General features: G+C 44.6%; 47 protein-coding genes (1 of these 47 running past the window's edge). 24 read left to right on the top strand and 23 right to left on the bottom strand.

Features of this window, described 5'->3' with window-relative positions; translation table 11 throughout:
• On the bottom strand, nt 1-302 hold the beginning of the coding sequence (gene prlC, locus DFP75_RS08465) for an oligopeptidase A (RefSeq protein ID WP_110574575.1). Its footprint begins 1729 nt before the window's first position; only the first 302 of its 2031 coding nucleotides appear in the window; the start codon lies at nt 300-302; its stop codon lies off the left edge, out of view.
• Nucleotides 303-470: 168 nt separating this feature from the next.
• On the opposite strand from prlC, the gene DFP75_RS08460 reads away from it, so the two are divergent.
• The 3 genes from DFP75_RS08460 to DFP75_RS18700 are packed head-to-tail and all read left to right on the top strand — an operon-like array spanning nt 471 to nt 1829.
• Nucleotides 471-1013, top strand: a complete 543-nt coding sequence (locus DFP75_RS08460) for a gamma carbonic anhydrase family protein (RefSeq protein ID WP_110574573.1) — start codon at nt 471-473, stop codon at nt 1011-1013.
• Complete coding sequence (locus tag DFP75_RS08455) at nt 1010-1636, top strand: RNA polymerase factor sigma-70 (RefSeq protein WP_110574571.1); 627 nt, start codon at nt 1010-1012, stop codon at nt 1634-1636. The genes DFP75_RS08460 and DFP75_RS08455 overlap by 4 nt, the downstream gene beginning before the upstream one ends.
• Before the next feature lies 1 nt (nt 1637).
• Nucleotides 1638-1829: a zf-HC2 domain-containing protein gene (locus DFP75_RS18700; RefSeq protein WP_110574569.1), complete on the top strand. Its 192-nt coding sequence runs from the start codon at nt 1638-1640 to the stop codon at nt 1827-1829.
• A 26-nt stretch (nt 1830-1855) separates the two neighbouring features.
• Here DFP75_RS18700 and znuB read toward each other — a convergent pair whose 3' ends face one another.
• The 8 genes from znuB to DFP75_RS08410 form a co-directional block, all read right to left on the bottom strand.
• The gene (gene znuB, locus DFP75_RS08445) at nt 1856-2647 is read right to left on the bottom strand and encodes a zinc ABC transporter permease subunit ZnuB (RefSeq protein WP_110574566.1); all 792 of its coding nucleotides are present in this window, start codon (nt 2645-2647) and stop codon (nt 1856-1858) included.
• A 38-nt stretch (nt 2648-2685) separates the two neighbouring features.
• Complete coding sequence (gene znuC, locus DFP75_RS08440; RefSeq protein WP_110574564.1) at nt 2686-3462, bottom strand: zinc ABC transporter ATP-binding protein ZnuC; 777 nt, start codon at nt 3460-3462, stop codon at nt 2686-2688.
• Complete coding sequence (locus DFP75_RS08435) at nt 3459-3959, bottom strand: Fur family transcriptional regulator (RefSeq protein WP_110574562.1); 501 nt, start codon at nt 3957-3959, stop codon at nt 3459-3461. The genes znuC and DFP75_RS08435 overlap by 4 nt, the downstream gene beginning before the upstream one ends.
• Complete coding sequence (locus DFP75_RS08430) at nt 3959-4936, bottom strand: nickel/cobalt transporter (protein WP_110574560.1); 978 nt, start codon at nt 4934-4936, stop codon at nt 3959-3961. The genes DFP75_RS08435 and DFP75_RS08430 overlap by 1 nt, the downstream gene beginning before the upstream one ends.
• A 113-nt stretch (nt 4937-5049) precedes the next feature.
• Nucleotides 5050-5670, bottom strand: a complete 621-nt coding sequence (locus tag DFP75_RS08425) for a MarC family protein (RefSeq protein ID WP_110574558.1) — start codon at nt 5668-5670, stop codon at nt 5050-5052.
• Nucleotides 5671-5706: 36 nt separating this feature from the next.
• Nucleotides 5707-6342, bottom strand: coding sequence for a LysE family translocator (locus DFP75_RS08420; RefSeq protein ID WP_110574556.1), 636 nt, complete (start codon nt 6340-6342; stop codon nt 5707-5709).
• A gap of 53 nt (nt 6343-6395) precedes the next feature.
• A complete protein-coding gene (locus DFP75_RS08415; RefSeq protein WP_245927013.1) occupies nt 6396-6962 on the bottom strand; it encodes a DUF1007 family protein in 567 nt (188 codons plus the stop codon).
• A 25-nt stretch (nt 6963-6987) separates the two neighbouring features.
• A complete protein-coding gene (locus tag DFP75_RS08410; protein WP_110574554.1) occupies nt 6988-7950 on the bottom strand; it encodes a homoserine kinase in 963 nt (320 codons plus the stop codon).
• Between the two features lie 254 nt (nt 7951-8204).
• On the opposite strand from DFP75_RS08410, the gene DFP75_RS08405 reads away from it, so the two are divergent.
• The 3 genes from DFP75_RS08405 (at nt 8205) to DFP75_RS08395 (ending at nt 13213) form a co-directional block, all read left to right on the top strand.
• Entirely contained in the window at nt 8205-9302 is a 1098-nt protein-coding gene (locus tag DFP75_RS08405; protein ID WP_110574552.1) for a GGDEF domain-containing protein, read from the top strand.
• A gap of 142 nt (nt 9303-9444) precedes the next feature.
• On the top strand, nt 9445-12198 hold the full coding sequence (gene polA / locus DFP75_RS08400; protein WP_110575091.1) for a DNA polymerase I: 2754 nt from the start codon (nt 9445-9447) through the stop codon (nt 12196-12198).
• A 28-nt stretch (nt 12199-12226) separates the two neighbouring features.
• Nucleotides 12227-13213: an Abi family protein gene (locus DFP75_RS08395; RefSeq protein WP_181417011.1), complete on the top strand. Its 987-nt coding sequence runs from the start codon at nt 12227-12229 to the stop codon at nt 13211-13213.
• Nucleotides 13214-14158: 945 nt separating this feature from the next.
• Here DFP75_RS08395 and DFP75_RS08385 read toward each other — a convergent pair.
• Together DFP75_RS08385 and DFP75_RS08380 are read right to left on the bottom strand one after the other, a co-directional pair.
• Nucleotides 14159-16816, bottom strand: a complete 2658-nt coding sequence (locus DFP75_RS08385; protein WP_110574548.1) for an SIR2 family protein — start codon at nt 16814-16816, stop codon at nt 14159-14161.
• A gap of 867 nt (nt 16817-17683) precedes the next feature.
• On the bottom strand, nt 17684-18544 hold the full coding sequence (locus DFP75_RS08380) for a DMT family transporter (RefSeq protein ID WP_110574546.1): 861 nt from the start codon (nt 18542-18544) through the stop codon (nt 17684-17686).
• Nucleotides 18545-18674: 130 nt separating this feature from the next.
• Here DFP75_RS08380 and DFP75_RS08375 point away from each other — a divergent pair, with 130 nt between their 5' ends.
• Complete coding sequence (locus DFP75_RS08375; protein WP_110574544.1) at nt 18675-20063, top strand: aminotransferase-like domain-containing protein; 1389 nt, start codon at nt 18675-18677, stop codon at nt 20061-20063.
• A gap of 95 nt (nt 20064-20158) precedes the next feature.
• On the opposite strand, the gene DFP75_RS08370 is transcribed toward DFP75_RS08375, so the two are convergent.
• Nucleotides 20159-21211, bottom strand: coding sequence for an AI-2E family transporter (locus DFP75_RS08370; protein ID WP_110574542.1), 1053 nt, complete (start codon nt 21209-21211; stop codon nt 20159-20161).
• Nucleotides 21212-21509: 298 nt separating this feature from the next.
• Here DFP75_RS08370 and DFP75_RS08365 point away from each other — a divergent pair, with 298 nt between their 5' ends.
• Both DFP75_RS08365 and DFP75_RS08360 read left to right on the top strand, forming a co-directional pair.
• Nucleotides 21510-22106, top strand: a complete 597-nt coding sequence (locus DFP75_RS08365) for a hypothetical protein (RefSeq protein WP_110574540.1) — start codon at nt 21510-21512, stop codon at nt 22104-22106.
• Between the two features lie 54 nt (nt 22107-22160).
• Complete coding sequence (locus DFP75_RS08360) at nt 22161-22310, top strand: DUF2256 domain-containing protein (RefSeq protein ID WP_110574538.1); 150 nt, start codon at nt 22161-22163, stop codon at nt 22308-22310.
• 48 nt (nt 22311-22358) lie between these two features.
• Here the strand turns inward: DFP75_RS08360 and DFP75_RS18695 are convergent, their stop codons facing one another.
• On the bottom strand, nt 22359-23459 hold the full coding sequence (locus DFP75_RS18695) for a methyl-accepting chemotaxis protein (RefSeq protein ID WP_281270055.1): 1101 nt from the start codon (nt 23457-23459) through the stop codon (nt 22359-22361).
• 316 nt (nt 23460-23775) lie between these two features.
• Between DFP75_RS18695 and DFP75_RS08350 the strand changes: the two genes are divergently transcribed.
• Nucleotides 23776-24159 carry a SpoIIAA family protein gene (locus DFP75_RS08350; RefSeq protein WP_110574536.1) on the top strand — a complete coding sequence of 128 codons (384 nt, stop codon included), beginning with the start codon at nt 23776-23778 and terminating at the stop codon, nt 24157-24159.
• 32 nt (nt 24160-24191) lie between these two features.
• Here the strand turns inward: DFP75_RS08350 and DFP75_RS08345 are convergent, their stop codons facing one another.
• A complete protein-coding gene (locus DFP75_RS08345; RefSeq protein WP_110574535.1) occupies nt 24192-24914 on the bottom strand; it encodes a metal-dependent hydrolase in 723 nt (240 codons plus the stop codon).
• Between the two features lie 268 nt (nt 24915-25182).
• On the opposite strand from DFP75_RS08345, the gene mtgA reads away from it, so the two are divergent.
• The 4 genes from mtgA to DFP75_RS08325 all read left to right on the top strand — a co-directional run bounded on the left by mtgA (nt 25183) and on the right by DFP75_RS08325 (nt 32485).
• A complete protein-coding gene (gene mtgA / locus DFP75_RS08340) occupies nt 25183-25860 on the top strand; it encodes a monofunctional biosynthetic peptidoglycan transglycosylase (protein WP_110574533.1) in 678 nt (225 codons plus the stop codon).
• A 376-nt stretch (nt 25861-26236) separates the two neighbouring features.
• Nucleotides 26237-29212: an NAD(P)-dependent oxidoreductase gene (locus tag DFP75_RS08335; protein ID WP_110574532.1), complete on the top strand. Its 2976-nt coding sequence runs from the start codon at nt 26237-26239 to the stop codon at nt 29210-29212.
• Between the two features lie 107 nt (nt 29213-29319).
• Complete coding sequence (locus DFP75_RS08330) at nt 29320-30450, top strand: glycerate kinase type-2 family protein (RefSeq protein ID WP_110574530.1); 1131 nt, start codon at nt 29320-29322, stop codon at nt 30448-30450.
• A 106-nt stretch (nt 30451-30556) separates the two neighbouring features.
• Nucleotides 30557-32485 carry a B12-binding domain-containing radical SAM protein gene (locus DFP75_RS08325; protein ID WP_110574528.1) on the top strand — a complete coding sequence of 643 codons (1929 nt, stop codon included), beginning with the start codon at nt 30557-30559 and terminating at the stop codon, nt 32483-32485.
• A gap of 43 nt (nt 32486-32528) precedes the next feature.
• Here DFP75_RS08325 and DFP75_RS08320 read toward each other — a convergent pair whose 3' ends face one another.
• On the bottom strand, nt 32529-33740 hold the full coding sequence (locus DFP75_RS08320) for an MFS transporter (RefSeq protein ID WP_110574526.1): 1212 nt from the start codon (nt 33738-33740) through the stop codon (nt 32529-32531).
• A 134-nt stretch (nt 33741-33874) separates the two neighbouring features.
• Between DFP75_RS08320 and DFP75_RS08315 the strand changes: the two genes are divergently transcribed.
• Nucleotides 33875-34744 carry a LysR family transcriptional regulator gene (locus tag DFP75_RS08315; protein ID WP_110574524.1) on the top strand — a complete coding sequence of 290 codons (870 nt, stop codon included), beginning with the start codon at nt 33875-33877 and terminating at the stop codon, nt 34742-34744.
• 136 nt (nt 34745-34880) lie between these two features.
• On the top strand, nt 34881-36527 hold the full coding sequence (locus tag DFP75_RS08310; RefSeq protein WP_110574522.1) for a diacylglycerol kinase family protein: 1647 nt from the start codon (nt 34881-34883) through the stop codon (nt 36525-36527).
• Between the two features lie 149 nt (nt 36528-36676).
• Here DFP75_RS08310 and DFP75_RS08305 read toward each other — a convergent pair whose 3' ends face one another.
• Nucleotides 36677-37129 (bottom strand): PA2169 family four-helix-bundle protein, encoded by a 453-nt coding sequence (locus DFP75_RS08305; protein ID WP_110574520.1) that lies wholly within the window; start codon nt 37127-37129, stop codon nt 36677-36679.
• Nucleotides 37130-37390: 261 nt separating this feature from the next.
• Between DFP75_RS08305 and adhP the strand changes: the two genes are divergently transcribed.
• A complete protein-coding gene (adhP, locus tag DFP75_RS08300; RefSeq protein ID WP_110574518.1) occupies nt 37391-38401 on the top strand; it encodes an alcohol dehydrogenase AdhP in 1011 nt (336 codons plus the stop codon).
• Between the two features lie 86 nt (nt 38402-38487).
• Here adhP and DFP75_RS08295 read toward each other — a convergent pair whose 3' ends face one another.
• Complete coding sequence (locus DFP75_RS08295) at nt 38488-38949, bottom strand: Lrp/AsnC family transcriptional regulator (protein WP_110574516.1); 462 nt, start codon at nt 38947-38949, stop codon at nt 38488-38490.
• A 140-nt stretch (nt 38950-39089) separates the two neighbouring features.
• Between DFP75_RS08295 and DFP75_RS08290 the strand changes: the two genes are divergently transcribed.
• A complete protein-coding gene (locus DFP75_RS08290; protein ID WP_110574514.1) occupies nt 39090-40130 on the top strand; it encodes a zinc-dependent alcohol dehydrogenase family protein in 1041 nt (346 codons plus the stop codon).
• A 96-nt stretch (nt 40131-40226) separates the two neighbouring features.
• Here the strand turns inward: DFP75_RS08290 and DFP75_RS08285 are convergent, their stop codons facing one another.
• Together DFP75_RS08285 and DFP75_RS08280 are read right to left on the bottom strand one after the other, a co-directional pair.
• Complete coding sequence (locus DFP75_RS08285; RefSeq protein ID WP_110574512.1) at nt 40227-41516, bottom strand: dicarboxylate/amino acid:cation symporter; 1290 nt, start codon at nt 41514-41516, stop codon at nt 40227-40229.
• A gap of 214 nt (nt 41517-41730) precedes the next feature.
• Entirely contained in the window at nt 41731-43011 is a 1281-nt protein-coding gene (locus DFP75_RS08280) for a sensor domain-containing phosphodiesterase (protein ID WP_110574510.1), read from the bottom strand.
• A gap of 480 nt (nt 43012-43491) precedes the next feature.
• Here DFP75_RS08280 and DFP75_RS08270 point away from each other — a divergent pair, with 480 nt between their 5' ends.
• Together DFP75_RS08270 and DFP75_RS08265 are read left to right on the top strand one after the other, a co-directional pair.
• Nucleotides 43492-43767, top strand: a complete 276-nt coding sequence (locus DFP75_RS08270) for an Lrp/AsnC family transcriptional regulator (RefSeq protein ID WP_110574507.1) — start codon at nt 43492-43494, stop codon at nt 43765-43767.
• A gap of 27 nt (nt 43768-43794) precedes the next feature.
• Nucleotides 43795-44202, top strand: a complete 408-nt coding sequence (locus DFP75_RS08265) for a GFA family protein (RefSeq protein WP_110574505.1) — start codon at nt 43795-43797, stop codon at nt 44200-44202.
• 55 nt (nt 44203-44257) lie between these two features.
• Here DFP75_RS08265 and DFP75_RS08260 read toward each other — a convergent pair whose 3' ends face one another.
• The 3 genes from DFP75_RS08260 to DFP75_RS08250 all read right to left on the bottom strand — a co-directional run bounded on the left by DFP75_RS08260 (nt 44258) and on the right by DFP75_RS08250 (nt 49234).
• Nucleotides 44258-46510, bottom strand: a complete 2253-nt coding sequence (locus tag DFP75_RS08260; protein ID WP_181417010.1) for a bifunctional diguanylate cyclase/phosphodiesterase — start codon at nt 46508-46510, stop codon at nt 44258-44260.
• 310 nt (nt 46511-46820) lie between these two features.
• Complete coding sequence (locus tag DFP75_RS08255; RefSeq protein ID WP_110574501.1) at nt 46821-47978, bottom strand: methionine aminotransferase; 1158 nt, start codon at nt 47976-47978, stop codon at nt 46821-46823.
• A 179-nt stretch (nt 47979-48157) separates the two neighbouring features.
• Complete coding sequence (locus tag DFP75_RS08250) at nt 48158-49234, bottom strand: alkene reductase (protein WP_110574499.1); 1077 nt, start codon at nt 49232-49234, stop codon at nt 48158-48160.
• A 254-nt stretch (nt 49235-49488) separates the two neighbouring features.
• Here DFP75_RS08250 and gss point away from each other — a divergent pair, with 254 nt between their 5' ends.
• From gss to DFP75_RS08230, 4 genes are all read left to right on the top strand, one after another.
• Nucleotides 49489-51366, top strand: a complete 1878-nt coding sequence (gss, locus tag DFP75_RS08245; RefSeq protein WP_110574497.1) for a bifunctional glutathionylspermidine amidase/synthase — start codon at nt 49489-49491, stop codon at nt 51364-51366.
• A gap of 156 nt (nt 51367-51522) precedes the next feature.
• Nucleotides 51523-52176, top strand: coding sequence for a TetR/AcrR family transcriptional regulator (locus DFP75_RS08240; protein ID WP_110574495.1), 654 nt, complete (start codon nt 51523-51525; stop codon nt 52174-52176).
• Between the two features lie 13 nt (nt 52177-52189).
• Complete coding sequence (locus DFP75_RS08235) at nt 52190-54595, top strand: glycoside hydrolase family 3 C-terminal domain-containing protein (protein ID WP_110574493.1); 2406 nt, start codon at nt 52190-52192, stop codon at nt 54593-54595.
• 89 nt (nt 54596-54684) lie between these two features.
• Entirely contained in the window at nt 54685-56070 is a 1386-nt protein-coding gene (locus DFP75_RS08230) for an MFS transporter (protein ID WP_110574491.1), read from the top strand.
• Nucleotides 56071-56279: 209 nt separating this feature from the next.
• Here DFP75_RS08230 and DFP75_RS08225 read toward each other — a convergent pair whose 3' ends face one another.
• Nucleotides 56280-57251, bottom strand: coding sequence for a carbohydrate porin (locus tag DFP75_RS08225; RefSeq protein WP_110574490.1), 972 nt, complete (start codon nt 57249-57251; stop codon nt 56280-56282).
• Between the last annotated feature and the right edge of the window lie 420 nt (nt 57252-57671).

Here is a 57671-nt window from a genome sequence, read left to right as displayed (position 1 = left end):
CCAAGATCGGTATAGAACTGTGTCAATTTTGGCAAACAAGCGTTGTACGCTGCTCGCAAATCTGGGGTGTTTTTTACTGAGTTCAAATGGCTGATTGGAGACCAAAAATTGTTTAAGTCGTCGTGCAGTTGATCCAAGGGCAAAACAAGGCTTTCCCATGTTGGATTGCTGTTCTCGCTCACACAAGCCTCAATAGCAGCTTGACTGTGCTTCAGCAGTTTCTCTAGATCTGCTTCGATGTTCGCAACATCAATTCCAGTAAAATTCGGTAAGCTGGTCGCGTCCCATACAGACTGTGACATATCATGATATCCTTTTATAAATTGAACGCTGCATTGCATTAATCAATACTATTCCTACTAAGATAGGTTGTCTTAACACTTTTTCAATGCATAAAACGCTATTGTGTTAATAGTTCCTTCATTTATTGGCACATTCTATAAACCAACCTCTTTGTAAGTGAGCATTATATGGTGATGAAATCTTTCCGTGGCAAAACACCACAACTTGGTGACCGTGTTTGGGTCGACGACAGTGCCGTGATTATTGGCGACGTTACCATCGGCGAAGACAGTTCAGTATGGCCTTTGGTGGCAATTCGTGGCGATATGCACCGTATTCGCATTGGCGCTCGCACCAGTATTCAAGACAACTCCTGCTTGCACATTACGCATGCCAGCACTTACAAGCCTGAAGGCCATCCGCTTACCATCGGCGACGATGTGACCGTAGGCCATATGGCGATGTTGCATGGCTGCACCATTGGTAGCAGAGTACTGGTGGGGATGAGCACCACCATTCTTGATGGTGCTGTGATTGAAGACGAAGTGATTATCGGCGCAGGCTCTTTAGTACCACCAGGCAAACGTTTAGAGTCTGGTTTTATGTACATGGGGTCGCCAGTCAAACAAGTTCGTCCACTTAACGATAAAGAAATCGAATACTTTCAATATGCGGGCCTTAACTACGTCAAATTGAAAGACGAGTACCTTGCGCAAGCAGAAAACGAATGACAAATGCGAACCTCGCTGCAGAATTAGACAATTCTGCAGCAAGCCTCTTTGAAGATACGGCTTTTATTGAAGCGTTACGCTCGCAAATGCTGAAATTCGCAAGGCTTCAAGTACGAGACAATCAGTTAGCCGAGGACGCAGTGCAAGAAGCGATGATCTCTGCCTTTCAAAACATTGATCGCTTTGCACGCCAAGCGGCTTTTAAAACTTGGGTATTCTCTATCTTAAAGAACAAGCTAATCGACCAGTTGCGCAAGGAAAAACGCCTCACGGCAGCCAGTCAGCTCGAAAACGGGCCGAACCTCAATGGCGATGCCTTAATAGAGCATCTGTTCGAAGCAAATGGTCATTGGCAAAAAGACGAACGTCCGAAGAAATGGGATCAGCCCGAACACAGCGTAGAGAACCAACACTTTTGGCGAATTTTCGATGCTTGCTTAGATGCGCTACCCACCAAATACGCTCGATTATTTATGATGCGCGAATTTCTTGAAATGGACACACCCGAAATTTGCCATAACGAAGAGGTATCGGTAAGCAGCCTAAACGTCACTTTATACCGCGCTCGTCTACGATTAAGAGAATGTTTAGAAGATCACTGGTTTCAAAAGGAGACGTCGTAATATGATGAAATGCAAACAAGCGACCCAATTGCTCTCGGAGAAACTGGATCGCCCTTTATCCGCTAAGGAAAAAATCCATCTAGCCATGCACATATCAATGTGTGGCCCCTGCCGCCAATTTGGCAAACAAATGGAGATGATCCGCGACTTATCAAAGTCCTATTCCAAAACAAAAGAATCGGACGATCAATAAGTTCGCCGAGCAAACGACCGACTCAATTAGCGAAGACGCTTAAACGGCAAGGTATAAGCCACTAGAAACAGCAAAGCCGCGCAGACAACAACACTTGGACCAGTTGGTGTGTCCCAACGATAAGACGCCCACAAACCACCACAGACAGACAAGCAACCAATCATGCTGGCGAAAGAGGCCATCTGCACAGGCGTCTTCGACAACTTACGCGCCGTGGCAGCAGGAATGATCATCAAAGAGGTAATCAACAACACACCGACGATTTTCATCGCGACCGCAATCACCAAGGCCACCAACAACATTAACAATAAACGAATGGCTTCTACCGGATAACCTTCTACTTTTGCCAGCTCCTCGTTCACAGTAACCGCAAGTAGAGGCTTCCAGAAAGCCACCAATAAGGCGATCACCGCCAATCCGCCGCCATAAATCCAATACACATCCGCTTGGTTAATCGCCAACAAATCGCCAAACAAATAGGCCATCAAATCGATGCGGATATTGTCGAGAAAACTCACCGCCACCAAACCTAACGATAACGCGGAATGAGCCAAAATCCCCAACAAAGTATCTGTGGCGATAATGTGCTTCTTCTGCAAGGTAACCAGCACTAAAGCCAAACCCACACACAACACAATAATCGCTAGATTCAAGTTGATGTCTAATAAGAAACCTAACGCCACCCCTAACAAGGCAGAGTGCGCCAAGGTGTCACCGAAATACGCCATGCGACGCCAAACAACAAACGCCCCTAACGGACCTGCGACCGCCGCCACACCTAACCCACCAAACAAGGCTCTGAGCAAAAGATCTAACATGGTTTTACTAACTCCAATATCGGCTAACTTAGGTGTGATTAATGATGTTTACAATGGGCGTGAGCATCGCCGTCGTCCGACAAAATACTGCCGTGTTCATCATGAACGTGATCGTGCTGATGGGCATAAATAGCGATGGACTCGTCTGCTCCCGGCACGCCAAATAAGGCTTGATAAGCAGGGTGACCCGTGACGTGTTGTGGGCTGCCAGAACAGCACACGTGCTGGTTAATACACACCACTGTATCGGTTTTTGCCATCACCAAATGCAAATCATGGGAAACCATCAAAACGCCGCAATTTAGCTCATTTCGTATGCCTTCAATCAGGTTGTAAAGTTCCACCTGACCATTCACATCCACGCCTTGCACTGGCTCATCGAGTACCAATAAATTCGGTCGATTCAGCAAAGCCCGCGCTAATAAAACACGCTGCGTTTCACCGCCGGACAACACATGCACCTGGGATTGCAGCAAATGAGCAATACCCAGTTTTTCTAAGGTCGGAAGAATTTGCTGTTTATCAACGCCACGAACCAAGGCTAAGAAATGCTTCACCGTTAATGGCAAGGTTGGATCAATATGCAGTTTTTGCGGCATATAACCAATGCGCAATGTCTTATGTCTTACCACTTCGCCAGAAGTGGCTTCTTGCAAACCGAGCAAGGTACGAATCAGCGTACTTTTGCCGCTGCCGTTAGGGCCAATCAAGGTGACAATCTCACCTTCACTGATTGTCATATCGATGTTTTCGAGCAACACCCGACCGTCAAACGCAATGCCAATATTGTCAAAGGCAACCAATCGCTTACTCACGCGCTTGCTCCTACTGATTTTCCCTTACACTTCTCACATAAACCCGTTAATTCGATGGTTTCTGCTCGTAATTCAAAGCCTTGGCGCGCGGCTTTTTCAACCAACGCCGCGTGAATATCTTGGTAATCAAATTCCATAACATTGTGACATTCATCGCAAATCAAAAAATACCCTTTGTGCGCTTTGTCTGCATGGGCACAACCAAGGTAGGCGTTCATCGATTCCACTTTGTGGATAAGACCCGCCCCCAGCAAAAAATCCAAGGCGCGATACACAGTTGGCGGTGCCGAGTTGAACCCTTCTTCCGCCAGTTTCGCCAATAACTGATAAGCGCCTAGCGGACGGTGGCTTTCCCAAATTAACTCCAAGGCACGACGGCGTACTTTTGTCAGGCGCTGCCCTTGCTGAATACATAATGCTTCCGCCGTGCTTAGCGCGCTCTCGATACAGTCATTATGATTGTGGTGTACGTGCTGATGTGCGTCTTCATGTTTCATTAGAAAGCCCTTCCTGCATTACTTAAGTAGCTCCAAATCATTGAAGTACTGATGATAATCAAAGCGAAAGCGGCAATAAAACCAAAGGTGCGCGATACTCGTTGTCGCCAAACACGATGCTCACTGCTTAACGCAAAACCGGTATCACGAACAAAGACACTGACGCCCGCCAAAGCCGCCACTGTAATAGCGGTGCCTAGCGCCATGGCAAAAGTTGCCACCAAGCCCCAAACAAAAATGCCCGTACTCACGGAAAATAACAAAACCAAAATCGCCCCTGTACAAGGACGAATACCAACCGCGGCCACCATCGCCCAAATACTTCGACGAGCGGTCTTCGCTTCATTCTCGTGATGCGAACAACAAGCGTGATCATCAGAATGACCGTGTGAGTGCCCATGACCGTCATGGCTATGCCCATGATGTGCGTGATCGTGGCTGTGATGCTCTTCTAGGTGATCTTGCGAGTGATCGTGACCACAACCAGATTTACCGCGCAACAAACGCACAAAGATCCACACGCCAATCAAACCAACGGCAGCAAAACTCGCTACTTCAAAAAAGCGGCTGATTTGCATCGCTTTTCCCGCCAAAGAAAACACTTGGCTCAGCACCACAATAACCAATATAGCCATCACCGCCTGAACGCCAGCGCACAAGAACGCAAGGCTAATACCACGACGAAGCGGGGCTTTGCTTGCCAGCATATAAGCGGAAATAACCGCCTTACCATGACCTGGGCCTGCGGCGTGAAACACACCGTAAAAGAAGCTCGTAGAGATTAATCCCCACAACAAAACCGGACTGCCGCCCTTACTAATAGAGCGAACTAAAGACACTAGCTCACGATGAAACGTGGCCTGCTGAGAAATCACCCACTGGATAAAATCTTGATACACCGCAAAATCCATCGCGGCATAAAGAGGCGAGTTGAGACATAAAAAAGATAACAATAAAAAAGCGACGTTCTTTGCCATAATTGGCTCTCACCGAGATTGGATAGAATTTTGTTATGATATAACAAGTAAAACCCAAGGAGAAGCCAAAGCCTAGAAACGCCGCATTTTGTACAAGATTAACGCATAACCCTTTAGCTAACGGCCGTTGTGACAGGTTCTATAAAGCCCATCACACCGCTCATAAAGATTTGCGCAGCCATGGCAGCCAAGATCAAACCGGTAATTTTAGACAACACATTCAACCCTGTTCGGCCCAACATTTTCTCGATCAAGGAACCAGAATACAGAATGATCGCCAAGGTTCCCAAGGCCAACAACAAACCGCACAAACCGATGAACAAATCCCAGCCTTGCAACTCAGCACCATAGACAAGAATCGTACCTATGGTCGCAGGCCCAATAATGGTCGGCACCGCTAATGGCACAACCGACACGTCATCACGTTCTTCACTGGGCATGCCAACGGCATGGTTACGCGTTCCGTCTCGCACCAAACTCAACGCCGACATAAACAACAAAATACCAGAGCCAATACGAAAAGAATCCAGCGTGATACCCAATACGGCAAACAAACTGCCGCCAAAAAACAGCAACACAATAGAAATCGCGACCGACGCAATAATGGCTTTATTTGCCACTTGTCGACGGGATGCCGAAGATTCTCCGCGGGTTAACGCAAGAAACATAGACAGCACAAAAAACGGCGCGAAAAGAAAGAAGAACTTAATCGAAGTCGAGATCAATAAACTCATTTAAGGGAATCACCAGTAAAGCACAAAGCCCCGCGATCAGCGTTGACTCAATGCGAGTTTTACACCAAAGCCCAATAGCAATACGCCAGTTAGGCCATCTAAAACCAACGCCACTTTTGGTCGCGCCAGCCAAACTCGCGCCTTATGAACCATAAGTGCAAGAAACGTTTGCCACACCATTGCGATGATAAAGTGCAGTGAGGCCATGAAAAGAGATTGCGCCAAGGCAGAATGGCTAGGGTCAATAAACTGCGGCAAAAATGCCATGTAAAAAATAATCGGTTTTGGGTTCAACACATTAGACAAAATGCCTTGGCGAAAGCTGCCCCATGCCGTTATTGCTTTTGGATTTTTAGCATCATTAAACGTCATGCCGACAGGTTTCATCGCACTGCGAATCGCTTGTACACCCAAATACACCAGATACGCAGCGCCCGCTAATTTAAACGCCGTAAATAATCCCGCAGAACCTAGCAGAATGACCGACAACCCCAGCGCCGATACGGTTGCATGAGCAAACAGCCCCATGCAAATCCCCAAGCTAGTCAAAAAGCCCAATCGCCAGCCGCCAGACGCCGCGTTACGCATCACCAAAATAGTATCCACACCCGGACTCATCGTCAGTACCGTGATAGCGGCTAAGAAAGGCAACCATTGGAAATGTTCTAACATGTGCTTAAACCTTTGTATGAGGCGTTGAAAAGAATCACGAGATGATCATTAGATTAAGGCTGACACGTTAAATCAACCCAAACCGCCACCGATGTTTCGGTCGCTTCACGTTCTACTGGCGTACACACTTCGGATAAAGCACCAGACAAACGCACTAGCCCTTCTTCTAATGGCTCCATGGCGAAATACAATTCGTCGTCACCAAAGGCCAAGCTTAATGTCGATGTTTCCAGATTCACAGGGCTAGGCAAATCGATGGCTAGGCGAATCCACAACATTTGGTCACGAATGCGAACATCCGCAACATGCACTTGTTCTGGCAGCAAATCTGCGCCATCTTGCTTCATTTTGATAAAAAAACCGTAATTTTCAAAGCTCTTAAGCACGTCGATCATGTCGAGCTTTTCTTGGCCTGTTAGCTCGCCATCACCGTCTACGTCGTATTCGGCTATCAAGCTTGTCGATGTAAAAAGATCCAGTTCCCATGTGGCTTCCAGTTTGTCGATCTTCGCTTGATCCACTTTGACACGATACTGCGAATCCACCCAAACATGAGGATGCGCCATCGCAGACCCTGCAAATAATGCCGTAACGCATAAACACAACCAAAAACGCATCATACTGTGACCCTTTATAAACAGTGCCTTATAGGAACTCGACTAAGCTCGGAGAGTATTTCACTCGAGACTCTAAAATACGTTGGAATTCGAGCGGATCATGTTGCTGCGCCAAACGCTCTGGATCATGCTTCGCGCCATGCCAAGCCTCCAAACGCGACAACCAAAAACGCAACGCGGCGATTTTTAACATATGCGGCCAAGCAAGCACTTCTTCTGGGCTCGCTTCACGCTCATGCAAATAGGCTTTTATTAACGCCTTATACTTGGCTTTATCCAACTCACCTGTCGCCATATCCGAACACCAATCGTTTACCACAATAGCTAAGTCGTACATTACCCAAGAGTGGCAGGCATTGTAGAAATCGATAATGGCAGACAGCTTGTTGCCTTCAAACAAGGTGTTGTTGTAGAACAAATCACCGTGAATCGTGGTCTTAGGAAGGTTTGGGTGTTCCGCGATAAACGCATCAAATTCAGCGATTTGTGATAACAATAACTCGGCTTGTTCAGGCTCTAGCTCACTGGCAATAGCTTGGCTGGTTTTGTGCCACCACGCCACACCACGGTGGCTATCGCGATGAACAGGGAAATCTTCGCCCGCAATGTGCAGCTTCGCCAAGGCTTCGCCCATTAGTCGGCAAGAGTTTTCATCTGTGCCTTTTAGCTCTCCACCGGGGAAGCAATCAACAATAATAGTCGGGCGACCATTTACTTCACGTAAGCGCTCACCATGGATATCAATCAAGGCCGCTGGAACATTAAAGCCTTTGTGTTTCAAGTGTGCGACTACATCTAAAAAGTAAGGAACTTCGTCTAAATCAAACTCTTCAAACAAGGTCACCACATACTTTCCTGTGGTGGTGTTCAAAAAATAGTTGGTATTTTCTACCCCGCCGGAAATGCCTTGGAACGAAACCAGTTCACCTAAATAATAATCGGCCACTAAGGCGCGCATGTCGGAGTCCGAAAGGGTAGTGTAAACAGCCAAGTTTTTACCTATTGTTGTCTAAAAGGGGTGGAATGAAAAAATTATTGCCTATGCTCTACAATTCGCTTCGAAAGGTCAATTCTAACTCACATAAATAGGCCTTTTTCTGTACACAATTTATCTCACCTCCCTCTTTTCCCTTTACATCTGAGACAACTTAAAAAACATATGTTCACGAAGAGACAACAGACGAAAAGAAGCAAACTATCTATTATAGAATTTTATAATGGTGGGAACACCTTACAATCATAGAAATGAAAAACCAAAACGTACAAAATGACATCAAGATATCCACCATCTACAGAATGCTGATCGCCTTTTGTTTGAGCAGCTTTTTATTTTTGGTGTTCTTCGCTGTGTTTCCACGTGGTCACATAATTGATGTGCTTGTCCCTGGATTTAATGTCGCCAGCATGCTGATATTACTGGCGTATTTGCATCAGAACCCGCTAAAACACGCCAACCTTGTTATTAAACTTTGTGCCTTCGTTGGATTGTTTTCCTTGGTTCCCGCCACTTACTATTTTCTTATCATGGCGTGGCTTGGGAAGTGGCGCTTCATTGATGAATTCCCTCCAATAACCGGTGTAATGATCTCAGCTGTGGCAATTGGCATGATCATGCTGCCCAAGGCCTACAAAAATACCGTCGCGCTTGTTTGGCTAATTATCAGTCTACCGATTTTGCATTACTTGGTACTTCACCCTAATGAACTCCATTCGCAGCGCGGTTATGAAATTTTGTCACTACTGGGACCCGCCAGCCTTTTGCTCTGCTCTATTTTGCCTTATCAAAGACGAATCCTGCGTCATTTAGACAGCGTCGCGTCTTTATTGAGAAGAACGGAAGAAGAAGCAGGACGAGACTTCTTAACGGATCTGTACAATCGTCGAGGTTTACAGAATTGGATGGGGCAACTCAATCAAGATGATAAAATCTGTGTCTTACTGATCGACATAGATTATTTTAAAAATATCAATGACCGTTACGGTCATGGTACTGGCGACCATGTTTTAGTAGAAGTGGCCTCTCGCCTTCGCTCTATTTACTTTGAAAAACACATCATAACGCGCTGGGGAGGCGAAGAATTTGCTATTGTATTGGTCAACCCTAAAACCAGCACCTTGCCCTACATTGGCACTATGTTTCAAAACTCCCTAGGAGCCTTGCCTTACAAAACCGTAGGAAAAGTAACCGTTAGTGTGGGTGTTTCAAACATCGCGGCTCATGAGCACTTTTTTGCATTGGTCGAACAAGCAGACAAGGCACTCTATAGCGCAAAAAACAATGGCCGAGATCAATCCGTTATTTACAACGACAGTCTATCGCAGCAACGTTCGCCAGTAAGCTAGAACCTCCACAGAAAAAGCTTTCAAAACTTATCCGCCATTTTGGCTGTAAAAACACGCTCAAACACATAGAATAGACCTCATATTTGCCGATTCACAAAGAGGTTCTATTTTGGCTACGGATTCTACAACACAAACTCCACCTATGGTTCTAGTAGACGGCTCGTCTTATCTTTACCGAGCATTCCACGCGATTCCACCCATGCACACCAGCGACGGTCACCCGACCAACGCCACGCGTGGAGTGATCAGCATGATCCGCAGCCTAATCAAAACGTACCCGAACTCTCCAATGGTGATCATTTTTGACGCCAAGGGCAAAACCTTCCGCGACGAGATCTACAGCGAATACAAAGCGCACCGTCCACCCATGCCAGACGACCTGCGCCCACAAATCGAACCGATTCACCGCATGGTGGAAGCCATGGGCTTGCCGCTGGTCATCATCGATAATGTAGAAGCCGACGACGTGATCGGCACCATCGCCAAACAAGTGGGCGAAGCGGGTCGTGAAGTGATTGTCTCTACTGGCGACAAAGACATGGCGCAGCTGGTTACTGAAAAAGTTACCCTTGTGAATACCATGAACAACACCGTCATGGACATCCAAGGCGTAAAAGACAAATTCGGCATTCCGCCAGAACTCATTATCGATTACCTAGCTCTAATGGGCGACAAGGTCGACAACATCCCCGGCGTACCGGGCGTGGGTGAGAAAACGGCCCTAGCCTTATTGCAAGGTCTTGGCAGCATCAAAGACATTTACAATCGCTTAGACGAGATCGCCGATTTGGGCTTCCGTGGTTCTAAGACCATGAAACAAAAAATGGCCGACAACAAAGAGATGGCCGAGCTGTCTTACACCCTAGCGACCATCAAATGCGACGTGGAACTGCCCTTCGACCCTCAAGAATTGAAAAACGGCGAAGCAGACAAAGAAAAACTGCGAGAATGGTTCACCAAACTAGAATTCAAAACTTGGCTAACTGACCTAGACAAAGCGCCAAGCGTCGAAAACGCCAGCGACACAGTCGGCAACATCGCCTCTGAACAAAAAGACGGACAAGTAGAAACACCCGTTAAATCAGATATTGAAGCCAACTACGAAACTGTCTTAGACAAAGCCAGCTTCGCCAAGTGGCTGGAAAAAATCCAAGCCGCTGATCTTGTTGCCTTCGACACAGAAACCACGTCCCTCAACTACATGGCAGCAGAGCTGGTTGGCCTGTCCTTCTCCATCAAAGCAGGCGAAGCCGCTTACGTTCCAGTGGCGCACGATTACGAAGGCGCACCAGAACAACTGGACCGCGCTTGGGTGCTAGAGCAACTTAAACCTTGGCTCGAAGACGACAGCCAAGCGAAAGTCGGCCAACATCTTAAATACGACGCCAACGTATTAAACAACTACGGCATCACCTTGCGCGGCATCGCTTACGACACCATGTTGGAATCTTACGTGTACAACTCCGTAAGCTCCCGCCACGACATGGACACATTGGCGAGCAAGTTCCTCGGCCACACCAATGTGAGCTTTGAAGAGATCGCCGGCAAAGGCGCCAAGCAAAAAACTTTCAACCAAATCGACTTAGAAGTGGCCGCCTTTTACGCCGCCGAAGACGCCGACATTACCTTGCGTTTACATCAAGCGATTTGGCCAAAAATCGAAACCACACCAGAATTGGTCAGCATCTTTAAAGACATCGAATGCCCACTGATTCCGGTCTTGGCGAAAATGGAACAAACCGGCGCCTTGATTGATCCTGAACTGCTTCACGCCCAAAGCGCTGAAATCGCAGGCAAGCTACAAGAGCTGGAAATCAAAGCCCACGAAGAAGCGGGCGAAAGCTTTAACCTAAGTTCGCCAAAACAACTTCAAGTTATTTTGTTCGAAAAACAAGGCTTGCCAGTTATCAAGAAAACGCCAAAAGGCCAGCCATCCACCGCTGAACCTATCTTGCAAGAACTGGCGCAAGACTATGAACTGCCTCGCTTGATAATGGAACACCGCAGCCTGTCTAAGTTGAAATCCACTTACACAGACAAACTGCCGGAGATGATCCAGAAAACCGGCCGCATTCATACCTCTTACCACCAAGCCATTACCGCGACGGGACGTTTGTCTTCAACCGATCCAAACTTGCAGAACATTCCGATTCGTTCTACTGAAGGTCGTCGTATTCGCCAAGCTTTTGTTGCGCCTAAAGGCTACAAACTGGTTGCAGCCGACTACTCGCAAGTCGAATTACGCATCATGGCTCACCTGTCGCAAGATCCAGGCTTACTAGACGCCTTCACCAAAGACGCCGACGTGCACAAAGCCACCGCCGCGGAAGTCTTCGAAGTAAGCTTAGAAGAAGTCACCACAGAACAACGCCGCCGCGCCAAAGCCATCAACTTCGGCTTGATCTACGGCATGTCTGCCTTTGGTCTCGCGAAACAGCTTGGCATTGGCCGCCCAGAAGCCGGTAAATACATCAAACGCTACTTCGAACGTTACCCAGGCGTACAGCAATACATGGAAAACACCCGCGAAGGCGCGAAAGAAAAAGGCTACGTAGAAACCATCTACGGTCGTCGTTTGTACCTGCCAGACATCAAAGCGAAAAACGCCATGATGCGCCAAGCCGCCGAACGCACCGCGATCAACGCACCGATGCAAGGCTCCGCCGCCGACATCATCAAACGCGCCATGATCAAAATGCACGACTGGCTAGCAGACACCGACCTAGACGTGAAAATGATCATGCAAGTACACGATGAATTGATCTTTGAAGTCGCTGAAAAAGACCTAGACGCCGCAAAAGAGAAAATCGTCGACATTATGCAGAATAGCAGCAAAATCGACGTGCCTTTGCTTGTGGAAGCGGGAGTTGGGAGCAACTGGGACGAGGCGCATTAAAAATAACATTTAAAAGCAAGGATGCTTTATGAAATACCAAAAACCTTGGAAATCCTTTGAAGAGCAACTGAGATTGCTCAAAGTTCGTGGAATGAACATTGGTGAACCTAATCAGGCTCGCTCATACCTAGAGCGAATTGGCTATTATCGGTTAAGCGCATATTGGTACCCATTTCGTACCTTCCAATTAGAGATGAATAAACAGAACAATAAACTCGTTCTGAAAGCGCAAGATGATTTTTATAAAAACACCCACTTTTTAGATGCCGTTAACCTATATCTATTTGATAAATCTTTGCGCCTGAGTCTCACCGATGCACTAGAAAGAATCGAAATCGCGCTTAGAGTCGATATGGCCTACTTACTTGGTACTAAAGATGCTTTTGCATACCGAGACAAAACTCTCTTCCACCCCACATTTGCCAATAAAAAGTTTCGTGGTAAACCTGCCTTCGAGGCATGGCAAGAAAAGTACTCGGGATTACTAAAGCGCTCTAAAGAAGACTTCGTAAAACACTTCCATACGCGATACCCAGGCGAAGACCTACCAATATGGATAGCGATCGAAATTTGGGATTTTGGCTCCATGTCTCAGCTTTTTTCGATGATGCAAACCAAAGATCAGGCACAAATTGCTCAGAAATATGGAGTACAAGATTTCTCTGTATTCGCCAGTTGGCTAAGGTCACTAAACTACTTAAGGAATATTGTTGCTCATCACAGCAGACTTTGGAACCGCAACATCATTGATCAGCCTAAACTACCAAACCTTGGTCAGATCGAGTGGTGCGATAACTTTATCGGAAAGCAAAACTTGATCGCTAAGCCATTTCTACTTATCGCGATTGTAAGACACCTTATTTTAGGGATTTGTCCAAATACTCATTGGCATATCAGGATAGAGCAGATGCTAGAGAGCTTTCCTGAACTAAAATCAGATAAAACCTGCTCGATTAAAGACATGGGTGCACCAGAAAACTGGCAAGAATGGTGGACACAAAAAACCCCCGCGTAAACTCCGAAGAGCCAAGAGGCAGGGGCCGTGTTAAATGCAATACTAAAACACTCACTAGCTTTACGCAATGTTATAAACACATTGAAACATGTTCTCAGAACCTTTTACGGCATTGTAAGCGCCTATGACAGCCCCCCTCTGAACAATCATTGCGACTTTTTAACAAACATAAAAAAAGAGCAAGACAAATGCTCTTTTTTAAAAGGAAAAATGATAGTTCGTGGCAGCCCTTTAGCTCTTTGGGGTCAGGGTGACTAAACAATGTTTAGTCTAACCATCAACAATGATGTCACTGGCGAATCATTGGTAGCATGAGAACATATGGACAATCCAGTAACCAGTCACATGTTAAGCCCTTCTACATGGTCAATTTTAGTACTGACACAAACCCATCGCAACCGACAACAAATAGTCTGTGATAAAGACCCTTCAGGTAGACTGTAAAACAACCAAAATGGTCTAGTCGAGAGCTTTTTTTAAGCATAAAAAAACTCCTAAGCAAATCCGCTACATCAAGTAGCCTCATTGAAAGGAGCCATGTTGAGAGTAATTATGTATCAGTCGTTCATTCTTCGCAACGCCGAAATAATTAGGCTAGATATAAGTGCCAAATTATTATCAAATAGATCATAACAACAATGCACGACTGCTAGCGGAAACGACATAGACATGAAAATGATCATACAAGTACACGATGAATTGAGCTTCGAAGTGCTGAAAAAGACCTAGAAAAAGCTCAAGCAAAAATCGTCGATATTATGCAGAATAGTAGCCAGATTGACGTGCCTTTGCTTATGGGAGCGGAAGTTGGGAACAACTGGTACGAGGCGCATTAGTACGCCCTGCAAAAAATACCCTAACTGGGCTCAGATCCCTTAAACTCCAAATCAGATTATAGCTAATATTGACATTATTTTTAAGGGATCTGACTTTTTAAAATAATATTTAGCTAACTTTCTTTACATTTTGTTTTCTTGTTAAAGCCTCTTCTAAATATTCATTTGGAATAATAGGCCACTCTAAAAAGCTATAGTAATTTAACTTAAAAGCATCAATTTCCTTTCTCAGCAAGTTAACAGCTTGGTTTTTTTCACCTAAAATACAATGAGCAGATATTATATAATTAACACCTAATTTCTTAGAAATTATATTTCTAATCTTTAAATCATCCAATTTCTCACCAATCATTTTTTTGGCTAATTCCGAGTTCAACAATAAAACAGCTTTTGTCGTTTCCGACCTAACTTCACCGCCCTCAGACTTATATAAAGATATAACATCTTTATATTTTTCAGACCTAAGATATACATAAGATTTAGCTGTGAGATAGTCATCATATTCCAACCCAATTTCAAAAGACTTATCAAGTTTATTTAAAGACTCTTTTAAATCACCCTCATGAAGAAGTATATTTGATAAGTATTGGCAATACTTATAATCTGCGATATCTTCTTTGACTTTTTCCAAGTATTCCCTAGCCATTTCTATATCATTAAGAAAATTCAACAAAGAACTGATTATTCTATTGCAGTACATATAGCTATCTTCAATTTTCATAGCTTCCTGAATACTTTCTTTATATGACTCTCTATCATCTAACTGTATAGATTTAAATGACTTAAGAATAAAATATGAGGCTGTATTTTTCTTCTCCCCAAAAGAATTAAAGTCTTTATCATTTAAAAAACTATATACGATTTCATATCTATCATGAAAAAACCCCACAACATCCTTACTTTCCATTGAAAAATATTTCAAATAACCGTCACAAATTATTTTAAAGAGTAATTCTTTTTTAGATTTAGAAGCTTTATGAAACTCACTCTTAACAACATCAAGTAAAGATTCCAAAGTATCACCACTCTCAATAGAAGAAGGTGATGATAAGGAATAATTTTCAACATTTAGCCTTAAATAGTTAATGTTTTTTGAATTCATATCTGACATTCTGTCAAGATGATCTTTTATTTTCTTATTTTTCTCATTCAACTCTTTAGAATTTAGACTGTTTTCATAAACATATTCTATATAATCTATGTAAAGAGACCAAGCAGAGTTTGAAGGACTAGGCTCTAACTTTAAACTTTTTTCAATAAGCCTTTGCACTTCCTCATTATTTAAAAAAGCTCTTTTTGAATTATTTTTTATATCCATGATAGCTTTACTGACCATTTGGTTTATATACAAATAGTTAGTATCAAACCTTTCTAGATTATCATACAAAAATTTACAAGAATCAGTTAGTGGATATATATTTTCAGATTTAAGCAAGACATACTTGAAATTATATTCATCAAAAGCAATCAATCTATTACAGTATTCTAATGCTTTATCTTTTAAAGAAAGCTCTCTGCATATATAGACAAGCCTCCTTAAAAAACTTACCGACACATCTTCATCATCCAATAGATTTAATGTACCATCAGCTTCTTTTCTAGCTTCCAAATAATTCTTTTTCTTTATTAGACTGTCCACTTTTAAAAGAGATTTGAATTGACTTTCAGAAACACCTCTTAGATAGTCTTCGTTACTATTATTAAGATCCATAATAAGGTTGCTTATATCAAAATCGTCTTTATTTTTTCTTATTTTACTAACATCAGAACTTATATATATAGATTTCTCCTTTAAATTATAATCATCCTTTATAAAATTATTTATAATTTTATCTTGTTTAGACTCAGAGAAATTCCCTAACACAGGAAGATCATTTTTTACATTATGATGAATTTCGGCCATAAGCTCATCAAAACCGTCAATTTCCACAAAGTATACTTTATCTTTCCATAATAGTTTTCTGACTTCAGGTCTTACTTCATCACCAGTTCTAATACACCAGTAAAGTCCATTCTTTAAGTAGGTTTCCGAGCTCAACAAATAATTAAGAACATCCATAATTGACCGATCATTACCAGCATATCCAACAACGATCATTCCATATTCTCTAGAGAACTCAATAAGCTTATCTTTGATATTATTTTCTAAAGACTCTGTCTCTCTCAGTGTACTCTTAATATCATCAAATAAATAATCACCATGTAACTTAATGATTTTCGGTCGTGATGACGTAATTGATAGAGAATGGATGCTTGAGTCATGCGCACACACGATTGGTCTAATATTAGAAAATTGGTAAAAAGCTTCGTTACAAAGGTCATCAAAGTTCGTTGTAAAAATTGTATCAATGTAACGATCACTCTCATCTGCTAAGGATGTCAAGTATGCATAGCCAATAGACGGAATAGCTTTATCTACTTCATTCTCAACAAAACGCCGGCGTTGGGCTGGGAGATCAAATTTTTTCTCGAATAAAGAAGAATACTCATTCCCCTCGTTATACCAGCCACCTTCAGAACGAATTAGATAGTCAACGGCCTTTGATCTACTTTCATATTTGTCTTTTGAAAGCAACTCATATATATCTTTTCTCCACTCTTCACAAAGCTCATACCCTGACTTTATCCCCGAGCTAATAGAAGCTCCTGCTCCTAAAAGAACACTATAATTTGGTGTATTTGAGTTCCTTGTTTTAATATATGAGATTAAGTCCGAAACACTTCTTTTTTTATGCGATAACTCTTTTTCAAGATCACTAATATTCATAACTCTTCCTTTAGTTTTTCATAGTAGAAGTAACTAAAACTCCCCTATAGATTAAAATATACTTTTTTAATAACTTAATACAATTAATATCAAGAATTCATAAACAAATTATTTTCAGTTGAATTGAATTCAATAATATTTCGCAATCACTTTTAATTATTTTTTTTAAAAACTGAAATCATTTACTCCTAACTACACTTTGTCTAAAATATAAGCTCTTTGGGCTGCTCAGTGCAATTAAATTCGTACAGTTGGGAATGTATACAGGGAATTAACAGGCCACCCACCTATAAAAGTGATTCAGTACTCAGTTCTAGCAAGCTAGCCAGTTTTAGACAGAACTGGAGTAATTGGGTCAGATAAAAATTAGACGATCTTTGGCTTTCGACCTCGCTGCATAGGCGTCACTCGCCTACCCGTTAGCTTCTCGATCTCCTCTTTAAAACGTTCGTTTCCCAGTGCCATATCTGAATGCGTAGCGGATCGAATCCGTTCGAGTTCTTTTTCTGGGATGTGGTATTGGTATTTGAATAGAGCTTGGTAACGCTTCGCTCGCGCTTCTTGCTGACGGCTCAGCTTGATATTAAAGCTCAGAGAACAAGTGAGACATGAATTTCCATATCCATATTGGTTAATGACCTTCCGAGGCCTAGATGAGAAAAAACCGACTCTAGGCCGGCTTATTCGTCCAACTCCAGGGGTCTGTATGTCGCCACGCGTGGAAGAAGGATAAGTTGTTTTCAGAATTTAACTAAATAAGGGCAATATATCAATATTTACATATTTTTTATTCTGGGCAACGGCCAACATAATTGGGCCAGATCCCTTAAACACCTAAGGAATCTGCGCTCATTTATTATTTGATAATCAACAAAATTTCTTCGCTCCCACCACGCACAAAACAGCCGCCAGTGTCACCCACAGCATGGTTAAACTGATGCTTTCTTGTAGTAGCCAAGCCGCCAGTAAAAACCCTATAAATGGTTGAATTAATTGCAACTGGCTCACTGCTGCAATGCCGCCTAGCGCCAGCCCTCTATACCAGAAGATAAAGCCAAACAGCATGCTAAAAAGAGAGACGTAGCCAAGCCCCAGCCATGCCGATGTCGTCACCGAAGCGAATGAGCTGGGCCATAAAACATACATCAAGGGCAACATCACGGGCAAAGACACGACTAAAGACCAGCAGATCACCTGCCATCCGCCCAATACCCGAGACAAGCGTGCGCCTTCCGCATACCCCATGCCGCAGGCAACAATCGCCGCCAGCATCAAACTATCCCCGATTAATGAAACTTCACTCACACCCAGGGCCGCATAGCCCATCACTAAGGCTGCGCCCACCAATGAAAAGAGCCAAAACGGCCAACTGGGTCGCTCACCACCTCTTAGCACGGCAAACAGCGCAGTACAGATAGGAAGCACGCCCACAAACACCACACAATGCGCTGAGGTGACATATTGCAGTGCAAACGCCGTCAGCAAAGGAAAGCCGACCACGACGCCCATTGAACTCAATAAGAGGGTGACAATTTGCGAGGCATTAGGGCGTGGTTGTTTGAGTAGCAGTAAAAATAACAAACCTAATACTCCAGCAATCGAAGCTCGAGCCACCGTCAAGAAAGTAGGATCAAAGCCTTGCAGCGCGATGCGTGTTGCCGGTAGCGAGCCTGCAAAAGTCACCACACCCACGAAGCCACTAAGCCAACCTTGTGTTGCCTGCTTCATATCATTACTCCCTAAAAACAATGGCCCTATAAAACCGAAAAAAGGGTGATAAGAAGAGATACAAACCGACACAATTTAAAAAAACTGTTATGGTTATATTGGCAATACAGTTTGAAAATAGAGGAAGAGTATGGCTCGTGCAGGCACATTAATTGAATCGGTCATGAAGGATATTGAGTCAAAAATCGCGTCGCGGGCCTATTTGCCTAATACGCGTTTACCTTCAGTCCGTGCACAGGCGAAAGCCATGCAGGTTTCGATCTCTACTGTGGTCGAAGCTTACGATCGCCTCGTAGCAGAAGGTTGTATTGTGTCTCGCCCCGGAGCAGGCTTCTATACTTCCGGCCCTATTGCACCCTTAAACCTCACTCATATTGGCCCTAAAGTAGCGAGGGAGATCGACCCGTTATGGGTCTCACGAGAATCGTTGGAATCAACAGCAGGTTCACTTATGCCAGGCTGTGGCTGGCTTCCCTCTGAATGGTTCTATCAATCAGGTATAAAGCGCGCGTTGCGAAACCTTGCCAGAACTCATTCCTTAGATTTAACCGAATACGCGCCTCCGAAAGGCTCCCAAGCGTTTCGTCATTTCTTACAACGTCGGATGTTGAGCCATAATATTGAGGTTACTGCTGAACAGATTATGCTCACTGAGTCTGGGACTCATGCCATTGATTTAATTGGTCGCTTTCTGCTGTCACCAGGCGATACCGTGCTGGTCGACGATCCCTGCTACTTTAATTTTCACGCTTTATTAAAAGCCCATAGAGTCAAGATTATTGGGATTCCCTATACACCCACAGGGCCTGACTTAGAGCGTTTCGCGCAAGCAATAAAAGACTATAACCCTAGGCTTTATCTCACCAATTCAGGTGTCCATAACCCCACTGGGGCTCATTTAGCGCCACATGTTGCCCATAAATTACTCACACTCGCTCAAGCATCCGAACTGGTTATTGTTGAAGATGATATTTTTGCCGACTTAGAAACCACTCGTTCACCCCGTTTAGCGGCCTTGGATGGTTTAGATCAAGTCATTGAAATTGGGAGTTTTTCCAAAACGGTATCGGCTTCAGTACGCTGTGGTTACATTGCCGCAAAGCAAGATTGGATAGAGCAACTGGTGGACTTAAAAATCGCCACATCATTCAGTGGCAATCGCCTCGACAGTGAAATCGTTTTACAAACACTGACAGACAGTGGCTATCGTAAGCACATGGAAAAACTTCATCACTGGCTTGCTAAACAACGACAAAGCACAACGAAGAAGCTGATCAACTTAGGTATTCAGCCTTGGATTCAACCGAAAGACGGTATGTTTTTATGGTGCCAATTACCCACAGGTAAAAACGCCACTCAACTAGCCCGTGACTGTCTGAGTAAAGGAGTCGTGCTCGCCCCTGGCAATGTTTTTAGCCAATCTCAGAATGCCCATGACTATCTTCGTTTCAATGTGGCGCAATGTACGGATGAGAAAATTTTTGAGGTATTAGCTTGGGCTTTAGACCAGCAGATATAAAAAACCATTATCTCTAGTTGTCTGAACATTTCGTGCCAAACAAGAGCAATTAGAGCCTGATGAAAATTAAACTCTCTGAAAAAAATTTACCAATATCATTGCCCTAAGGGGCGAATTTTTTCGCCCAACACGTCGCACACATACAGCATTTGCACGACAACGATCATGGATACCAGCATGGGGGTAGATAATGCTAAACCCTGTAAGCCGAACACCGCGCCCATCAACATTTGACCACTTAACATGACGGCAGGAGGAAGCGATACGGCTTGCTTCTGAACATAAGGGGTTAGAATATTACTTTCCAAAAGCTGCACGATGAAATACACCAACACCACATAGAGCGCTTGGCTTGGGCTGTCTATTAAGCCCACCAAAATAGCAGGAATAGCCGCGGCTATTGGACCAATAAAAGGAACAAAAGACAGAAGGCCTGCCAATAATGCCAGCGCCATGATCAATGGCATATCAAGCAGCCAAAGACCGAGCGCTGTTAATACACCGACGGCGGCCATAGATGTTGCACGTCCAATTAACCACCATTTTAGTGCGTGGTAAACGGAAGACATGACTTCATTCAAACGGTCCCGCTTTTCTCGCGGAAAAAGAAATAGAAAGCCTTGAATATAAGGCTTGGGATGGATAGCCAAATAAAAGCCAATAAACAGCATAACAAACAGATCAGCAAAGGCGCCAAAAATAGTGGAAAACGCCCCTGTTACTTGCCCCATTAACTTTCCTGGCGACAAAGGTGCTTGCTGCCATTGCTCTTGAGCCCAATTCAGTAGGGCTTCTCCCCATGTTTGCTGCTTTAGATAGCTCTCTAACTGATCTAAGCCTCCGCTCAACTGCTCGCTTAGTTGAACCATTTGATCGGCAACAGCAGGGCCTGCCAAATACCCCGCAAGCGTTAATAATCCAGTAATCACAGCAGCAACCAGTAATACTAAACTCCACTTGGGAAGCGGTATAAATGCTTGCAAAGGACTAGCAAGTCCCACCAAAAACACAGCAAATAACGCACCGCCGAAAAGTAATACCAGTACATACGCTAAGTGCCATAGTAATAAGAAAACACTTAACGCGATGGCGATGATGCCTATCGTGGCCAATAATCGGCGCATGTAATGACTGTATTCAGATCCCATGAATCACTTCCTTCGTTTTGTATAGACGTCTCTTCATAGAGAAGCCACTTCTCAACCCTAACACATCACGGCTGCCTGTTCGCTTTTCAGTCTCTTTTTTAAATCTGTCATTACCCAATGTCATGCCAGACTAGGTTAGTCCACATGCTCAACCTAGCCTTACTTACCTAACCCACTAGATTGACCATCCACGTAAACCGACCTATTTTGGTGCAAATCTGACGCATTTTGTTCGCCTGTTTCATGATGAAGTCGGTAGAATCAAGTTCTACCATGATGGATGAAGCAGGAGCGGCAGATGGATTTTAATATAAAGCTTATTTTTAGCAGCATTGCGATTGCATTGGCTGTGGCTGGCTTTGTGCCTTACATTGCGTTGATTTTGCGTGGCAAGGTGAAGCCTCATGTGTTTTCGTGGGTGATTTGGGGCATCACCACGACCATCGTATTCTTTGCTCAACTAGAGGCCGAGGGCGGCGTAGGAGCATGGCCCATTGGGTTATCTGGGTTTATTACGATTTTCATTGCCTTCTTAGCGTATATAAAACGCGGTGATGCCACTATTACAAAGCTGGATTGGGGCTTTTTGATCGTTGCGTTGGCCTCTTTGCCGTTGTGGTATCTCACCAATGATCCTTTGTGGACGGTGCTGATTCTAACCACGATCGATATGATAGGTTTTGGTCCCACCTTTCGAAAAGTCTATCACCGCCCTTTTGAAGACAGTCGTATTTTCTTCATTATTATGATCTTACGTAATGCGTGTTCTGTGGTTGCACTAGAAGCCTACTCTGTGACGACAGTGCTGTTTCCATTCTGCTTGGCGGTAGGTTTTTTGATTATATTGGTTATCCTGCAATTCCGTCGCAGTGTTCTTTCTCAGCAAGTGGTTTAGTGGGATTGGGCATTTTGACTGATCCCAACCTACTACTCTTTGCGTAACTAAGGCATGACTCATAAAAAAACGCATTTACCCGAAAAAAGTTGTCCCGTCTGCCAGCGTCCATTTGCCTGGCGCAAAAAATGGGAAAGGGATTGGCCGCAGGTAAAATACTGCTCTGAACGCTGCAAACGCCAAGTAAAAAAAGAGGTGGAATAATCCACCTTTATATTTAGATCTACTCACAATTCACTGAACGAAATGACTCTAAGAGGTTGTCTCCTGAAGCTGTGTTGATAGGGCTTTTGCTTCAAGCGTTCGTTCATTAAGATGCTGCAGTCGCTCATTCACTTCCACGGCCAGTTTGCCAATGTTGATTTGCTTGACGGAGTTTTCGTTAACGAGTTGGTTGATTTCATTCACTTCAGTACATATTTCAATCAAAGACACGCCTGCTTTCTTGGTAAATTCAACGGTATTTTGCACCGACTGAACACTGCCATCGATGTTATTAACTGCCTCCGCTACGCCTTTTTGGAGGCTTTCAATCATAGCCTGAATGTCTTGGGTGGACTGCTGGGTTTTGCTCGCTAGGTTGCGAACTTCGTCCGCGACGACGGCGAAACCTCGCCCTTGTTCACCCGCACGAGCCGCTTCAATGGCCGCATTAAGTGCCAACAGGTTCGTTTGGTCGGCAATACTACGAATCACATCTAAAACAGAAGATATTTGCGCCGAGTTATTTGAGAGCAGATTAATCACGTCCGAAGTCGAGGTGACTTGGTTAATAAGTTCTTGAAGAACACCCTCAGCCAATTGCAAGTTTTGTTGACCTTGATTGGCATCATCCACCAAGGCTCCTACCTTTTGAGTGATGATTTTGGTATTGGCCGCGACACCTTGAATGAGTGGTGCACTGTGCTGACGACGTTCGAGAATATCTGACAGATCTTGCTCCTGTTTATTGGCAATCTGACTCAGCTCATCAATTTGACTATGAAGCGCCGGAACGGTGTTTAATTCAGCCGTCTGCAGTTTTTCATGTTTATGCTGTGTTAATTGGTGAATGGCATGATCTATCCATAGTGGAAAATCATCCAAATTGTTAGGTAATGCCAACGGAGTATGATCAGAGGAATGCTTAGCCAATGCATCACTAACAGATTGGAGCATTTGATGTTGTTGTCCTGTACATTTTCGATAAATGAATAGGGTAAATATTGCCGCTACGGTGAGTAACCAGATCAGTATTAAGCTAATACCTGTTGGCATAATATCTGTCAAAGCGAGCTGTATTGTAAAAGCAATGGCAATGACTATTTCGGCAATCAGTAACCCAATAAAGCGCACATTCTGTCTAGCATTCATGATGAGTTCCTATTTTTATTTTTGTGATTAATGCTTTTAAAGGATTTAATCAGATCACAAAACTGATGAGCTTAATAATTGTTTATTCGCTAACCAATTTCAATTTTGAGATAGCCACTTGGGACATACAAGCCTTGTCACACTCGCTATTTAGTTTTACTGATTGGCCCTTTTTCTATTGTCTTTGCTGACACTTTTAGCAAAAAGCGCAAACAACAGGCTGCTTGCTGACAATCTATGCTGAGTTAATCAACTTTCCTACTGGCAATTTTGTTCTAAAGTAACACCATCGATAAGCGCTTTTTAGGAGCTAATTATGTCTACTTACACAAATGGTGTTTCGCTGAATGCAAAGCGTTATAACGACAAGCTGTTACTCAATGTGAAAACCTCAGGTCACCCAAGTGACATGGATTTTGAAAACATCACGCCTAAGCTAGAGGCGGCGCTGTACACTATCCATTCACCTTATGCGGGTTTGTTAGTCGATATTAGTGAGTTCAAAGGCTGGAGCATGAAAAGCGCTTGGTCGGAATTTTTACTAAGCCAGCGACTGGGCGGTGAATTCAATCGCATTGCCATCTACGGGAAAAGCCGTTGGCAGAATCGACTCATTCGTGTGATTAGCTGGTTTATCTCTGCAGACATTAAGGTGTTCAAGCGTAAGAAAGAAGCCACCGACTGGGTTATGTCTTCATAAGCCAGTCTTGATCCGATGAACCCATTTATCCCCTAACCCAAAAGCTGACGTAATTCGCTTAGCTCTTGTATAAACCAGTCTGATAACTGTATGTTCTCCGGCCACCAAGTAAAGGCGGTTAACCAAGCCTCTGCACTTGGGCTTAGCCAATAACCCACAACACAGCCAAGCACCAACACCAGCGACGCCAACGGCTCGCCCCAGTCGGTGAGCTTCATCGCAGTACCAAATGAGCGTTTGATGCGCATGCCAGACAATTCAATGCTGTATAGCTCATCCAATATGAGATGGATGGTCGCCCCAAGGAAGATAAAACCACCAATGCCCCAAGCGGTTTTTGCCTCAAGAGCGAACAGGTGATGCATTATGGGTACGGCAAGAATGGCAAACATCACATTGGCTAAAAGGCTGTGGAGCGTACCTCGGTGCACGGTGAATTGTTCAAACACCCAGCGAACCGGAAAACGCACTACTAAATAGCTAACGATCGCTAAGGCGAGCACTTGCCAATGCAGCAATTTATCTATTCCAAATGCAATCGCCAGTCCACCAGCCAAGGCACCAAAAAGCCGAAAAATCAGACGAATAGCGGCAGAGTCATCGGCATCAATATCAGGTAATAACCCACCCAGCGTTCCAGCCAAGGCATAAAAAATGGCTTCGTTCATATTAGCCACCCCAGCAATAAAGGTACTTGCTGCCAATGGTGTACTTAGTATGGCGGCCACCGTCACGTGGGTTTTAAAATCGGCCATGTAATCTTGCCCTTATCGCTATGTTATTAAGCAAGCTGTTGTTTTATATATAATTAAAAATGGTAAGCGGATATTACAGGAATCGCACAACAGGATTAAAGGCAATCTCACGTAAAGGAATAATAAACTTCCAAGACGGCCAATTGCTTATTCGTGCTTTTAATAGCGGAACCCTTGATCAGATTTACAGGAGACAGTGGCCGTTTTTGTTTATACTTACATAAATCACGAGCTAGCAAGCCTCGTTAAACCGATTAAGAGACAATGAATGGCAAAGCGTAAACAAGGTATTTTAAGCAGGGTTTGGTTTGTTGCATGGCGTTTTTTACTGTTGCTGGTTTTCGTTTTATTGCTGTTTCGCTTTGTGCCACTACCGACAACGGCGTTTATGCTGCAAAGCCCTTATCCAGTCACTCAAGATTGGATCAGCATTGATAAGCTACCGCCTTACATGCCGCTCGCCGTGGTTGCTTCGGAAGACCAACGCTTTCCCAATCACTTTGGGGTTGATTTTACCGCGATAAGTAAAGCGCTTGACCAATACGATGATGGACAAGGGCTTCGTGGTGCCAGCACGATTACCCAGCAGACCGCAAAAAACCTTTTCCTTTGGTCTGGTCGAAGTTTTATTCGTAAAGGATTGGAAGCAGGAATTGCCGTTAGCCTTGAAGCACTGTGGGGCAAAAAACGCATTCTTGAGGTGTATTTAAATATCGCCGAATTTGGGCAAGGCATTTATGGCGTCGAAGCCGCGAGCCAACATTATTTTGGTCGCTCTGCGAGCAAGCTTACGATGATCCAAGCCGCGCGTTTGGCTGTTATGCTGCCCAGTCCACGCACTCGAAACCCTAACGAGTTAACCTATTATCTTCGTCAACGAGTAGATTGGGTTGAACAGCAAATGCAGCAACTCGGACCCGACTATTTGACGACCATTCTGAAGTAGTCTGTAAAGCTCGTTCGTTATCGGTCTGCTACGAGCTTTGCGTCAATTTCTCCCTTCCCTTAGCGCCATCACGTGCGCTTTTTCACTTTTTAGTCGATTTATCACGCCCATATGTAGGAGACACGCATTATTTTGGCGTTTTCAGAACACTTTCATGTCGTTGAACAAGATTACACTGCTGCACTAGCACAACGTAATAAAGATTCTCATTAATCGTTTTGTGTTTAAAAAAATAAAACCATGCTCTGTTTGGGTACTGCCTATAGGTAAAGATTCTGACCTATAGAGAAAGGACAGGGACTCTTCTCTGCCTGGTCTTAGAACAGCCATTAAAGCCAGAGCGAACGTATAAACTATCTTGCAGGTAATGAAAACGATGACTTCAATTGAGCAACTTAAAGCCGCTCGCGCGAGTGCGCTTTCTCTGACACAAAATGGCGCTCCTAAGGCTACTAGCAACCAGTTCTTCGGCGTTGGTCCGATTACAGACATGACATTAAACGAAGTAGATGCTCGTCAACTTCGTTTTGAATTTGATGCTTGGATAGAAGAAAACTACCCAAAACTAGACGACAAAGGCAATCGCATTGGTAGCTTCACGACAGCTGAAATCGGTCGTGGTATGCACCGTGGCTACCCTGCAGACAAAGTCCTAAACGACATGATGCGTGAAATTCACCGCTACTTTGGTTTTCCTAAAGCCAACTGTATGGCGGTTGGTCTTGGTGGTGGTCACAGTGGCTTTACCGCAGCCGCACTGCATTTAATGACTGCAAACGATGCCTCTCAAATTGTGTACGTTGATACGCCTAAGCCCGAATCGGCTGAAGGCAAGGCGGGCGGTTTCTTCCGTCAATCTTGGGGAACTCAGCTAACAGAATTACAGCGTTATGCAACGAACGGTGACGAAAACCGCATTATCTTTGCGGAGGGAGAAGGCACAATTCCAAGCGCAGATTTCCTAATCGAAAAAGGCGTTAAATTATTTTTCGGGGTGGGCCATGAAACCACTGGCGCGACCACTTACACAGAACAAGAAATTACCAATCTATTGGCTTGGATTGACGCTAACCCAGAAGAACACCACGCCGTAATCGATGCAACGTCCCTACTTGGTGCTATGCCTTGGGCGAAAGAATTGGTGGATGGCGTACTAACAAAATGCAACCTATTCATGCCGTTCCAAAAAGCCATCGGCGGTATTTCTGGTTACTTCATTGTTTCTTTGACAAAACCGGCTTTGGCACTGATCAATGCCAACCAAAAAGCCCCTTCTTGGGCGATTCCTCGTCAACTTAAAATTGCCGTGCCACGTGATGCAAAAGAGCCACTAACCAGCGAGAAAACCACTGATCTTGGCCCAATCTACGATGCAGAAAAAGACCAGATGCTGGGCGGTATTATCAATACATTCAGTACCTTAGCATTTGCAGAGACCACCTTTGCCATCCTTCGTAACGAACGCATGATAGGTGATGTTTACCAGCTTAACGCTCGCTCTGCAGCAAACCGCCAGGCTGTAGACAGCTGGATAGCAAGCAGCGACTTGTTCGAGCTGGGGGTATCTAATGCAGACTCTCGTGGTGCAGCCGTAACGCTATTAAAAGTCACGGATAATGACATCACTGATGCCGACGTTCACGCTCGCATCATTGCTAAATCTAAGCAAATGCTCGGCTACGAGGGCATCACTCACACTGACGGCGCACACGAGAAAGGTTTAGACGTTGCGCGTTACGTGAACGCCTTCCCTGGCACGCCAGGCGACTACCGTGCATGGATCGGTGGTATCCGTCCGGCACAAGACATCACAGCGTTACTAGAAAATATTCAGTACTGTTACCTGCGTGCGAAAAACGCGGTTCTTGAAGAATTACTCGCTGAGCAAGGCGAATCTTTCGAAAGCGCTGTGGCGACAAAAGCCGAAGGCGATGTACGAGTAGACGACGCAAATCGTGCTTACAAAGTTCTGATCGCCGACCTTGTTGGCATGGTCTTCGATGCTGACGGCAACGCAGATTGCTCTGAAGTTGCAGCTTACATCAAGTCTCAAGGCGGTGAGTTCCATTTCGGCTCTGTTGCTGACGCTGGCGACCTAGCGAAAGGTAAAGTACATTTCTTCTATCAACCAAGCCTAAGCCGTGAAGACGAGTTACTTGCAGAAACGGGCGAAGGTCAATACGATGCGGTTATCGCGGCAGCCACATTCTTCCCAGCTGAATCTAAATTCTCACTTGGCGGTGTCCGTATTGGTGCCGGTACAGGCAACATGGGCTCTGCAAGCTGGGGCGGCGGTAACGGTGAAGGTGGTGTCGCACCACTGATGAACACGCCAAGCTTCAACTCTCGCGCTACGGCACAAGCGGCAATGAAAGCGCTGCTTAAAGTACTACCAGATCTACAAGTTTCTGCTATGCACGATCGCGTTGTGGCTGGTGACTTCGACACAGGTAAGAACCTTGCTGAGTTCCCAACGACTAAGCTTGAAGGCAAGAAACTTGCCGTTGTGGGTTATGGCAACATAGGTCGTGAAGTCGCGAAACTCGGTGCTGCATTCGGCATGAAGGTATCTGTCTACGCGCGCCCAGCTCACCAAAAATGGATCGAGTCTGAAGGCTTCACTTACGCTTCTAGCATCGTTGAAGCAGCACAAGACGCTGACGTTCTTAGCCCACACACTGGTCTAGGTGCATTCAATGCCGATACAGGCAAGTTTGCTAACTCAGACATCATCAATGCAGACGTATTCTCTGCAATGAAACAAGGTGCGGTACTGGTTAACTACGACCGCGGTGAAGTGGTTGATATCGAAGCGTTAGACGCCGCGCTAGCAAGCGGTCAAATCCGTTACGCAGCAATCGATGCGGATCTATTCAAAGATCCAGAAACTGGTGAATTATCTGGTCCAATGGTTCCATACCGTAACATCTACGAAAAACACGTTGGCAAAATGGAGCTTCTACCACATGCGGCGGCAGACACTGAGCACGTTTCTCGGGTCGAAGGTGCCAAACAAGCCGTGGATCAAATCCTAAGTGTGATCCAATACGGTAAAGTGATTAACCTAAAAGGCGATTTACCTGAAGGTTTCACTAACGGTGGCGCGAAGACAGTTAACGGCGTGGGTAAGGTAAATACGAGTTCTGTTAAGGCGCTATCTGCCGAGCAAATCAAGCAACTAGCTGACAGCGCAACGCAGATTGCGGCATACTGGGGAGCAATCAACGCAACCGAAGATACAGACAAACGCGCAGCACTTATTGCTGAATACTCGCAGATGATGGTATTGAACTCGAATATCTACACGACCTTACTTGCTCAAAATGGCCTTCAAGGACCACTTGGCAATTAAGTCATACTGTCGTTAGACATTCCATAAACCGCATCAAGGTCGTGATTCTGTCCTGTTGATGCGGTTTTTTTGTTTTACGCCTACAAGGCAAGTAAGGGAGAACTGGTTTGCACTCAGACGATAAAAACTCTGCCGTCACTATTTATAACGCCGCGATTGATGCTGTTGCTGGATACAATGCGACTTACCGTGCAGTCGCTGCTTTTGAAGACTTTCAGCCAGATCAAATCATCGCTGTCGGTAAAGCGGCCAGCGGCATGTGCGCCGGCGCGTTAGCGGCTCTTGATAACGACTGCCCAGCCTTGTTGGTGACAAAATACGATCACACAGACCAAACCATGTGGGACGCCCACAACGTCACCGTGATCGAATCCGCACACCCAGTGCCGGATCAGAACTCATTGGATGCGGGTCAAACAATGCTTTCCACTGTCTCGCAAATGCCATCCGGTAGTCGGCTATTGCTGCTCGTTTCTGGAGGTGCATCAGCGCTATCTGAAGCCTTACCCGATGACGTTTCACTCGCTGATTGGCAACAGCTTACGGATCAAATGCTGGCGGCTGGTTACAATATCGGCCAAATCAATACCCGCCGCAAAGAAACCTCTCTTCTGAAAGATGGCAAATTGTTAGCAGGGTTTAAAGGCGCAGACGTTCGAGTCTTGGCTATCTCTGACGTGGAAGGCGATGACATTAGCGTTATCGGCTCAGGTACAGGATCAACTAAGCGTTGCCCATCACCCGCCAGTGTTGCCTTAATCGGAACCAACCAAGTTGCCCGAGAAGCAGCGGCCAACAAAGCAATCGAGCTTGGTTATCGCGTTATCGAAAATACAGAAAACCTGTATGACGATGTTGAAATACTGTCTTCTTATATTGGTCAGCAACTGCTGAATGCCAAGCCGGGTGTATACATCTTTGGTGGCGAGCCAACGGTTAAACTGCCAGAAAACCCAGGCAATGGTGGCCGTAACCAAGCACTGGCGCTCGGCATTGCAGAACATATCGCTGGTCGCGATGATATCTTGGTTCTGGTTGCTGGCACGGATGGCAGCGATGGTCCAACCGATGCCGCTGGCGGTATCGTAGACGGTTCAACGGCAAAAGATATGCACGCTGTTCGCGATGCCTTGAAACGCGCAGACGCAGGAACCTACTTGCGCGAACAGGGAGCTATCTTTATTACGGGCCCCACCAATACCAATGTCATGGACGTATTAATTGCCATTATTCGCTAGCTTTCTCTAATATAAACCGCCACCAGCCCCGAATTTACGGGGCTTTTCTTTAGGTCATTTGCTAGAATCCGCCTATTCCGATTAGGTTTTACTTTAAAGGCAAGCTATGACTGTTCTTCTAATGACCCCACCCATGACGCAACTGAATACGCCCTACCCAGCGACGGCGTATCTGACAGGCTTTCTGCGCTCTCGGGGTTATGAGGCGGAACAAAGAGATCCTGCTATCGAGTTATTTCTGGAGATGATGACAGCCCCTGCGCTGGATATTATCCGCCAACACGTAGAAGATAACTTCGAGTCCTTTGAAGACGACGAACTACCCGATGCCATTTTTACCTTTCTAGCAGAGTTTGATCGTTATCGTCTTTGCGTTGAGCCCGTGATTCGCTTTTTACAAGGCAAAGATTCCAGCCTTGCTTTACGCATTACTTCACGCCGCTTCCTACCCGAAGGCCCAGCATTCGATGCCATTGCCCAAATGGAAGCCGTATCAGGGGATATTCTGAAAACGGCTTTTGGTCAGCTTGGTGTGCAAGACAAAGCGAAGTATTTAGCGACTTTGTTTATCAATGATTTGTCTGCGGTGATTACCCAAGGCGTCGACCCGTATTTTGAAGTCAGTCGCTATGGCGAACGTCTCGCCGCAGCGAACCCAAGCTTTGATGATCTCTACAACACACTGATGGGCGAGCCTAGCTTTAGTTCTGAGATTCTAGAACAATTAGTCGAGCAATATCTGGAAGAAACCCAACCCAGCGTTGTCGCTTTAACCGTGCCGTTCCCAGGCAATATGTTAGGCGCTCTGCGTATCGCGCAAACCTGTAAAGACATTAATCCCGATTTGCCTGTGGTGCTTGGCGGTGGCTTTATCAACACTGAGCTACGGGCACTAAAAGACCCTCGTGTGTTCGAGTTTGTGGACTTTATTTGTCTGGACGATGGCGAACGCCCCTTTATGACGCTGTTGGAATTCTTTGATGGTAAGCGTGAAATAGACGAGTTAGTACGTACTTACTTCCTCGCAGAAGACGAAAATGGCAAGTCATTCGTTCACTATAACGAAAACGCGGAACTGCACGATATTCCTCAAACCGATGTCGGCACGCCAATTTACGATGGTCTGCCATTAAGCGAATACTTGTCCTTATGTGAAATGCTCAACCCAATGCATCGCATTTGGAGCGATGGCCGCTGGAACAAGCTGACCATAGCCCACGGCTGTTACTGGCGAAAATGCAGCTTTTGCGATGTGACACTGGATTACATCGATCGTTACGATGCAGCAGGGGCGGATATCTTGGTGGATCGGATTGAAGAACTGATTGCCGAAACCGGACAAACAGGCTTCCATTTTGTCGATGAAGCTGCACCGCCAAAAGCGCTGTTTGCTTTAGCAAAACGCTTAATCGAACGCGGTGTCGTGATCAGTTGGTGGGGCAATATTCGTTTTGAAAAAACCTTCACGCCAGAGCGTTGCCAGCTTTTAGCGGATTCTGGCTGTATCGCCGTCAGTGGTGGTCTTGAGGTCGCATCCGATCGATTACTCAAACTGATGAAAAAAGGGGTCAGCGTCGAGCAAGTAGCGCGCGTCACTAAAGCCTTCAGCGATGCAGACATTCTGGTTCACTCTTACTTGATGTATGGCTTCCCAACCCAAACCGAGCAAGAAACCATTGATGCGCTGGAAATGGTGCGTCAGATGATGGAGCACGGCTGTTTTCAGTCGGCTTTTTGGCACCGCTTCGCGGCTACCGCCCACAGCCCAATTGGTATTAATCCAGACGAATACGGCATTACCCTCGCGGAACGTCCCGATATTTTATTCGCCGAAAACGATGTGGATTTTACCGACCCAACGGGAACCGATCATGACATGCTAGGCGACGGACTGCGTAAAGCGCTCTACAACTACATGCACGGCATCGGTTTTGATCAACCAATGTCGTTCTGGTTTGATAAACCAGTAAAGCCGACATTGGTAAAGCCGAATTTGATCTCCAACGCCTTGAACAACTTGATCGCCAGCCATTAAAGCTGGCGATCATTTACAGATAATTCCGCTCTAGTTGCGAGCCTCAAACACCAGGCTGTAAGAAGCTATCAGAGCGAGGCTTATTGGATTGACGTTCATGCAAGAAGATATACATTGCCAATACAAACAGCACGACACTCAGTCCGCAGATCAGCAAATACACATTAGCTAAACTGCCCGTTGTGTCATAAATCATCCCTGCTAACACGTTCCCCAAGGCGCCACCAAGCCCAAACGTCACCATGCCAATACCATTGATCTGCATGGTCGCTTTGGAAGAATATTGTTTGCTTATCCAGCCAGCAATAATCCCCCAAATAGGAAAATACATCATGCCGTAGCCAAAGCCTGCAAGCATAACGAACTGCTCAGGACGATAAGTGAAAGCCAATAATCCTAAAGCAAACACACCGAATATAACCAAAAGCGTGACACTATGGCCTTTCTTATCCGCCAGCTTGCCAACAAAGAAACCCGCAATCATGCCCGTTAACCCGATGATACCCCAAGTGTAACCTCCTAATGCTGGCGGTAGTGATAACTCGGCCAGATAGGTATTCAGCCAGGTGGTAAATGTCATGGTTGACGCGCCAACCAGTAACAATATGAAGCAAGCAAGAAAAGCGGTGCGTTCACGCAATACGGTTTTAAACAACTGTCGTGTGCCCATGGCAAAAGTAACATCAATGTCTTGATCTTGCACTTCAGCGCGGACACTTTTAAGCAAACTAAGCGTCGCGAATAACGTCACCAATCCAAGTACGGATGCAGCCATCCAACCACTGCGCCAACCCAAGAGTGGGACAATCAGTAAAATGATCAAACCGTTGACGCTATAACCCCAAGCGGTGCCACTTGATGCAATAGACAGGTTGGTTGCTGTTCTGTCTGGGCGACCATAGCGAGTAACCAGTTCTACAATCGATCCCCAACTAATTGCGGCACTCGCCGCCATCACGGTGAGAACAACAATCATGACAGTCGTATTATCCAGCCACGCCATGGTAAACAGCAAAGAGGTGGTCAGACTACCTGTGATCAGTAACAAGCGCCCCGAATCCAAACGTGGGCCAATCACACCCAATAACATGGCACCAACAAGATAGGACACCTGTGTTAGCGCCCCCGCTAAAGCGAGATGCCAGCTGGTGATATCAAGTGAGTTTTGCATGGTGGGGACTAATGCCGCAAACAAGAAAATACCAAAACCGTGACTGATAACCTGATTAAAGCCGAATGTTATTGGAATACGCATCACAAACCCCTTGCTTCAATACCTTTGAAAGGCATGTACGAAAAACGATCAATGTCGCTATATTAGGAGCTTGCTTTTATTCGGTAAATCGATAAATATTCATATCTACGTTCAACTAAATTGAAAACTAAAAAATGCGTGATTTACCGATAAATTTACTTCGCACTTTCATGGTCGTGGCTGAAACGCTAAACCTGACTGAGGCTGCCAAACAACTGCACAAGGCGCCATCTACAATCAGTATGCAGCTTAACCGCTTGGAAGATTTAATCGCCAATCCACTAATGGAACGTGGCCAACATGGCGTGCGATTAACCGCTGTTGGAGAACAACTAAAAGCGCATGCTCAGCAGCTTTTGAATCTTCACGATCAAATTGTGGGCTCGTTTCAGAATATGGACATCAGTGGTGTGGTTCGGCTAGGAACGCATGACCAATACGCCAGCCGCACGCTTGCTCCACTTTTACAGGACTTTATTTTGAGCTACCCAGAAGCAGAGCTAGAAGCCGTCTGCGATTATCGACCAGATTATTTGCTCGATCTTTTGGACAAAGGCAAGCTGGATATTGCTTTGGTTGAAATGCTGGCTGACACCGAAGGCGGTGTTCGCTTACGCCGTGATGAATTGGTGTGGATTGGCCCAAAAAATCATTTTGTGCATACCCAGAGCGTACTGCCTTTGGTGGTATTTGCAGAGGGGTGTAAACATCGTCAATTCGCCTGTGAAGCACTCGACAGGGCGAATATTCCTTATCGCATCGCGTTCACCAGCCAAAGCCGTTCTGGCGTCCTAGCTGCGGTGCGTGCTGGCGTTGGGATTGGGATTGTTCCTTACCATACTTTAGAAGAGGATTTGGCTATTTATCAGGACTTGCCTACTCTTCCTGATATGGAAGTAACCTTGTTCACATCGCCAAAAGCCAATGAGGCAACGCGACGTTTAGAAAAAATCATGGTCGAAAATGCGATTTTTAATCCACTAATGGTCGGTGTCAAATACTAAGACGATGTTGCCAAATGTCTGTCTTTTATAGTGTATTTCTTTTTTTCTACCTGTACCTTTACAGGCTACTGTCTTACTTTTAAAAAACAGTATGTTACTCTGTTTACACTATGGCTGGACTCTAGGGAGAGTTGTATTGTTTAAACCAAATTATTACTTATTAGTGTCTGCAGTATTTGTTTTGTTGGTTATCATGACCAGCAATATCTATTTTCAGCTCGCTTGGGCATGGTTTGCCCTGTCTTTTTTCACTGTCAGTCTGGCCTACCTTCTTAATAAACCAACAATATTTCGCAAACGTTCCGATGGCACTGTGCCCATTTATGTACGTTGGATATTTCTGCCGTTTTTGTGGAGTACCCAGCTTTATAACAGTTGGGCGAGAAGCACAGATTCTGTGCCAGCGCTGCAGAAAATAGATGACGGTTTGTTCTTAGCACGACGCTTGTTCCCTTCAGATATTCATGAAATAAAAAGCGAAAACATTAGCGCTGTTTTAGACGTAACCGCTGAGTTTAGCTCTTTGAATTGGATGTCTTACCAAGACAGTGTGGACTACTTAAACATTCCCATCCTTGATCATTCAGTGCCTTCCGATACGCAAATACAGAAGGCACTGAACTGGATACATACACACCGTAAAACAGGGCGCTCTGTGGTCATTCATTGTGCCTTAGGGCGCGGTCGCTCAGCCTTTATGATGGCTGCGTATTTATTAAGCCAGAACCCAAAGTCCACTCCCAGACAGGTGATGGAAAAAATACGTGAAATTCGCCAAACCGTTCGCTTAAACAAACGTCAGTTTAAACATCTAAAAAGCGCGTTGGAAAATAAGCTTTTGGTGGTGCATAACTCCGCTTGGCTGATTGCCAATCCGGTGTCCGGAACACGCCAGTGGGAAGAACAACAAGACGTCATCCTGCGTTATTTATCGGCATATTTTGATGTCACAGTGAAAACCACCACGCCAGAGAAAAATGGTACCGCATTGGCCAAAGAAGCAGTTAAAGCCTCACCCGATATGATTATTGCCTGCGGTGGCGATGGAACAGTTACAGAGGTTGCCGCAGCTATGGTCGGCACCAACATTAAGCTGGGCATTATTCCATTTGGCACCGCCAATGCGCTAAGCCACGTTTTGTGTGGCACGATGTCAAAAGTCGCGCCTTTGGAAACCATTTGCTTAAACCTCATTGATGGCTGCGAACAACGCATCGATACAGCCACCTGTAACGGCGAGTTAATGCTGTTACTAGCGGGCGTTGGTTTTGAACAACAGATGATCGAAAAAGCGGACCGCAGTAAAAAGAACACCAGTGGTCAACTCGCTTATTTAAAAGGTCTTTGGGAAGCGATTGGTCAAAACGAAGTGCATGAATTCACTATTCAACTGAACGACGACGAACCCTTCACCATCAAAACGCCAAGCCTAACCATTGCCAATGCCGCACCGATCACAACGCTTTTGGCACAAGGCAAAGGTGTTCCAAATATTATGGATGGCGAGCTGGATTTAACCTGGTTAGACCCAGAGCGTATGCAAATATTAAACTTGGCCGAATTGGCTATGCTCGGTTTGGGTGATCAAAATGAAGACAGTGAGGCCCCAGAAGGGAACAATGGTGTATTCCACCGCGCTGCCTCAAGGGTAACAGTAGACATCAGCCAAGTAGGACACTATGTGTTAGATGGCGAAGAACGCGAAGCTGAGAAGCTAGAAGTCATCGTCAGACCTCAATCGTTGAGTGTCATCGTCCCTGAATCCGTCATTAGCGACAAATAAAAAAGCCAGCATGGATCCCTAATCTATCCATGCTGGCTTTATAACATTAACAATGATCCGTAACGCTTTGCCTAAGTTCCTGCCTTGATGCTAACCCAAAAAGCAAAGGCAAGTTAAAGGCCAGCGTACGGACTATGAGTTCACATTAATTACTGTTGCGCTGCGACTTGTAGCGCCTTCATTTCATCATGGCACTCTTTCATTCTGACTTTAACTCGGCGCAACGTGGCGTCACAATCTTGCATTTGGTTTCTCTCAAGTGCTAAATCGAGCTCTTCAAGTACCTTGTCTTCCACTTCTTCTAACTGGTCAACATAGGTAAAAACGGTTCCTTCAGTAGAAACTTTCGCCATCAACTTAGTGTAAGTCTGACGCGCTTTGACTAAATTATCCGTATCGGTTTCTACTTCACCTTGCTGAACAACTGCAAAAGGTTGTAGCTCTTCAACCGCTTCCTCTTTAGCATCAATCATGCGATTGAAAAATGCGTTATACGTACTGTCATCAAGCTTGTTCTTCGCTTCTTGGTAGAATTCAATACCGCCGTTCATTACTTTGATGATGTCTGTAATGTGGTGGGCATGTGCAGTTTGATTTTGCATATTTTCCTCCTAGTTAGCGTTTGCTTTATTTCGTCTTCCTACATACATAGTTGGCGATGGCAGGATGAAAAACAACCGCATTTCAAGAGATGCACTTAGGCTGCATGTTTACTGCACTAAGTAGAGACGCCCTTACAAAGTCTTTTTTTCTTATAAAAAATTAAGAGCTAACACTGATCTAACGCAGTTCTTGCCTTCTTCATCTGTGTCACTATGACCTCATAGCATTGCGTCTAATTAAATCAAAAGATGGAGTTTGTCATGAAAGCAGCTGTAGCCAGTAAGTTTGGCGCCATTCTAAAAATTGAAGATGTCGCTAAGCCTAAGATCGAACCCAATCAAGTACTCGTCAAGATTCATGCTTGTGGGGTGTGCCATACGGATTTACACGCTTGCCACGGAGATTGGCCTGTCAAACCTACTCTGCCCTTTATTCCAGGTCACGAAGGCGTCGGTGAAATCGTCGAGGTTGGCAGCGCAGTAAAACATTTGGCCTTGGGTGATCGAGTGGGTATTCCTTGGTTATACAGCGCCTGCGGACATTGCGAGTACTGTCTAACAGGTAATGAAAACTTGTGCCTTGAACAACAAAATGCGGGGTATTCGGTCGATGGCGGTTACGCTGAATTTTGTGCCGCCCATGCAGAATATGTGGTTAAAATTCCTGAAGGCTTAGGTTATGTAGAAGCAGCACCGTTATTTTGTGCTGGTGTAACGACATACAAAGCTCTCAAAGTATCTGGTGCAAAACCTGGTGATTGGGTCGCTCTGTTTGGCATTGGTGGACTAGGGCATTTAGCCGTGCAATACGCTGTTGCCATGGGGTTTCGAGTCGTAGCGGTTGATACAGGCGAAGCCAAACGTGAATTAGCCATGTCGCTCGGTGCGGAATATTTCTTTGACTTCAAAACCGACGATGTCGTTAAAAACATTTTAGACGCTACTTCCGGTGTGCATGCCTCTGTTTGCACTGCTGTGAGCAAAGCGGGCTTTAGACAAAGCTATGACGTGATTCGTCGCGGCGGCAAGTGTGTCTTGGTTGGTTTGCCCCCAGAAGACATGCCATTACCCATTTTCAACACTGTTCTTAATGGTGTCAGCGTGGTTGGCTCCATCGTTGGCACCCGCAAAGACTTAGAAGAGTGTTTGGAGTTTGCTGCGCGCGGTAAAGTTAAAGCGATTATCGCCGAAAAAACACTGGATGATATTAACGAGATTTTTGCCGATATGGAAAAAGGCGACATCACCGGCCGTATTGTAATGACCTTGTGATTGTTTGTTTTTCTATCGTGTGAAGCACAAAGCCAACCCTTACCGGTTGGCTTTGTATTATCTGCATCTTCTCTAAAATACAGTCATTATACTGGCAGTCGTGTTGAGGCTTTCAGTTCTCGCAGTGAGATATTCGAGGCAATCGCCGACACACCGGGTAGTTTTCTCAACACCTGATCCACAAAACGACTGTAGTCATCTAGGTCTTTGGCAACCACTTGCAACAAGAAATCAGCTGCACCTGTGGTGTTGTGACAGGACAAAACATTGTCGCATAGTTGGATCATTTCTTCGAAAGTTTGAGTCGTTTCTGCATCATGCTGATTACAGGTCAGCTGCACAAACGCCATCACGCCGAAGCCCAGTTTACGACGATCAAGGTTCGCCTGATAATCGGTGATGATGCCCTCTTCCTCTAGACGTTTGAGACGACGCCAACAGGGCGTTTCACTTAACGAAAGTTCGTTAGCTAATTTTGCGTTAGTTAGCTTGCCATCTTGCTGCATACGCCGAACGATATCAGTGTCTACCTTATCCAAAGCCGCCATTGAAAGATTCCCCTCTTATTAACCTCATATCTGAAATAGTATTTCTTAAGCTCTCCAATATACAAGAAAAAGAGCAAGGTAATTTCTCGTATATTCAGTAGTCTATTAGGCTGTCGTACGGATCAGCAAAGGAGCAAACTATGAAAGCCGTTGTCTACGAAAGCTTTTCGTCCACCCCCAAAATTATGAATGTAGAAGACCCGACACCAGAAAAACATGGTGTGGTGATTAAAGTTGAAGCGACTGGTGTATGTCGTAGCGATTGGCACGGCTGGATGGGACACGATCCAGACATTGTCTTACCACACGTTCCCGGCCATGAGTTTGCAGGTGTTATTGAAGCCGTAGGCAAGGATGTTCAGCGCTTTAAAGTAGGCGATCGAGTCACGGTACCTTTTGTTAGCGGATGCGGTTCTTGCCCAGAATGCCACGGTGGCAATCATCAAGTCTGTGGTAATCAAACTCAACCTGGTTTCACTCATTGGGGATCTTTTGCGGAATATGTCTCCATTCATCACGCAGATGTAAATCTGGTCACCTTGCCAGAAAACATAGACTTCACCACAGCAGCGAGCCTTGGGTGTCGCTTTGTGACCTCATTTAGAGCCGTCGTCGATCAAGGTAAGGTCAGCGCTGGTCAATGGGTCGCCGTACATGGCTGTGGTGGTGTTGGCTTGTCGGCCATCATGATTGCCAACAGCATTGGTGCCAATGTCATTGCAGTGGATGTGACGGACGATAAACTTGAGCTAGCAAAAGCCCTAGGCGCTTATGCGACCATTAATGCCACTAGGGTGGCAGATGTGGCTGAAGCGATTAAAGAAATCACCCGCGGTGGCGCCCATGTATCGATCGATGCACTCGGTCACTCAACAACCTGCATAAACTCCATTAAGAGTTTGAAAAAGCTGGGTAAACACGTTCAAGTTGGTTTGTTATTAGCCGATCAAGCCACGCCACCAATTCCAATGAATTTGGTCATTGCCCATGAACTCGAAATTATTGGCAGTCACGGCATGCAGGCGTTCCGTTACGATGCAATGTTAGCCATGATCAAGACGGGCAAACTCAGCCCAGAAAAGCTGCTTGGTCGAACCATCAGTTTAGAGGAATCCATTGCCGCGCTAACCAATATGGATAAAACCAACCCACCAGGCGTAACGGTTGTTACACGTTTTTAACACCTGTTTCGCACGCGAAAAAAAGAGCGCATACCGAAGTAAGCGCTCTTTTTTTAGTTCCAATCGCATTTTATTCAGAACAATATTCCGTGCTGATTAAGCTTGTTTTTTCTCTAAATGCAGATCAGACAAATTACCCGCATCAGGATCGTTATAGACGTTCTCATCTAGCTGACCTTCGCTTTTGGCAACGACAATGGAAACCACAGCATCACCAGAAACGTTAACCGCTGTACGAATCATGTCTAGCAAACGGTCAACACCCAAAATCAAGCCAATACCTTCAATCGGTAAGCCGACTTGTGCGAACACCATAGACAGCATTATCAAACCAACACCTGGTACGCCTGCGGTACCGATAGATGCCAATACAGACATCAAAATAACGGTTAAATACCCCATCATACCAAGCTCTACGTTGTAGATATTAGCGATAAAGACAGTCGCTACACCTTGCATGATCGCGGTGCCATCCATGTTGATGGTCGCCCCAAATGGCACAGTAAAAGACGCTACCGAGTTTTTCACGCCCATACGCTGCGTTACGGTACGCAAGGTTACTGGGATCGTCGCATTAGAGCTTGAAGTACTAAAAGCAAACACTTGTGTGTTACGCATTTTTTTCATGAAAGTTATAGGATTTAAACCAGACAAGACTTTCAGAATAAGCTGTAAGGTCACAAAGAGGTGGAATAACAATACTCCAATCAAGACCAATACATAACCGAGTAGCTGAGCAAGCAAATCCATACCTAAATCTGCAATAGCTCTAGCGATCAAACAGAACACAGCGTAAGGCGCAACCGCCATGATGATGTTAACCATCTTCATCATGATTTCATTTAGTGCTTCGATAAAGTCGCTAACAACAGTGGCTTTTTTCCCAACCATTAAGATACTGACCCCAAACATGATCGAGAAGAAGATCACTGGCAACATGTCGCCTTCCGCCATCGCGCTAATTGGATTAGAAGGAATAATATTGATCAGAACAGTGGAAAGTGGTGGTGACGCTTTACCTGTAAAGCTCGAGGAAGACTCAGCATTCATGCCTTCACCGATACCAAATCCTGTGGCGATAATTAACGCAGCAGCAATCGCGATTGCTGTGGTCACTAAGTATAAAAAGAAAGACTTTGAACCGATTCGGCCCAGCAACCTAATGTCACCGATACCGCAAACACCGCAAACTAATGAAAAGAAAACCAACGGCACGACAAGCATTTTTAACGCATTAACAAACATGGTGCCGACGACTTTAAACATACCGTCAGTCAAGTAACTGTTCGCCCATGTTCCGTCTGCGTTTAGTCCTGTTAAGTTGAGGACCAACCCAACTATGATGCCAAGCACCATTCCAAGTAACACTTTATAGGTTGTATTCATAACACTCTCTCTAATTCCATTTTTCCATTGATTTGGATAGCAAAATGGCTATGGCTCTAAAATAAAAGTTAGGCATAGTACATGCCATTACCGAGCATAAAAACTATTTTTTGGCGTGGAAGAAAAGACAGTATTACTTTAAAAGAAGGTGTGTGCAATAAATGTACAGCAATGACACCTTATAGACACCTCAGAAAAGGCTTAAAACAAAGCGTCAAGCCTCACAAAAGGCCAACGCATCTTTAAGTGGTAATGGGTAACAGAAAAAATATCCCTGTATTTTTTGAGCACCTAACTCTTGAAGCACTTCCAGCTCCGCCAAAGTCTCCACACCTTCACCAAGCACCTTGCTTTTGGTTTCTTTTGCAAAGCCAATCAAAGCAGCAACCAAGGCTCTTTTTCTGTGATCTGAATTAAGATTAGCAATTAAGCTTCTATCTAATTTAATAATGTCCGCTTGCAGCTCCAATATGTGTTGAAAACTGGCAAAGCCGGCTCCGGCATCATCGACAGCAAGACGCATACCTCGCTCCCGAAAAGACTGAATGGAATTCCGAAATGCTTTGTAGTCTGGAATAGACTCTCGCTCAGTCACCTCCATTACAATGCGATGCAAAGGCGCTTTATCTAACATAGCTTGCAGATAAGACGATGTAAGGTGTTTAGGAGAAACATTCAACGTTATGTAATATTGCTCAGGGATAGCTGGCAATAAATTGATCGCCTCTTCAATGGCAAACAACTCTAGTACTTCGCCAACACCTGAGGCATTGGCTTTATTGAACCAATAATCAGGGGAATAATAGGGCTTGGTTTGAAAACGAGACAAGCATTCAAAACCTGTAATCGACTTTGTTTTAAGGTCATAAATTGGCTGAAATACGATGGAGAGTTGCTTGTTACGAATGATTTCAAAAATATCATCACGAGCGTCCTGCTGCGATTTTGATACGTTAAATTCTTTTTCTATGTTACGAGCGGCAAACTTTGCAAAAAGCGTCAATATAGAGAGGTCTTTATTCGTCAATGACTCATCTGGTTTCTCGCTGAAACAACACAAGGTGCCATAAAGAGAATCATCGGAAAAATAGATAGGCACGCCAACATAACTGCCTATATTTAATTTTTTTGTTACCGCTAACGCCTTGGTGATTTCGTTCTCCGACGTATCAGGAATAATCTTCGGCAGTTTTTCATCAGCAATAAGCTGGCAATAGGTTTCTTCGTTTTTATCCTTATGGCCTTTATCGAGCGGGTTATTACAAACATCTTTTTTATCAATATGTAATATTTCACGATCACCATTATGAAAACGAGACAAAAAAGCAACGTCCATTCCTAGGTGTTGTCGAATAGTTTGTACTAGATGCTCCAAATCATTATTAAACGAATTGGTCAAAAGCTCTTCTTCCATTGTGCTTTGATCCTGGACACCCAAAATAGCCTTCATTAAATCAACGCTATTATTTATTTTCGCTGTGTTTTTCTCGAACACACCCTACCTCTAAGAAATCATTTTATGATTGGATATTATGAATGCTCACCCCAATACTTAGATAAATCATACTAAAAGCACTAAACCTCTTACTATGTTTTTTCTGCAGTTTTACGTAATGATATGAGTCTAGCGTTTTCTATTAATAACATTGCGTAAACAAATGAATAGTTGCGTCAGATAATCAAAGTAAAATATAACTTTTGCGCTTTCTATAACCTTCTCTTATTAAACTTTATACCTAAATGCTTCTTGCTTTCCAAACGGCAGAGCCTATGCCTATGTACGTCGCTTTCGTCAGTAAAGCCTCTTTTTCATTATGCTGCTTTCCTATTTGGCGTGAGCGGCTAGCTGTCTGTTCCTTTGTAAATCGACGCTTAAGGTGCTTTAATTCTCGAACTATTCGCTGGCGCTCAAAGGCTTGAAAAGCAACTTTATCCAGACACCAGCGTACACTCACCATACGAAGAGGAGATTCTCGTGGTTACCGCTATCATCATGCTTTCTGTAGAGAAAAAGTACATTAACCAAGTGGCCGAAAAATTAGCATCCATTGAAGGTTTATCTGAAGTGTATTCTGTCAGTGGCTCATACGACATCACCGCCATTGCCCGAGTGCAGACCAATGATCAGTTATCTGAATTAGTAACACAGCACCTTGCACAGATCGATAACATTCTGAAAACAGAAACCATGTTGGCGTTTCGTGCTTATTCAAAACATGATTTAGAAGGCATGTTTTCTGTCGGTGTTTAACCTTTAATTGTATTGGGGGATTTCGTTATGAGTCATATTCACGCAGGATCTTGTTTGTGTAATGCCGTTACGTTTGAGCTAGAAGGAGAATTTACGAAATTTTTTCTTTGCCATTGTAGCCGCTGTAGAAAAACCTCTGGCACGGCCCATTGCGCCAACCTATTTGCTTCAGGCGCTACATTAAACTGGTTAAGCGGCGAAGATAAGCTCAGCTTTTATCGTCTAGAAGACACGAACTTTGCCCGTACATTTTGCTCTGTATGTGGCTCTAATATGCCAACAGACGCGAAAGCTCGTGGTTTAGTTGTGGTGCCTGCGGGTTGCTTAGATACAGAGGTCGATATCACCCCACAAGCTCATATATTCATGGACAGCAAAGGCAATTGGGATGAAAACTTAGGCGATATCCCTACGTACGAGGGCCTGCCAAGCTAACGCCGCCATTCATGGTGGCTGTAATCTAGCAGCACAAATCACTTTCCTTATGCTGCTAGATCTCTTTCTGAATTGGATATAAAAGCGCTTCTTCTAAACGTAATGGCTTAGCAAAATAATACCCTTGCAGAAAATCACAGCCATATTGCAACAACAAGTCGGCTTGTTGTTTGGTTTCAACCCCTTCAGCAACGACCATAATCTTCAGTTTGTGAGCCATGTTAATAATCGCCTCACAAAGCGAAGAGGAGGAAGACTCAGGGCTAAGTGTTTGCACAAAACTGCGATCGATTTTTAAGAAATCAATGTCGTAATTCATTATGTACGCCAATGATGAATAACCGGTCCCGAAATCATCTAAAGCCACTTGTATGCCATTTTTTCTGAAATCCATTAGTACTTGACGCGTACGCTCATCCATTTCCATTAAAAGGTTTTCGGTAATTTCCACAACCAAGCCATTCTTTTCATCTGCACTACGGTTTAACTCACCAGAGCCAGTTATCAGGCTCGATAAAAACACATCGGCACCTTCACGGCGATTTAATAACTGCAAAGGAGACACATTGACCCCTATTTGCACATCAGGACCACGAGCAACTTGTAATTTAGATAACGCAGCCTTGGCTTCTTGAATAACCCAGCCGCCAATATCTACTATTAGACCAGACTCTTCTGCTGCTGAAATAAATTCATCGGGACTAATAAGCCCTTTTTCTGGGTGGTTCCATCGAATCAAGGCTTCAAACTTGAGCGCCTTACCCTCTCGGTCAACTATGGGCTGATACACCAAAAAGAACTCATCATTCTTTAATGCTTTATTTATGTCTTTAATCAACTCGACTTTATCTAACAGCGCCTGCTTCAATTTCCAATCAAAGCGTTTCACACAATCCCGACCACTGGCCTTCGCATGATACATCGCTTGATCCACCGCCCCCATTAAGGCTCGACTATCACGACCATCATCAGGATAAACCGCCACGCCACAACTTGCTGATACCATCACATTATCATTCAATACAGAATAAGGTTGTTTGATCAGGCTTTGAATGCTTTCCGCCAACTTAAGAACCTGTGATAAATCGACCTGTTGACCATCAAACAAGAAAACGAACTCATCCCCCCCCTGGCGGCTAATGCTTTTGGCATGAAAAGGGTATTGCGTGATGCGCTCAGCAATCTGCTGCAAAATAGCGTCTCCGACTTCATGCCCACGGGTGTCGTTTATTTCTTTGAAATTATCAAGATCGAGCAAAATAACCGCCAACTTGCCATGTTGAGGGTCAACTTGCGCCAACGTATCTGCGAGTACCTGACTGAATGCCTCACGATTTGAAATGCCCGTTAAGCGGTCTGTTTGCGCTTGATCAATAATGTCTTGCTCTGCTTTTTGCTTCAATGACGCCATTTCCAAGAAATGCTGCTGTAGATAATCCATTTCCTGAACGCCAATGGGACGATTGGTCGGCATTTTTTCATTTCGGCCTAAACGAATGACTAAGTCAGTCAACACATTAAGCGGTTTTAATAGTGAGTTTGTTAAAAAGAAATGAAGCAATATCAACATAAATAAAATCAAAACGGAAAATACCGCAGTAATCATTATGTATCGTTTATTTACCGCACTTAACGCAGAATCAACCGCAATACCCGTTAAAAAAGTCAGCTGCACATTGCCTTTTTCATCGATTATCTGGCGCTTGTGAAATACACGACTCACGCCATCTTCTCCTCGCCAAAAGCGGTTCAAAAGGGCTGGGGGAACATATTGATTGCCTGCAGGATAAGTTACGACGGGTTGATCATTAGCATCCAAAATATAGGCAACACTGTCTGGGGGCAATTGACTTCTTTCTAGAAAAGAACTCCACCAATCTAACGAAATAACCACCACAGCAGCCCCAACAATGTCGTTGCTATTTTGCAGGTTAAAAACGGGATAAGCGAAGTTAACCGTCGGGACGCCCGTCACACGATCTACTTGTACCCCACTGGTGGTGAAATACTGACCAGAAATCGCTTCACGGATGTAGCTGCGATCGCTAACATCAATCGCTTCAGATAATGGCATGCTATTACAGGTAAGAATCCCATTTCGATTCGGCACACCAATGTTGACGTAATAATCGTACAGCGGAAGCAACTCGACGAGAAACTGTCGGCATTCGTCAGAGTCAGGGTCTTGTAACTTGGGAGAGGCGGTTAGATTAGATAAAAAAACATACGCAGACTGGACAAGATGCTCTTGAATATCAGCCACTTGGTAAGAAACGATGTCTGCGACTTTTCGTACTTCTTCTTTCACAATGTTTCGACTGTAACCAAAACTCTCGTATATAAAAAGATAGCACGGAAATATTATAAGGATAGCCAGAAAATACAGCCGTCCTTTTAACGTGTTAAACATAATAGATGGTCATACCCTTGCGACAACAAAAAATTATTGGTCTAAAATATATTGCAGATATAACCTCTAGACACTCAGCGAAACACGTGACTTACCAAAAATTATGATCTGATGATTAACAGTATAGCGTTAGTTAAGTAGCAATTAAAAAGACATATACAACACGAATCAATATGACACATATTATACTCAAAAAGCTCACCAAACTTTACAATTGAGAAAGCCTTTTCGCGGCGTCTAACAGCGTGCCTTCTTCTTTCGCAAAACACAGCCGAATTATGCGCTGGTTATCGGGAGCTTGCTGATAAAACACACTTACTGGAATCGCCGCTACGCCAGCTTGATCTACTAGCCATTCGCAAAACGCCACATCATCAAGATCGCTTATCTGACTGTAATCAAGCAATTGAAAATACGTCCCTTCACAAGGTAATAGCTGAAAACGGCTGTTGGCCAATGCATCTCTAAGCACATCGCGCTTTCGCTGATAAAAGCTTGCCAAGCCAGCACTCGCTTCTGGCAAAGCGAGAAGATGTTCCGCCAAGGCTTGTTGCAAAGGCGTTGCGGTACAAAAGGAAACAAATTGATGCACCTTGCGCAGCTCCGCAGTCAGCGCTGCAGGCGCTACAATGTAGCCAACTTTCCAACCTGTTAAGTGAAAGCTCTTGCCAAAAGACGATACCACCAAACTGCGTTTTGAAAGCTCTGAGTGTTTGTGAATACTTACTGCGGATTCACCAAAGTGGATAAATTCATACACTTCGTCAGATAAAACATAAATGTCGCGACTTGCTACGGCTTGCCACAAGGACTCTAAATCTTCCGCCTTCCAGCAAGTCCCCGTTGGATTGTGTGGTGTATTGATTAGTACCAATCTCGTCTTGTCAGTCAGCAGTTCAGAAAATGCCTGCCAATCAGGACGAAACTCGGGTGCAGCCAAGGTTACTCGCTTACAAATCCCACCTGCTAGGGTCACTGCTGGCTCATATAAATCGTATGCAGGATCAAATAAGATGACTTCATCACCGTGATGTACTAAAGCTGCAATGGCATCAAAAATAGCTTCAGACGCACCGCTGGTCACGGTGATTTCATCTAATGCACTGACTTTTCGGTCATAGTGACGCGCAATCAGGTTGGCTATTGCTTCTCTTAAAATCGGCAAACCAGTCATAGGCGAGTATTGATTATTACCGGTTAAAATCGCTTGCGAAGCACGCTCTAATAATCGAGCATCCGGAGGAAAGTCAGGAAAGCCTTGCGACAAATTGATCGCCCCCTTTTCCGCCGCCAACGCAGACATTCTGGTAAAAATAGTGGTGCCGACGGACGGTAATTTGGAAGTAAGAGAAGAAGAAATGGTCACGATGTTTTGCCTTAAAAAAGAGTTGTCTTAAGAAATACTAATTTGGCTAAGTTAAAGGACACCGAGATTGGACGTCAATCTTCTTTCATGCCTGATGACCTAAAAGAAAACATTCATAACAAAAAAACGCCAAGGCATACCGCCTTGGCGTTTTAAGTGTGAACCGGTATGAATTGGAATTACGCAGTCATAAACGGATAATCTGTATAGCCTACTGCACCCGGTGTGTAAAAGGTATTTGGGTTAGGCTCGTTTAATTCCGCGCCAGCCTGAATACGTTCGACAAAGTCTGGGTTGGCAAGAATACCTTTACCAAATGCCACGCTGTCCGCTTTATTATCTGCTAGTGCTTGATTGGCTTCTTCTGGAGAATAACCCATGTTGACCATCAAATGGCCTTTATAAGCTTCACGCGCTACACTGACAACATCGGCTTGTTGCTCGCCGAAAAAGTCCGCACGCATCAAATGCAAATACGCTAAATTAAAACGGTTCAAGTGTTCGCTCAAGAAACGAGTCCATGCCAGAGGATCGCTCTCTTTCATGCTTTGGAAGCTATTAAGCGGAGAGAGACGTAAGCCAACGCGGTCACTGCCCAACACGTCTGTAACCGCCTCAATCACTTCCGTTAAAAAGCGCGCGCGATTTTCCAAAGAACCACCATATTCATCGGTACGCTGGTTAGAGCTTTCACGCAAGAACTGATCAATTAAATAGCCATTGGCACCGTGAATTTCCACACCATCGAAACCCGCTTCTTTGGCATTGATCGCTGCTTGGCGAAAGTCAGCCACAATGTCTTTGATTTCGGCAACCGTTAATGCTCGAGGAACAGTGTATGGTTTTTTGCCTTCTGGAGTATGAGTTTCACCATCGATCGCAATCGCGCTTGCTGACACGGCCTCTTTGCCACCGTTCAATAATGGATGCGCCGCACGGCCAGCGTGCCAAATTTGCATAAAGATACGACCGCCCGCTTTATGAACCGCATCTGTGGTGAGCTTCCAACCTTCGATCTGCTCGGCAGAATACACACCAGGATCGTCGCCAAAAGCAGATGTGCCTTCCGTAACCATAGTACACTCGGTGATCAACAAGCCGGTGCTAGCACGTTGGGAGTAATATTCAGCCATCAAGGCATTTGGCTGATGACCAGGCGCTCGCGTACGAGTCAAAGGCGCCATAACAATACGATTAGGTAACTCTAGATTTCCCACTTTTACTGGGCTAAACAGGTTTTTTTCAGTGCTTGTCATTATAAACTCCAGAATCTATTTCAGTCTTTATAGAAAGTATAAGCACTACATAGGGCAGTTATTGCAAAATACAATCTTGTGCACTTTCTTTCCTGAATGATCGTTCAAATTTTATTCAAGAGCAACTCAAAAAATAAGCCCTAAGAGTGCTTGCAGACCCGCTTTTCAGGGACTATATTGCGGACATCAGACGACCATTTTGTCGCCTTTCTTTTACCCGTTTGAACACGTTTCGTGTGAGGGAAATCAAACTAATGACACCCGACTCCAGTAGACCCATTGCTCCTTTTGGCACCCTGTTAGGCATCGCGCCGGGCAATGTGCCTGTTTACTCTTCCGATTACGATTCCGCCGATGATAATGAACTGCCTAACCGCCATGCTTATCGCAGCTATGTGGATGGGATTTTTATGGGCTATAAATGGCAATGTGTTGAATTTGCTCGCCGCTGGCTGTATCTCAACAAAGGTTATATTTTTGATGACGTCGCTATGGCATACGATATTTTCCGCCTAACATCAGCTCGACTTATTGCCGATGAAAGCCGATTACCACTGAAATCCTTTCACAATGGCTCGTTGCGTCATCCGGAAGTCGGTGCTCTTTTGATTTGGAACGAAGGTGGTGAATTTGAAGTCACGGGCCATGTGGCGATTGTTACCAAAGTCTTGCCTGATCGTCTCTATATAGTTGAGCAAAACGTCGGCCATCAAATCTGGCCTGAAGGCCAAGATTATTCTCGAGTGTTAGATGCCCGCATAAGCGAAGACGGCGGTTATTGGCTTCGTTGCTCCTATGGCGATGCTTCGATTATGGGTTGGGTCATCCAAACCGACAATGATTTGCATGCTGAAAAGATTGAGCCTGAAGATCCAGCCTTGTTTGATTTACAAATACGCCATGTCGCTAACAAAGGCCAAGCCTCTCGTGCTTGGTTAAATGTGGCGAACCCTGCCGAAGAAGCTTTTGTTGAGATGATGGGCGGACACAAACTCGCCAGCCGACCGGAAGACGACTACAAATACATGGTGATGACAGAAACCGCTGAGCGTGAGCTAAAACGCGCCACCAATGAATTGCACGCCTTATTTATGCACGCCACAGATTATGTACTGCAAAACGATGATCTGCTTTCTAGCTTTAATATTCCTCCAGCTTTATGGCCTAAAATCCATCAATCTTGGGACAACCGTCGTAACCAGATGATCACTGGGCGCTTTGATTTCAGCCTGTCAGCTAACGGCATCAAGGTATACGAATACAACTGCGACTCAGCCTCATGCTACATGGAAGCAGGCATAATTCAGGAAAAATGGGCCAAGCATTATGGCGCGAATGAAGGTGAAGGCTCAGCAACAGAATTGGTCGATGAGCTCATCGAAGCTTGGAAAAACAGTGCTGTCAAAGGCGTGATTCACATCATGCAAGACACAGACTTAGAAGAGAATTACCATGCGCTTTTCATGAAACGCACCATGGAAAAAGCGGGTCTAGATTGCAAAGTCATCAAAGGCGTCAGTAGTTTACGCTGGGATGCAGACGGTGATGTCGTTGATACTGACGGGGTCAAAATCCGTTGGGTGTGGAAAACTTGGGCATGGGAAACCGCTCTGGATCAAATCCGTGCCGAATGCGATGACGATGAACAACGCCTTCGCGATTACAAGACTGATATCCCTCGAAGTGAAGCCCCGCGTTTAGTCGATGTTTTATTACGCAAAGACGTCATGGTTTACGAACCACTTTGGACTCTTATTCCTAGTAATAAAGCGATTTTACCGGTTTTATGGCTACTTTTCCCCGACCATCCCTATTTATTGGAATCGTCTTTTGAGTTAAGTGATGCACTAAAAACTCATGGTTATGTAAGCAAACCTATCGCTGGTCGCTGCGGCTTTAATATCAGCCTGTACGATGGCAAAGACGCCCTAATGGAAGAAACCGCTGGTCGCTTTTCTCATCAAGATCAAATTTTCCAAGCTCTTTGGAAGTTACCGGACATAGAAGGCTATCGCTCACAAGTTTGCACTTTCTCGGTGTCTGGACATTACGCTGGTAGCTGTTTGCGTGTTGATCCAACCTTGGTCATCACCAAAGACAGTGACTTAATGGCTTTGCGAGTCATTGAATAACCAGTAACTCCCTCTCAAGCAATTGATTTTAATTGTTTTTATATAAAAGCCTTTGCCTCAAGTGATGAGGCAAAGGCTTTTTTTGTTAATTAATTATTGACTGCAATTGTACCAGCCATTAGATTGATGAAAAAAATATAACACGTGTAACATTTTATGAATTCAAGAATGGTTCACCAAACCGAGGCTACTCGGGACAAAATTATCAACATTGCCGAAGCACTTTTTATCGAAAATGGCTTTGCTGATACTCAAATGAAAGACATCGCGGCAGCCACTGGCATGAGCCGTAATACTTTATATCGTTATTACCAAGACAAATACGATTTGGGCTTTGCCATACTGGTTGTGGTGCTCACTCGTAAGAACGATATTTATGAACACATCATAGAAAAAATCAAAGCTCGCCATTACGCCACTATTCTCGAAGGCCTTGGCGTACTCATGCAAGCCTATGCAGACCCCCAATATGAAGACGATGACCGCTTCATTGCCGAATTTGACGGTTACTATGCTGGATCACGTATCCCCACTGAATTCCGCGAAAAACTAACACAACTATTGCCAGAAAAAATCGGCCAATCGCTTAACGATATTGTCTCTCTAGGACAGGCTGAAGGCAGCATTCGCTCTGACGTTCCAGCACCTTATTTGGCCGTCACCTTATTTAATGCGGTTCCTACTTTTTTCCGCCGCATGCTGTTACGTCAAAATGCTTTGATGGAAATTGAACAAGAGGCCATTCCAAAACTTTCCCCTGTATTAATTCAGCTACTGATCGATGGTCTGAAACCATCACCACAAATCTAAAAAGGATGAAACGATGAGTGATACAAAAATAAATCAACTCTTAGCCGAACTAACCCTAGAAGAAAAAGCCATGCTCTGTACCGGCAAAGACTTTTGGACACTTCATGGGATTGAACGTTTGAGCCTACCATCAATCATGGTAACTGATGGCCCTCATGGCTTGCGAAAACAAGCAGGAGAAGGCGATCATGTGGGCCTAAATGCGGCCGTTAAAGCCACCTGCTTCCCAACGGCATCAGGACTGGCTGCGTCGTGGAATACCAAACTCGTTGAAGAGATGGGCGTCGCGCTAGGCAAAGAATGTCGCGCTGAAGATGTGTCCGTGTTGCTTGGCCCTGGCACAAACATAAAACGTAACCCTCTGGGTGGCCGTAACTTCGAATATTTTTCTGAAGACCCTTTATTAGCTGGCGACATGTCAGCCGCTTGGATCAAAGGTGTACAAAGCCAAGGTGTCGGCACCAGCCTAAAACATTACGCAGTAAACAATCACGAACATTGCCGTATGACAGTCGATGCTGTTGTCGACCAACGAACCTTGCGTGAAATCTATCTGCCTGCTTTTGAAAAAGCCGTTAAAAAGACCCAGCCATGGACTGTCATGTGCTCTTATAACAAGGTAAACGGCACCTACGCAGCTGAACACAAGCAATTACTCGATGACATTTTAGTCAAAGAATGGGGCTTTGAAGGCATTATTGTGACGGATTGGGGCGCTAATAACGACCGCGTTGAAGGTGTCAAAAATGGTCAGCATTTAGAAATGCCAAGCTCTGGCGATATGAATACCAAAAAGATCATTGCCGCAGTGGAAAACGGTCAGCTAACGATGGCAGAGTTAGACAAATCTGTCGCTCGCGTATTAGCGCTGATATTAAAATCACAAGCTTCTCTAGAAAGCGATAAAGTAGAAGCCGACTTAAATGCTCACCATGAACTCGCTGCGCGAATCGCAGAAGAAACCTGCGTACTATTAAAGAATGATGGTTTATTGCCAGTTGCACCAGGTAAAAAGGTCGCTGTCATTGGCGCGTTAGCCAACAGCACTCGCTACCAAGGTGCGGGCAGCTCCAAGATTAATCCATTCAAGTTGGAACAGCCTCTCGACGAAATCAAAAAACAATTTGGCGACGATAATGTCAGCTATACAGCTGGCTACCATCTTAATGACAAAGAAGACTCAGCAGAAATCGCCAAGGCCATTGAGTTAGCCAAACAAGCAGACGTGGTGTTTTTGTTCGCAGGCCTAACGCCAAAATATGAATCCGAAGGCTTTGATCGTCAGCATTTGAACCTGCCACAAGTGCAATTGGATCTAATTGCCGCGCTAGGCGAACAACTCAACAAGACCGTTGTTGTTCTTCAGAATGGCGCACCAGTCGTTCTTCCATTTGTCGAAAAAGTACCCGCCATACTGGAAGCGTACCTAGGCGGTCAAGCCGGTGCTTCAGCGGTGGCCAAAGTACTGTCTGGTGAGGTGAACCCAAGCGGTAAGTTGGCTGAAACTTTCCCTGCAAACTTAGACGATGTTCCAAGCCAACCATATTTCCCTGGCACCACAAAGCAAGTGCAATACCGTGAAGCTATTTGGGTCGGTTATCGCTATTTTGATACCACCAAAACAAAAGCACTTTTCCCTTTTGGTCATGGCTTGTCGTATACCAACTTCACTTACTACCATTTAACCTTGCTAAGTGGCGACAAAGCGTCCTTTAATGAAAACGACTCTATTAAGCTACAAATTACTATTACTAACACAGGAAACAAAGCCGGAGCGGAAGTTGTGCAGTGTTACGTGGGACAAAAATCCTCTTCTCAACCTCGTCCAGCAAAAGAGCTAAAAGCATTTGAAAAAGTGTTCTTAGAGCCAGGTGAAAGCAAAGAAATCGAGTTTGAGCTGGATTATCGTGCTTTTGCTTATTGGGATGAAGCGCAATCCTCTTGGGTAGCTGAAAGCGATGAATATCAGATTCATATCGGCTCCTCGGTAGAAGATATTCGCGATACTGCCACTGTTTTTTTGAATACGACTGTAGCAAAAAAACAACCTAATGCAGCCCTAAAAGCTTACTTTGAGCCTGAAAAACGTGACTTTAATGACGCTGCATTCACGGCCTTATTAGGTTACGACATTCCTGCGCCAACACCGATCACGCCTTACACGGTGAATTCAACTCTAGGAGAAATTGCCAATGAACCACTAGGCAAACCTTTGTATGAAGGCATGCTTTCCGTGTTTACTCAAATGATGGGCGGCGATCAAAATGACTCTGCTGCGGAAGCCGATCGCCTGATGGCAGAATCTATGGTGGCGGATATGCCATTACGTAATTTGCCAGTGTTCAATAGTCAGCAATATTCTGAAGATCAGATTTTGCAACTTATTGCCTCACTAAATAACAAGGAAACACGCATCTAAAAAGCTGTTTTATATACCGTCATTATCTACATTAGCGAAGGGTAATGACGGTGATGTAAGTGATAACCAATAAAAATAAAGAGGCAAAGATGTCCAAAGCTAACTATGAAACAAGTCGTCGTGAACGACTCAGCTATTACACTTTTTTCACCGGTCAAAACATTATTTATATGTTTGTGACTATATTTATTAGCGTGTATTACACCTCTGTACTCGGACTATCCGCCGCGACAGTCGGCATTCTCTTTCTGTTAGCCAGAGTATGGGATGCGGTGAATGATCCAATACTCTCCATTATAGTAGAAAGAAGTCGCTTTAAAGGCGGTAAGTTCAAGCCTTGGGTGAACGCCATCGCGTGGGCAGTTCCGCTTTCCACTGTTTTGATCTTTGCTTTTGGCGACTACCTTGCCGAACAGCCAATGTGGCTTCGTATTACCTACGCCTTCATCACCTACGTTGGTTGGGGAATGCTATATACCGTATCGGATGCGCCTGCTTACGCCATCGGTTCAGTGATGACGCAAAATAAAGATGAGCGGAATGTCATTTATTCTTTTGTGCGTTTTGGTGGTTTTGTCGGCATGGTCATCGCTATGCTTAGCGCACCTTGGCTGGTCGAAAAACTGGGTGGTAAATGGACTTTAGCGGCGGTCATTATGTGTGTAGCCGCCATGCTTTTGATGCTAACCATACGCACAGTGGAAGAGCGCCACGTTGTAGAACAAGAGGTTCCTACCCTTAAACAAATATTAGGCACGGTGACTGGCAATAAATACTTGCTGATGTTTATCCTTGCCTTTGTCTTTATTGGTGGATCGAATGTTGCCTTCACCTTAATGCCTTATATCGCACGCGATGTCTTTAACGATCCCTCACTTTCCGGCTTATTTCTTTTCGCTATGATTGGCCCGGCTATGCTGGCCTCACCTCTGGTGCCAATTGGCATTCGTAAACTTGGAAAAATCGCCACCTTTGCTTGGGCCTCTGCTGCTCTTGCCATATTGTCAGTGATCACCTGGATGGTGGGCTACGATAATATGGAAGCCTTCATTGCCTTAACCATGATTAAAGCTATTGCACTTGGCGTCACGTTGATTATGCCTAGTATCTTCATTGCCGATTGTATTGAATATGGCTATATCCGCTCAGGAAAACGCTTAGAAGCCGTCACCTTTGCGACCCAAACCTTTGCGAATAAAGCGACAACAGCTGTTGGTGGCTCTATTGCTATGGGTTATCTTGCTATGGTGGGATTTGTTGAATCCTCTGGTGGAGTGGTCGTGCAGCAATCACCACAAGTCATTCAAGGCATGTGGGATGCACTCAACTTAGGTAACGCAATAGGTGCGAGCATTGGTTTAGTCATCTTTTTATACAGCTATAAATTAACTGATAAGCTACTGGCTGATTTAAAACATGACACCCCAGAAGAAGACAACAGCCAGTATCAAAATGCATTGAAAACAGCTAAGTAATTTATCTATTTTTCACACAGGCACCTTGGCGAATTTATTTTTGTCGTGGTGTCAGTGTGAGATGTGACATATCGTAAGGTTATATGAGGCGTTATTTATTTCGATGAAGAGCGTATTAGAGTAAAGCAAGGTAGAAAAAACCACGATGAAGAGCAATATCACCAGAAAAGGGAATAACCAACAATATTGCTCTTACCTTTAACTAAACGCTAGAAGCCATAGTTAAATCGAACTCGTGCTGCAGTTACTTTATCATTTGTACCAGCAGCCACTTTATCAGCCGTTGAATATGAACCAGCAAAGGTCACCGTTGCATTCTCAATATCCAACACTGGCACTGTGTAGGCAATATAAGTGGTTAACAAAGAAGGATCATCACTCGTTCCTTCATCGACAGAAGAAGCAATAAGGCCTAGACCAAAGTTACCGTATGTCATATTTGCCATCATAGAAGTAACTTTTTCATCGGTTTCATGATCTTTACCAAACGTTGCGGCAAGATTAACGTTCGCAGCGGCCACATCAAAATTAGCAGAGACTGCATAACCAGATTTTTTAACTTCACCGCCTGCTGCCAAATCATACTTAACACTTTCATAGCCCGCTGTAATAGTGGCAGCACCTGCGGCAAAGGTTACAGAAGGTCTAATACCAGAGATAGCAGTCGCTTTATCTTCTGTGGCTTCATCGATATTTGGGTCACCATAAAGAGTAGCGAGTTCAAATTTAACACTTTCGCTTGCATTGAAGTGCAAAGCAAATTGACCAGTATCATCGCCTTCACGGCCACGAGCCATATTCGCTTCGTAAACATCTACCGCTTCTACGTGTTCAATGAGAGTATCTTTGCCTTTTGGGAACAGATTCACCGCCTCAAAACGACCCGCTTGAAGGTCCCAAGTGCTGTTGCCAAACTTGATGTAAGCATCATCAACGGTTGCATCACCTGTTGTTTTAATAAGAAGAGAGCCTCTGCCAGCGAAGAAGTTATCGCCCATTGTGTGTCTGCCTGTCACATTGAGTTCAAGGCGACCATCCTGCTTGTATGTGGAATCACCTTCTGCTTTAGAAATGGCATCGGTATTTAACTCGAAGTTTCCGTCAAAGGAAGGTGCGGCGTGAACTGCACTGATAGATAATAAGCTTCCAACAATAGCAGTATGTAGAATAGTTTTTTTCATAATTTTCAGACCCAAATGTTATTTTTATATTTAAATTAGAGCTTCATAAAAACATGCGTTTTCATAGTTAATAATACATTTAGGTAACTTTATTACAACAATGCAACAACGATAATAATTCTTATTTTTTACTTAATTTTTTAAAAATTTTAAACCGATGTTTAAGATATTGTTTTATATTGATTTTTTATGCTTGTTAGAATTTAAGATGGCTTCCGAATCTGAAAAATTAAGAATGAAATGTGGACTTCGGGATTTTTTGAATGTTTTATGATTTTTAATTACTTGATTATGTAATTTTAAAAATTCCAAAAAAATCCGCTTTTGAAGTGACCCCATAAAGTTGGACACTTTATTAACCGGCTAACAATGCCTGATTTCGGTACTCTACCGGAGTCAGGCCATTTAACCCCATTTTTA

The sequence above is a fragment of the Marinomonas alcarazii genome (genome assembly GCF_003208215.1).
GTDB classification, from domain to species: Bacteria; Pseudomonadota; Gammaproteobacteria; order Pseudomonadales; family Marinomonadaceae; genus Marinomonas; species Marinomonas alcarazii.
Note: the sequence above shows the minus strand (reverse complement) of the source record. Positions and strands in the feature narration are given on the sequence as shown.

Coding starts and splice junctions, on each gene's coding strand:
- DFP75_RS08380 (WP_110574546.1), bottom strand. CDS start 18,544: ATGAAGCAGGCAACACAAGGTTGGCTTAGTGGCTTCGTGGGTGTGGTG.
- DFP75_RS08395 (WP_181417011.1), top strand. CDS start 12,227: ATGAAATACCAAAAACCTTGGAAATCCTTTGAAGAGCAACTGAGATTG.
- znuB (WP_110574566.1), bottom strand. CDS start 2,647: ATGTTAGATCTTTTGCTCAGAGCCTTGTTTGGTGGGTTAGGTGTGGCG.
- DFP75_RS18700 (WP_110574569.1), top strand. CDS start 1,638: ATGATGAAATGCAAACAAGCGACCCAATTGCTCTCGGAGAAACTGGAT.
- gss (WP_110574497.1), top strand. CDS start 49,489: ATGACACCCGACTCCAGTAGACCCATTGCTCCTTTTGGCACCCTGTTA.
- DFP75_RS08425 (WP_110574558.1), bottom strand. CDS start 5,670: ATGAGTTTATTGATCTCGACTTCGATTAAGTTCTTCTTTCTTTTCGCG.
- DFP75_RS08345 (WP_110574535.1), bottom strand. CDS start 24,914: ATGGCCGATTTTAAAACCCACGTGACGGTGGCCGCCATACTAAGTACA.
- DFP75_RS08405 (WP_110574552.1), top strand. CDS start 8,205: ATGAAAAACCAAAACGTACAAAATGACATCAAGATATCCACCATCTAC.
- DFP75_RS08230 (WP_110574491.1), top strand. CDS start 54,685: ATGTCCAAAGCTAACTATGAAACAAGTCGTCGTGAACGACTCAGCTAT.
- DFP75_RS08305 (WP_110574520.1), bottom strand. CDS start 37,129: ATGCAAAATCAAACTGCACATGCCCACCACATTACAGACATCATCAAA.
- DFP75_RS08315 (WP_110574524.1), top strand. CDS start 33,875: ATGCGTGATTTACCGATAAATTTACTTCGCACTTTCATGGTCGTGGCT.
- polA (WP_110575091.1), top strand. CDS start 9,445: ATGGTTCTAGTAGACGGCTCGTCTTATCTTTACCGAGCATTCCACGCG.
- mtgA (WP_110574533.1), top strand. CDS start 25,183: ATGGCAAAGCGTAAACAAGGTATTTTAAGCAGGGTTTGGTTTGTTGCA.
- DFP75_RS08250 (WP_110574499.1), bottom strand. CDS start 49,234: ATGACAAGCACTGAAAAAAACCTGTTTAGCCCAGTAAAAGTGGGAAAT.
- DFP75_RS08360 (WP_110574538.1), top strand. CDS start 22,161: ATGACTCATAAAAAAACGCATTTACCCGAAAAAAGTTGTCCCGTCTGC.
- DFP75_RS08385 (WP_110574548.1), bottom strand. CDS start 16,816: ATGAATATTAGTGATCTTGAAAAAGAGTTATCGCATAAAAAAAGAAGT.
- DFP75_RS08460 (WP_110574573.1), top strand. CDS start 471: ATGGTGATGAAATCTTTCCGTGGCAAAACACCACAACTTGGTGACCGT.
- DFP75_RS08325 (WP_110574528.1), top strand. CDS start 30,557: ATGACTGTTCTTCTAATGACCCCACCCATGACGCAACTGAATACGCCC.
- DFP75_RS08435 (WP_110574562.1), bottom strand. CDS start 3,959: ATGAAACATGAAGACGCACATCAGCACGTACACCACAATCATAATGAC.
- DFP75_RS08420 (WP_110574556.1), bottom strand. CDS start 6,342: ATGTTAGAACATTTCCAATGGTTGCCTTTCTTAGCCGCTATCACGGTA.
- DFP75_RS08415 (WP_245927013.1), bottom strand. CDS start 6,962: ATGATGCGTTTTTGGTTGTGTTTATGCGTTACGGCATTATTTGCAGGG.
- DFP75_RS08350 (WP_110574536.1), top strand. CDS start 23,776: ATGTCTACTTACACAAATGGTGTTTCGCTGAATGCAAAGCGTTATAAC.
- DFP75_RS08430 (WP_110574560.1), bottom strand. CDS start 4,936: ATGGCAAAGAACGTCGCTTTTTTATTGTTATCTTTTTTATGTCTCAAC.
- DFP75_RS08290 (WP_110574514.1), top strand. CDS start 39,090: ATGAAAGCCGTTGTCTACGAAAGCTTTTCGTCCACCCCCAAAATTATG.
- DFP75_RS08320 (WP_110574526.1), bottom strand. CDS start 33,740: ATGCGTATTCCAATAACATTCGGCTTTAATCAGGTTATCAGTCACGGT.
- DFP75_RS08365 (WP_110574540.1), top strand. CDS start 21,510: ATGGATTTTAATATAAAGCTTATTTTTAGCAGCATTGCGATTGCATTG.
- DFP75_RS08295 (WP_110574516.1), bottom strand. CDS start 38,949: ATGGCGGCTTTGGATAAGGTAGACACTGATATCGTTCGGCGTATGCAG.
- adhP (WP_110574518.1), top strand. CDS start 37,391: ATGAAAGCAGCTGTAGCCAGTAAGTTTGGCGCCATTCTAAAAATTGAA.
- DFP75_RS08375 (WP_110574544.1), top strand. CDS start 18,675: ATGGCTCGTGCAGGCACATTAATTGAATCGGTCATGAAGGATATTGAG.
- DFP75_RS18695 (WP_281270055.1), bottom strand. CDS start 23,459: ATGAATGCTAGACAGAATGTGCGCTTTATTGGGTTACTGATTGCCGAA.
- DFP75_RS08335 (WP_110574532.1), top strand. CDS start 26,237: ATGACTTCAATTGAGCAACTTAAAGCCGCTCGCGCGAGTGCGCTTTCT.
- DFP75_RS08225 (WP_110574490.1), bottom strand. CDS start 57,251: ATGAAAAAAACTATTCTACATACTGCTATTGTTGGAAGCTTATTATCT.
- DFP75_RS08265 (WP_110574505.1), top strand. CDS start 43,795: ATGAGTCATATTCACGCAGGATCTTGTTTGTGTAATGCCGTTACGTTT.
- DFP75_RS08235 (WP_110574493.1), top strand. CDS start 52,190: ATGAGTGATACAAAAATAAATCAACTCTTAGCCGAACTAACCCTAGAA.
- DFP75_RS08240 (WP_110574495.1), top strand. CDS start 51,523: ATGAATTCAAGAATGGTTCACCAAACCGAGGCTACTCGGGACAAAATT.
- DFP75_RS08285 (WP_110574512.1), bottom strand. CDS start 41,516: ATGAATACAACCTATAAAGTGTTACTTGGAATGGTGCTTGGCATCATA.
- DFP75_RS08370 (WP_110574542.1), bottom strand. CDS start 21,211: ATGGGATCTGAATACAGTCATTACATGCGCCGATTATTGGCCACGATA.
- DFP75_RS08455 (WP_110574571.1), top strand. CDS start 1,010: ATGACAAATGCGAACCTCGCTGCAGAATTAGACAATTCTGCAGCAAGC.